Source organism: Pseudomonas sp. B3G-3 (assembly GCF_028640915.1).
GTDB classification, from domain to species: Bacteria; Pseudomonadota; Gammaproteobacteria; order Pseudomonadales; family Pseudomonadaceae; genus Aquipseudomonas; species Aquipseudomonas chlororaphis_I.
Map to the genome: position 1 here is coordinate 96,868 of NZ_JAQZAB010000115.1, position 57,671 is coordinate 154,538.

51 protein-coding genes (1 of these 51 running past the window's edge) are annotated in these 57,671 nt (G+C 63.7%); 17 read left to right on the forward strand and 34 right to left on the reverse strand.

Annotation, left to right across the window (positions count from 1 at the left end):
* Positions 1-131 precede the first annotated feature (131 nt).
* The gene (locus tag PVZ80_RS20610; protein WP_223815552.1) at positions 132-560 is read right to left on the reverse strand and encodes a hypothetical protein; all 429 of its coding nucleotides are present in this window, start codon (positions 558-560) and stop codon (positions 132-134) included.
* A gap of 166 nt (positions 561-726) precedes the next feature.
* Between PVZ80_RS20610 and PVZ80_RS20615 the strand changes: the two genes are divergently transcribed.
* The gene (locus PVZ80_RS20615; RefSeq protein ID WP_016702746.1) at positions 727-1,038 is read left to right on the forward strand and encodes a hypothetical protein; all 312 of its coding nucleotides are present in this window, start codon (positions 727-729) and stop codon (positions 1,036-1,038) included.
* 58 nt (positions 1,039-1,096) lie between these two features.
* On the opposite strand, the gene PVZ80_RS20620 is transcribed toward PVZ80_RS20615, so the two are convergent.
* Positions 1,097-1,630 carry a GNAT family N-acetyltransferase gene (locus PVZ80_RS20620; RefSeq protein ID WP_273864478.1) on the reverse strand — a complete coding sequence of 178 codons (534 nt, stop codon included), beginning with the start codon at positions 1,628-1,630 and terminating at the stop codon, positions 1,097-1,099.
* Between the two features lie 191 nt (positions 1,631-1,821).
* On the opposite strand from PVZ80_RS20620, the gene PVZ80_RS20625 reads away from it, so the two are divergent.
* A complete protein-coding gene (locus PVZ80_RS20625) occupies positions 1,822-3,441 on the forward strand; it encodes a glucan biosynthesis protein D (protein ID WP_273864479.1) in 1,620 nt (539 codons plus the stop codon).
* A 213-nt stretch (positions 3,442-3,654) separates the two neighbouring features.
* Here the strand turns inward: PVZ80_RS20625 and PVZ80_RS20630 are convergent, their stop codons facing one another.
* The 3 genes from PVZ80_RS20630 to PVZ80_RS20640 form a co-directional block, all read right to left on the reverse strand.
* Positions 3,655-4,761 carry an NADH:flavin oxidoreductase/NADH oxidase gene (locus PVZ80_RS20630; RefSeq protein WP_009047156.1) on the reverse strand — a complete coding sequence of 369 codons (1,107 nt, stop codon included), beginning with the start codon at positions 4,759-4,761 and terminating at the stop codon, positions 3,655-3,657.
* 287 nt (positions 4,762-5,048) lie between these two features.
* Complete coding sequence (gene recJ / locus PVZ80_RS20635; protein WP_273864480.1) at positions 5,049-6,758, reverse strand: single-stranded-DNA-specific exonuclease RecJ; 1,710 nt, start codon at positions 6,756-6,758, stop codon at positions 5,049-5,051.
* 63 nt (positions 6,759-6,821) lie between these two features.
* Positions 6,822-7,361: a YaeQ family protein gene (locus tag PVZ80_RS20640; protein ID WP_007923023.1), complete on the reverse strand. Its 540-nt coding sequence runs from the start codon at positions 7,359-7,361 to the stop codon at positions 6,822-6,824.
* A 149-nt stretch (positions 7,362-7,510) separates the two neighbouring features.
* Here PVZ80_RS20640 and PVZ80_RS20645 point away from each other — a divergent pair, with 149 nt between their 5' ends.
* Both PVZ80_RS20645 and PVZ80_RS20650 read left to right on the forward strand, forming a co-directional pair.
* On the forward strand, positions 7,511-8,710 hold the full coding sequence (locus PVZ80_RS20645; protein WP_009047154.1) for a CaiB/BaiF CoA transferase family protein: 1,200 nt from the start codon (positions 7,511-7,513) through the stop codon (positions 8,708-8,710).
* Positions 8,711-8,816: 106 nt separating this feature from the next.
* Complete coding sequence (locus PVZ80_RS20650; protein WP_273864481.1) at positions 8,817-9,659, forward strand: TIGR02285 family protein; 843 nt, start codon at positions 8,817-8,819, stop codon at positions 9,657-9,659.
* 167 nt (positions 9,660-9,826) lie between these two features.
* Here PVZ80_RS20650 and PVZ80_RS20655 read toward each other — a convergent pair whose 3' ends face one another.
* On the reverse strand, positions 9,827-10,111 hold the full coding sequence (locus tag PVZ80_RS20655) for a DUF3509 domain-containing protein (protein ID WP_016702741.1): 285 nt from the start codon (positions 10,109-10,111) through the stop codon (positions 9,827-9,829).
* 189 nt (positions 10,112-10,300) lie between these two features.
* The gene (locus tag PVZ80_RS20660; protein WP_124301179.1) at positions 10,301-10,483 is read right to left on the reverse strand and encodes a hypothetical protein; all 183 of its coding nucleotides are present in this window, start codon (positions 10,481-10,483) and stop codon (positions 10,301-10,303) included.
* Between the two features lie 104 nt (positions 10,484-10,587).
* Between PVZ80_RS20660 and PVZ80_RS20665 the strand changes: the two genes are divergently transcribed.
* Positions 10,588-11,250: a response regulator transcription factor gene (locus tag PVZ80_RS20665; protein ID WP_038630679.1), complete on the forward strand. Its 663-nt coding sequence runs from the start codon at positions 10,588-10,590 to the stop codon at positions 11,248-11,250.
* 8 nt (positions 11,251-11,258) lie between these two features.
* On the opposite strand, the gene PVZ80_RS20670 is transcribed toward PVZ80_RS20665, so the two are convergent.
* From PVZ80_RS20670 to xerD, 6 genes are all read right to left on the reverse strand, one after another.
* Positions 11,259-12,503 (reverse strand): EAL domain-containing response regulator, encoded by a 1,245-nt coding sequence (locus tag PVZ80_RS20670; protein WP_028681729.1) that lies wholly within the window; start codon positions 12,501-12,503, stop codon positions 11,259-11,261.
* 90 nt (positions 12,504-12,593) lie between these two features.
* Positions 12,594-16,169, reverse strand: a complete 3,576-nt coding sequence (locus PVZ80_RS20675) for an ATP-binding protein (RefSeq protein WP_041985782.1) — start codon at positions 16,167-16,169, stop codon at positions 12,594-12,596.
* Between the two features lie 154 nt (positions 16,170-16,323).
* The gene (gene thrC / locus PVZ80_RS20680) at positions 16,324-17,733 is read right to left on the reverse strand and encodes a threonine synthase (protein WP_016702738.1); all 1,410 of its coding nucleotides are present in this window, start codon (positions 17,731-17,733) and stop codon (positions 16,324-16,326) included.
* Between the two features lie 62 nt (positions 17,734-17,795).
* Complete coding sequence (locus tag PVZ80_RS20685; protein WP_273864482.1) at positions 17,796-19,100, reverse strand: homoserine dehydrogenase; 1,305 nt, start codon at positions 19,098-19,100, stop codon at positions 17,796-17,798.
* Positions 19,101-19,231: 131 nt separating this feature from the next.
* Entirely contained in the window at positions 19,232-19,963 is a 732-nt protein-coding gene (locus tag PVZ80_RS20690) for a thioredoxin fold domain-containing protein (protein ID WP_009047146.1), read from the reverse strand.
* 309 nt (positions 19,964-20,272) lie between these two features.
* Positions 20,273-21,169, reverse strand: coding sequence for a site-specific tyrosine recombinase XerD (xerD, locus tag PVZ80_RS20695; protein WP_016702737.1), 897 nt, complete (start codon positions 21,167-21,169; stop codon positions 20,273-20,275).
* Between the two features lie 107 nt (positions 21,170-21,276).
* Between xerD and PVZ80_RS20700 the strand changes: the two genes are divergently transcribed.
* On the forward strand, positions 21,277-23,082 hold the full coding sequence (locus PVZ80_RS20700) for a cation:proton antiporter (RefSeq protein WP_273864483.1): 1,806 nt from the start codon (positions 21,277-21,279) through the stop codon (positions 23,080-23,082).
* Between the two features lie 69 nt (positions 23,083-23,151).
* Here the strand turns inward: PVZ80_RS20700 and PVZ80_RS20705 are convergent, their stop codons facing one another.
* The 6 genes from PVZ80_RS20705 to ffh form a co-directional block, all read right to left on the reverse strand.
* A complete protein-coding gene (locus PVZ80_RS20705; protein ID WP_007927676.1) occupies positions 23,152-23,565 on the reverse strand; it encodes an acyl-CoA thioesterase in 414 nt (137 codons plus the stop codon).
* Between the two features lie 92 nt (positions 23,566-23,657).
* Positions 23,658-24,008, reverse strand: a complete 351-nt coding sequence (rplS, locus tag PVZ80_RS20710) for a 50S ribosomal protein L19 (protein ID WP_009047143.1) — start codon at positions 24,006-24,008, stop codon at positions 23,658-23,660.
* Between the two features lie 45 nt (positions 24,009-24,053).
* Positions 24,054-24,806, reverse strand: coding sequence for a tRNA (guanosine(37)-N1)-methyltransferase TrmD (trmD, locus tag PVZ80_RS20715; RefSeq protein WP_007927678.1), 753 nt, complete (start codon positions 24,804-24,806; stop codon positions 24,054-24,056).
* Between the two features lie 2 nt (positions 24,807-24,808).
* Positions 24,809-25,345 carry a ribosome maturation factor RimM gene (gene rimM / locus PVZ80_RS20720; protein ID WP_007927679.1) on the reverse strand — a complete coding sequence of 179 codons (537 nt, stop codon included), beginning with the start codon at positions 25,343-25,345 and terminating at the stop codon, positions 24,809-24,811.
* Positions 25,346-25,350: 5 nt separating this feature from the next.
* A complete protein-coding gene (rpsP, locus tag PVZ80_RS20725; protein ID WP_007927680.1) occupies positions 25,351-25,602 on the reverse strand; it encodes a 30S ribosomal protein S16 in 252 nt (83 codons plus the stop codon).
* Between the two features lie 248 nt (positions 25,603-25,850).
* Entirely contained in the window at positions 25,851-27,227 is a 1,377-nt protein-coding gene (gene ffh / locus PVZ80_RS20730) for a signal recognition particle protein (protein WP_007927681.1), read from the reverse strand.
* Between the two features lie 198 nt (positions 27,228-27,425).
* Between ffh and PVZ80_RS20735 the strand changes: the two genes are divergently transcribed.
* The 3 genes from PVZ80_RS20735 (at position 27,426) to PVZ80_RS20745 (ending at position 31,192) form a co-directional block, all read left to right on the forward strand.
* The gene (locus PVZ80_RS20735) at positions 27,426-28,238 is read left to right on the forward strand and encodes a cytochrome C assembly family protein (protein WP_007927682.1); all 813 of its coding nucleotides are present in this window, start codon (positions 27,426-27,428) and stop codon (positions 28,236-28,238) included.
* Positions 28,239-28,250: 12 nt separating this feature from the next.
* On the forward strand, positions 28,251-29,489 hold the full coding sequence (locus tag PVZ80_RS20740; protein WP_038630673.1) for a transporter associated domain-containing protein: 1,239 nt from the start codon (positions 28,251-28,253) through the stop codon (positions 29,487-29,489).
* 386 nt (positions 29,490-29,875) lie between these two features.
* Positions 29,876-31,192: an MFS transporter gene (locus tag PVZ80_RS20745; protein ID WP_028681724.1), complete on the forward strand. Its 1,317-nt coding sequence runs from the start codon at positions 29,876-29,878 to the stop codon at positions 31,190-31,192.
* 76 nt (positions 31,193-31,268) lie between these two features.
* Here PVZ80_RS20745 and purT read toward each other — a convergent pair whose 3' ends face one another.
* The 5 genes from purT to PVZ80_RS20770 all read right to left on the reverse strand — a co-directional run bounded on the left by purT (position 31,269) and on the right by PVZ80_RS20770 (position 34,550).
* Entirely contained in the window at positions 31,269-32,450 is a 1,182-nt protein-coding gene (purT, locus tag PVZ80_RS20750) for a formate-dependent phosphoribosylglycinamide formyltransferase (protein ID WP_273864484.1), read from the reverse strand.
* A 103-nt stretch (positions 32,451-32,553) separates the two neighbouring features.
* Positions 32,554-33,021, reverse strand: a complete 468-nt coding sequence (locus PVZ80_RS20755) for a VUT family protein (protein WP_016702731.1) — start codon at positions 33,019-33,021, stop codon at positions 32,554-32,556.
* A gap of 129 nt (positions 33,022-33,150) precedes the next feature.
* Positions 33,151-33,363: a DUF1289 domain-containing protein gene (locus PVZ80_RS20760; RefSeq protein WP_016702729.1), complete on the reverse strand. Its 213-nt coding sequence runs from the start codon at positions 33,361-33,363 to the stop codon at positions 33,151-33,153.
* On the reverse strand, positions 33,363-33,884 hold the full coding sequence (locus tag PVZ80_RS20765; protein ID WP_009047137.1) for a gamma carbonic anhydrase family protein: 522 nt from the start codon (positions 33,882-33,884) through the stop codon (positions 33,363-33,365). The genes PVZ80_RS20760 and PVZ80_RS20765 overlap by 1 nt, the downstream gene beginning before the upstream one ends.
* A 66-nt stretch (positions 33,885-33,950) precedes the next feature.
* Positions 33,951-34,550: a CoA pyrophosphatase gene (locus PVZ80_RS20770; protein WP_009047136.1), complete on the reverse strand. Its 600-nt coding sequence runs from the start codon at positions 34,548-34,550 to the stop codon at positions 33,951-33,953.
* Positions 34,551-34,697: 147 nt separating this feature from the next.
* On the opposite strand from PVZ80_RS20770, the gene PVZ80_RS20775 reads away from it, so the two are divergent.
* The 7 genes from PVZ80_RS20775 to nagE all read left to right on the forward strand — a co-directional run bounded on the left by PVZ80_RS20775 (position 34,698) and on the right by nagE (position 43,296).
* The gene (locus PVZ80_RS20775) at positions 34,698-35,249 is read left to right on the forward strand and encodes an NUDIX hydrolase (protein ID WP_009042316.1); all 552 of its coding nucleotides are present in this window, start codon (positions 34,698-34,700) and stop codon (positions 35,247-35,249) included.
* 48 nt (positions 35,250-35,297) lie between these two features.
* A complete protein-coding gene (locus PVZ80_RS20780) occupies positions 35,298-35,801 on the forward strand; it encodes a L,D-transpeptidase family protein (protein ID WP_273864485.1) in 504 nt (167 codons plus the stop codon).
* Between the two features lie 295 nt (positions 35,802-36,096).
* Positions 36,097-36,828, forward strand: a complete 732-nt coding sequence (locus PVZ80_RS20785; protein WP_009047134.1) for a GntR family transcriptional regulator — start codon at positions 36,097-36,099, stop codon at positions 36,826-36,828.
* Positions 36,829-36,885: 57 nt separating this feature from the next.
* Complete coding sequence (gene nagA, locus PVZ80_RS20790) at positions 36,886-37,992, forward strand: N-acetylglucosamine-6-phosphate deacetylase (RefSeq protein WP_016702726.1); 1,107 nt, start codon at positions 36,886-36,888, stop codon at positions 37,990-37,992.
* The gene (locus tag PVZ80_RS20795; RefSeq protein ID WP_124301175.1) at positions 37,973-38,995 is read left to right on the forward strand and encodes an SIS domain-containing protein; all 1,023 of its coding nucleotides are present in this window, start codon (positions 37,973-37,975) and stop codon (positions 38,993-38,995) included. Before nagA ends, PVZ80_RS20795 begins: the two co-directional genes overlap by 20 nt.
* Positions 38,996-39,025: 30 nt before the next feature.
* Positions 39,026-41,548 carry a phosphoenolpyruvate--protein phosphotransferase gene (gene ptsP, locus PVZ80_RS20800; RefSeq protein WP_273864486.1) on the forward strand — a complete coding sequence of 841 codons (2,523 nt, stop codon included), beginning with the start codon at positions 39,026-39,028 and terminating at the stop codon, positions 41,546-41,548.
* Positions 41,549-41,574: 26 nt separating this feature from the next.
* Positions 41,575-43,296 carry an N-acetylglucosamine-specific PTS transporter subunit IIBC gene (gene nagE, locus PVZ80_RS20805; protein ID WP_273864487.1) on the forward strand — a complete coding sequence of 574 codons (1,722 nt, stop codon included), beginning with the start codon at positions 41,575-41,577 and terminating at the stop codon, positions 43,294-43,296.
* A gap of 176 nt (positions 43,297-43,472) precedes the next feature.
* Here nagE and PVZ80_RS20810 read toward each other — a convergent pair whose 3' ends face one another.
* Both PVZ80_RS20810 and purL read right to left on the reverse strand, forming a co-directional pair.
* Complete coding sequence (locus tag PVZ80_RS20810) at positions 43,473-43,784, reverse strand: Nif3-like dinuclear metal center hexameric protein (protein WP_009047129.1); 312 nt, start codon at positions 43,782-43,784, stop codon at positions 43,473-43,475.
* Positions 43,785-43,789: 5 nt separating this feature from the next.
* A complete protein-coding gene (purL, locus tag PVZ80_RS20815) occupies positions 43,790-47,686 on the reverse strand; it encodes a phosphoribosylformylglycinamidine synthase (RefSeq protein WP_009047128.1) in 3,897 nt (1,298 codons plus the stop codon).
* 287 nt (positions 47,687-47,973) lie between these two features.
* On the opposite strand from purL, the gene mltF reads away from it, so the two are divergent.
* Positions 47,974-49,434, forward strand: coding sequence for a membrane-bound lytic murein transglycosylase MltF (gene mltF / locus PVZ80_RS20820; protein ID WP_009047127.1), 1,461 nt, complete (start codon positions 47,974-47,976; stop codon positions 49,432-49,434).
* Between the two features lie 109 nt (positions 49,435-49,543).
* On the opposite strand, the gene pdxJ is transcribed toward mltF, so the two are convergent.
* The 8 genes from pdxJ to lptF all read right to left on the reverse strand — a co-directional run.
* On the reverse strand, positions 49,544-50,284 hold the full coding sequence (pdxJ, locus tag PVZ80_RS20825) for a pyridoxine 5'-phosphate synthase (RefSeq protein WP_124301172.1): 741 nt from the start codon (positions 50,282-50,284) through the stop codon (positions 49,544-49,546).
* 138 nt (positions 50,285-50,422) lie between these two features.
* A complete protein-coding gene (recO, locus tag PVZ80_RS20830; RefSeq protein ID WP_009047125.1) occupies positions 50,423-51,112 on the reverse strand; it encodes a DNA repair protein RecO in 690 nt (229 codons plus the stop codon).
* Positions 51,113-51,231: 119 nt separating this feature from the next.
* Positions 51,232-52,134: a GTPase Era gene (gene era / locus PVZ80_RS20835; protein WP_007932155.1), complete on the reverse strand. Its 903-nt coding sequence runs from the start codon at positions 52,132-52,134 to the stop codon at positions 51,232-51,234.
* Complete coding sequence (rnc, locus tag PVZ80_RS20840) at positions 52,127-52,816, reverse strand: ribonuclease III (protein WP_009042306.1); 690 nt, start codon at positions 52,814-52,816, stop codon at positions 52,127-52,129. Before rnc ends, era begins: the two co-directional genes overlap by 8 nt.
* Positions 52,817-53,029: 213 nt before the next feature.
* On the reverse strand, positions 53,030-53,884 hold the full coding sequence (gene lepB, locus PVZ80_RS20845) for a signal peptidase I (RefSeq protein WP_007932153.1): 855 nt from the start codon (positions 53,882-53,884) through the stop codon (positions 53,030-53,032).
* 5 nt (positions 53,885-53,889) lie between these two features.
* Positions 53,890-55,689 carry a translation elongation factor 4 gene (gene lepA / locus PVZ80_RS20850; protein WP_025806537.1) on the reverse strand — a complete coding sequence of 600 codons (1,800 nt, stop codon included), beginning with the start codon at positions 55,687-55,689 and terminating at the stop codon, positions 53,890-53,892.
* A gap of 168 nt (positions 55,690-55,857) precedes the next feature.
* Positions 55,858-56,919 carry an LPS export ABC transporter permease LptG gene (gene lptG, locus PVZ80_RS20855; RefSeq protein WP_016702720.1) on the reverse strand — a complete coding sequence of 354 codons (1,062 nt, stop codon included), beginning with the start codon at positions 56,917-56,919 and terminating at the stop codon, positions 55,858-55,860.
* A protein-coding gene (lptF, locus tag PVZ80_RS20860; RefSeq protein WP_009047122.1) for an LPS export ABC transporter permease LptF crosses the window boundary here: on the reverse strand, positions 56,912-57,671 show its 3' portion. Its footprint extends 359 nt past the window's final position; only the last 760 of its 1,119 coding nucleotides appear in the window; the start codon falls outside the window, past its right edge; its stop codon occupies positions 56,912-56,914. The genes lptG and lptF overlap by 8 nt, the downstream gene beginning before the upstream one ends.

Sequence of the window (57,671 nt, forward strand, 5' to 3'; positions counted from 1 at the left end):
CCCACGGCGAAGCTGGCCGTGAGCAAACCGGCGTTGCGCTGGGTGGTGTGGGGCGCCAGCGTAGGAGCGAGGCTTGCCCGCGATGGTCGCGACACGAATCAGAGAACGATGTGGCAAGGCCGCCTGCCCTGCTAATAGCAATTACCGTCGGTTTCAGCGCAGAACTCATAGGGCGTGTTGCTGATGAACCAATCGAGCCAGTGGTGTTGCCAATCCGGCCACTGAATGATGTAGGTCTTGGTGGCCTTGATGAACTCCAGGCCAAAGATGCTGATGCTGTTGTCGTCCTCGTACATCCGCAGGTCCAGCGACCAGTCCCGGATCAAGGGCGTGCGGTAGACCCGCTCCGGGTCCTCAAGGTCGATGACCTGCAGATAGCCCTTGCCGCCGAAAGGCACCAGCAGCCCGCCGGCCGAGGCATGCTGCAACAGGTAACGACCGGAGGGGCTGGTCGCCGAATAGGGCTCGCGTTCGAGCACTGTGTAGAGCGCGCTGGCGAACACCAGTACACAGGCTCCCAGCAGGCCCCCCACGACCGCCAGGGTCTTCTTGTACTTCATCGCGCGCACGCCGAAAAACCGCAATTCATTTGCCCGATCTCCTTGAAAGGCGGCTATTGAACGAGGCCTGGCCAAGCCGATCAAGTTGCGGCACCATCCGCCGCCACAAAACGCCTGGTTTCCCCGCCCGCGGCGCGGAAACTTCTCCGGCAGCAAGGATGCGCCCATGCCTCGTCATTCCCGAATCGTCAGCCTGATGCTGCAAGTGGCCGTCTGGCTGGTGCTGCCGTTCGCCGCCCTGCAACTGGGCCTGGTACTGACCCACGCCGTCGCCGCGCCCTTTGTCTCGGCGGTGGCGGCTCCCACCGGGGTCCTGTCCCTGGTGCTGATCCAGATCACCCTGGTGTATGCCGCCGCCAAAGGCTGGCACGCCTGCGGCATGCCGGCCCACTATCGCTGGCTGGGCCTGTGGCTGGGTTGCGTGCTGGTGCTGTATGCCGTGCCGAGGCTCATGCCGTTGATCAGTAGCAGCCCATGAATCACAGAGGCTGTTCAGCCTGTTGGTGATCTTCACCTGGTGCAAAACCCGCTGAAGATCAGGCCAGCCTGAGGTAAAGATGGATGTCCTCGGGCTCCAGGCGATGCAGCTCTGGATCGGGGGCCGGCAACAGCTCGCAGCCCAGGCGGCAGTAGAAATCCACGGTGTTGCGCGATGGCGTGGCCGAGACATAGAGCCCCTCGCCGCCCATGCGCCGTGCCTGCTCGGCGGCCAGGCCGAACAGCCGCTGGCCCAGGCCGCGCCCGCGATAAGCCTGGCTGACATGCAGGAACTTCAGTTGCCGCAGTTGCAAGCCGGCGCTGTGGATAACCAGGCAATCGACCACCGCCGCGGCCACCAGGCGGTGCTCGTCGAACACCCCGTACAGCCAGCCGCCGCGCTGTCCACACGCCTGCAAGACCTGCGCGTCATGCTCGGCTTCGCCAGGCGGCCAGCCGGTCACCACTTCGCGCTGGGGATAACACAGCAGTTGCCCGTCCTGCAGGCGGTAGAACGCTTCGATCAGTTCCACGCGGTCAATCAGTTTGAACAGCGGGATGTCTTGCGGGGTCAAAGGGCGTTCATTGAGCATCTTGGGTTTCCTGAAGCCGTCCGTGGTTTTACGTATCGATACACGCGGGGCATTTTTTGCCCCGGGCGAACCGATTATTCTATCCGCCAGCTGTTAAAAGTCCGTTGTGTTTGGCCGAAGGCATGACCGAACCTCCATTTCCGATCCAGCGCAGCCAGGAAGGGCTCGGGATCTCCTGACAAGGTTCACTTATGCATCGCAGGCATCTTCTGAAAGCATCCATGGCGCTGGCAGCCTACACCGGCCTGTCGGCCACGGGTCTGTTGGCCACCCGGGCCTGGGCGGGCGCCGCCGACGGCGAAGCGCAGGCCTTCGATTTCGAGATTCTCAAGGCCCAGGCCAAGCAATTGGCCGGCAAGCCCTACGTGGATACCAAGCAGGTGCTGCCGCCGACCCTGGCGACCATGACCCCGCAGAACTTCAACGCGATCCAGTACGACGGCAATCACTCGCTGTGGAAGGAGCTGAACGGCCAGCTGGACGTGCAGTTCTTCCACGTTGGCATGGGCTTCAAGCAGCCGGTGCGCATGTACAGCGTCGACGCCAAGAGCCGTCAGGCGCGGGAAGTGCATTTCCGCCCGTCGCTGTTCAACTACCAGAACACCAGCGTCGACACCGCGCAGCTCAAGGGCGACCTGGGCTTTGCCGGCTTCAAGCTGTTCAAGGCCCCGGAACTGGATAGGCACGACGTGGTGTCCTTCCTCGGCGCCAGCTATTTCCGCGCGGTGGACAAGACCGGCCAGTACGGCCTGTCGGCCCGCGGCCTGGCGATCGACACCTACGCCAAGAAACGTGAAGAGTTTCCCGACTTCACCAAGTTCTGGTTCGAGACCCCGGACAAGGACAGCACCCGTTTCGTGGTCTATGCCCTGCTCGACTCGCCCAGCGCCACCGGCGCCTACCGCTTCGACATCGACTGCCAGGCCGAACGCGTGGTGATGGACGTCGACGCGCACGTCAACGCCCGCACCGCCATCGAACAGCTGGGCATCGCGCCGATGACCAGCATGTTCAGCTGCGGCACCCATGAACGGCGCATGTGCGACACCATCCATCCGCAGATCCACGACTCGGACCGCCTGGCCATGTGGCGCGGCAACGGCGAGTGGATCTGCCGCCCGCTGAACAACCCGGCGACCCTGCAGTTCAACGCCTTCGCCGACAAGGACCCGAAGGGCTTCGGCCTGGTGCAGACCGACCACGAGTTCGCCAACTACCAGGACACCGTGGACTGGTACAGCCGGCGCCCGAGCCTGTGGGTCGAGCCGACCACCGCCTGGGGCGAAGGATCGGTCGACCTGCTGGAGATCCCCACCACCGGCGAGACCCTGGACAACATCGTGGCCTTCTGGACCCCGAAAAAACCGCTGGCCGCCGGGGACTCGCTGAACTACGGCTACAAGTTGTACTGGAGCGCCCTGCCACCGGTGGGCACGCCGCTGGCGCGGGTCAACGCCACCCGTTCGGGCATGGGCGGCTTCGTCGAAGGCTGGGCCCCGGGCGAGCATTACCCGCCGGTCTGGGCCCGACGCTTCGCCGTGGACTTCAATGGCGGCGGCCTGGATCGACTGCCGGAGGGCACCGGCATCGAGCCGGTGGTCACCGCGTCGAACGGCCAGGTCAAGGATTTCCATGTGCTGAAGCTGGACGAGATCCAGGGTTATCGCGTGCTCTTCGACTGGTACCCGACCAACGACAGCGTCGATCCGGTGGAGCTGCGGCTGTTCATCCGTACCAACGATCGCACCCTGAGCGAAACCTGGCTGTACCAGTACTTCCCGCCGGCACCGGACAAGCGCAAGTACAGCTGAGGAAGCCCTATCGCCTGTAGCCGCTGCCGAAGGCTGCGATGGGCCAGGAACCGGTCGTCAACGGGCGCTGCGGATGGAGCGATCGACCGTTGTGTCCAGAGGCGGTCCGCTACGCGGCCCATCGCAGCCTGCGGCAGCGGCTACAGGTCGCGGTGTATGACACGGCATAAAAAACCGGCCCTCACAGGCCGGTTTTTTTATGCCCCGCACAGCTCACTCACGCAGGTCCGACTCGTGAATCGGCTGGTCGCGATGGGTCGCGCGCTGGTACTGCGCCGGCCAGATCGCCTTGTGCCCGCTCAGGTCGTCGTCGGCATGCAGCGGCCAGTACGGGTCGCGCAGCAACTCGCGGGCAAGGAAGATGATGTCGGCCTGACAGGTACGCAAAATGTGCTCGGCCTGGGCCGGCTCGGTGATCATGCCCACGGTGCCGGTGGCGATCCCCGACTCCTTGCGCACCCGTTCGGCGAAGCGGGTCTGGTAGCCCGGGCCGGTGGGGATCTCGGCATTGACCGCGGTGCCGCCCGAGGAAACATCGATCAGGTCCACACCCAGGGCCTTCAGGCGGCAGGCCAGCTCGACGGTTTCGTCCGGGTTCCAGCCGTCCTCCACCCAGTCGGTGGCCGACACCCGGACGAACAGCGGCAACTCTTGCGGCCAGACCGCCCGCACCGCCTCACACACCTGCAGGACCAGGCGAATGCGGTTATCGAAGGAGCCACCGTACTGGTCGCGGCGCTGATTGCTCAGAGGCGAGAGAAATTGATGCAGCAGGTAGCCGTGGGCGGCATGCACTTCGACCACCTTGAAACCGGCGACCAAGGCGCGTTTGGCCGAGTCGACGAAGGCCTGGACGATCGCGGCGATCTGCCCTTCGTCGAGTTGGGTCGGCGGCGTATGTTGCGGGTCGAAGGCAATCGGCGAAGGGCCTACCGGGACCCAGCCGCCCTCCTCGGGCTTGACGCTGCCATGCTTGCCCAGCCACGGCCGATGGGTGCTGGCCTTGCGTCCGGCGTGGGCCAGCTGGATGCCGGCGACCGCGCCCTGGGCGGCGATGAACCGGGTGATGCGTTGCAAGGGTGCGATCTGTTCATCGTTCCACAGGCCAAGGTCCTGGGCGGTGATGCGCCCGTCGGCGGTGACCGCCGTGGCCTCGGTGAAAATCAGTCCGGCGCCGCCCACGGCACGACTGCCGAGGTGCACCAGGTGCCAGTCATTGGCCAGTCCATCTACGCTGGAGTACTGGCACATGGGCGATACCGCGATGCGGTTGAGTAAGGTCAATTGACGAAGGGTATAGGGTTCAAGCAGCAGACTCATGGGGCACCTCTCGATCAGTGGTCAGGCTCCAGGGTTCTGTTTGAAAAGTCGACGAGTGACTGGAAAGGAACAGCGCCCGCCCCCGCGGGAGAAAAAAGGACAAGACGTCACAAGGCCAATCAAGCAGTGTTTAGAGACTAGTCGACAACGGCGCGACCAGCAGGGTTCCGACACATTTTGCCGAGGAAGGTAACGGTGGCCTGGCGTTTTTTCGCGAGCAAGCTCGCTCCTACATAAGCAACACACTCCCTGTAGGAGCGAGCTGGCTCGCGATAGCGTCAGCAGCCTTAACGCGGTTCGATATGGGCGATCATCAGTTGCACGGTTTCCTGGCCGCGGAACTCGTTGAGGTCCAGCTTGTAGGCCAGTTCCACCCAGCGGATGGTCGGGTTCGGCCATATATCGCGGTCGATGCCGAAGGCGATGCCGTCGAGTTTCACCGAGCCGCATTCACTGCGCAGCACCACCTTGAGGTGACGCTCGCCGACCACGCGCTGTTCCACCAATTGGAATACGCCATGGAACAGCGGCTCGGGAAAGTGCTGGCCCCAGGGCCCGGCATGGCGCAGGGCGCGGGCCAGTTCGAGGTGGAACTCTTCCACCGCCAGGGTGCCGTCCGACAGCAGGCGTCCGGTCAGGTCTTCCTCGCGCAGCTGGCGGCGCACCTCGGCATCGAAGGCTTCGGCGAAGGCCGGGAAATTCTGCTCCGGCAGCGACAGGCCGGCGGCCATGGCGTGACCGCCGAACTTGCTGATCAGGTCCGGATGCTTGGCCGCCACCGCGTCCAGGGCGTCGCGGATATGAAAGCCCGGCACCGAACGCGCCGAACCCTTGAGCATGCCTTCGCCGGCGTCGGCAAAGGCGATGGTCGGCCGGTGGTAACGCTCTTTCAGCCGCGAAGCGAGAATCCCGATCACCCCCTGGTGCCAGTCGGGCTCGAACAGGCACAGGCCGAACGGCATCGACTCCACCGGCAAGTCCTTGAGCTGGGCCAGGGCTTCGCGCTGCATGCCCTGCTCGATGGATTTGCGATCCTGGTTCAACTCGTCCAGCTGGCCGGCCATTTCCCGCGCCAGGGCCATGTCATGGCTGAGCAGGCATTCGATGCCCAGACTCATATCGTCCAGGCGACCGGCGGCATTCAGCCGCGGGCCGAGGATGAACCCCAGGTCGGTGGAGGTGATGCGCGACGCCTCGCGCTTGGCCACTTCGAGGATCGCCTTGATCCCCGGCCGCGCGCGCCCGGCACGAATCCGCTCCAGCCCCTGGTGCACCAGGATGCGGTTGTTGGCGTCCAGCGGCACCACGTCGGCGACGCTGCCCAGCGCCACCAGATCCAGCAGTTCGCCGATGTTCGGCTGCGGCTTGGTTTCGTACCAGCCAAGGCTGCGCAGGCGGGCCCGCAGCGCCATCAGCACATAAAAGATCACCCCGACCCCGGCCAGGGCCTTGCTCGGAAACTCGCAGCCGGGCTGGTTCGGGTTGACGATGGCATCGGCCGCCGGTAACTCGTGGCCCGGCAAGTGGTGGTCGGTGACCAGCACTTTCAGCCCGGCCGCCTTGGCCGCCGCCACGCCCTCGACACTGGAGATGCCGTTGTCCACGGTGATCAGCAGCTGGGGCTTGCGCTCCAGGGCCACCGCGACGATTTCCGGGGTCAGGCCGTAGCCGTATTCGAAACGGTTCGGCACCAGGTAATCGACATGGGCCGCGCCCAGCAGGCGCAGGCCAAGCATGCCCACGGTACTGGCGGTGGCGCCGTCGGCGTCGAAGTCGCCGACGATCAGGATGCGTTCGCGCTGCTCCAGCGCGGTCACCAGCAGGTCCACCGCAGCCTCGATGCCCTTGAGCTGCTGGAACGGGATCAACCGCGCCAGGCTCTTGTCCAGCTCGGCCTCGGACTGCACGCCACGGGCGGCGTACAGGCGGGTCAGCAACGGCGGCAGATCACCGAGAAACGGCAGGGTGGCGGGCAACTCACGAGGTTCGATACGCATGGGGTGACAGAAGCTTCTCTTCGATACGGGGGATACAGCGAAACAGCGCGCGGCGTGGCGAACTCAGCGCTCGCCCAACAGCCATTCCAGCTGGACTTCGTGCTGGCCACGATCGTCGGTGACGAAGATCGTGCCTTCGCTGATCATCACGTCCCACTTGATAACGCGCGGCATGTCCTTGGCCAGGACTTCCAGGACGTCCTGGGGCACGCCGGCGATATTGAGGTTCTTCAGGTTCTTCACCGCGTCCACCACCCGGGTCTGCCACACGCGCAGGCTGCCGTAGGCCAGCAGGCTGGTGCGCTCGGTACGGCGCGAGCACCAGGTCAGGCGCTCGGCGTCCGGCTGGCCGACTTCGATCCAGTGCAACACACGGTCGTCCAGGCTTTTTTCCCACAGGGCCGGCTCATCCACTTCCGACAGGCCACGACCGAACGACAGGTGTTCGTTGTACCAAAGGGCGTAGGCCAGCAGGCGCACGGTCATGCGCTCTTCGGTTTCCGACGGATGGCGGGCGATGGTTTGCTTGACGCTTTCGTACACCCCGCGATCGAGGTCAGTCAGGTTCAATTCAAACTTGTAGGTGGTAGACGGCTGGGCCATGGACGGGGCTTCTTGATACGAGGAAAGGCGGCAAGTCTAACCGATGCACGGGCCAATCCACGAATCGCGCACCATCATCCTTTGGCGAGGGAGCGCCGGGCTATGTTAAAACGCTCTACCGTCCAATCTTTGTCCTACAAGGATCTTCCATGCCGCTTACCGCCAAACCCCTTGCCGGCCTGAAAGTCGTCGAACTCGGCACCCTGATCGCCGGCCCGTTCGCCTCGCGTATCTGCGCCGAATTCGGCGCCGAGGTGGTCAAGGTCGAATCGCCCGATGGCGGCGACCCGCTGCGCAAGTGGCGCAAGCTGTATGAAGGCACGTCGCTGTGGTGGTTCGTCCAGGCGCGCAACAAACAGTCCCTGACCCTGAACCTCAAGCACCCGGACGGCCTGGAGGTGCTGAAGAAGCTGTTGGCGGAGGCCGACATCCTGATCGAGAACTTCCGCCCCGGGGTCCTGGAAAAACTCGGCCTGGGCTGGGACACCCTGCACGCGCTCAACCCCAAGCTGGTGATGGTGCGCCTGTCCGGCTTCGGCCAGACCGGGCCGATGAAGGACCAGCCCGGTTTCGGCGCGGTTGGCGAGTCCATGGGCGGGCTGCGCTACATCACCGGTTTCGAGGACCGCCCGCCGGTGCGCACCGGCATTTCCATCGGCGACTCGATTGCTGCCCTCTGGGGTGTGATCGGCGCGCTGATGGCCCTGCGGCACCGCGAGGTCAACGGCGGCCAGGGCCAGGTGGTGGACGTGGCGTTGTACGAAGCGATCTTCGCCATGATGGAAAGCATGGTCCCGGAGTTCGACGTCTTCGGTTTCATCCGCGAACGCACCGGCAACATCATGCCCGGCATCACGCCCTCCTCCATCCACACCAGCGCCGATGGCAAGCACGTGCAGATCGGCGCCAACGGCGATGCGATCTTCAAGCGCTTCATGCAGGTGATCGGCCGCGAAGACCTGGCCAACGACCCGGCCCTGGCCAGCAATGACGGCCGCGATAGCCGGCGCGACGAGCTGTATGGGGTCATCGATCGCTGGGTCAACTCGCTGCCGCTGGAGCGCGTGCTCGAGTTGCTGAATCAAGCGGAAGTCCCCGCCAGCCGCATCTTCAGTGCCGAGGACATGTTCAGCGATCCGCAGTTTCTCGCCCGGGAAATGTTCCTCCAGGCCAAGCTGCCGGACGGCAAGGCATTCAAGATGCCCGGCATCGTGCCGAAACTCTCGGACACCCCAGGCTCGTCCGAATGGGTCGGCCCCGCGCTCGGCGAACACAATGCCCAGGTACTGGGCGCCCTGGGTTACGACGAGCAGCAGATCAAAAGCCTGCGTGACAGCGGCGCGATCTAGCGTTGAACACGATTTCGCGACAATGAGAGTTTTACCGACAAGGATCAGCAGCCTGATGAACCCATGCAGTGGCGGGCGAATGATTCGCGGGATAGGTGTGTTTTGTATGTTGCTGGCACTCGGCACCTGGCCCCAGGTCAGCCAGGCCAGGAACACCTTGGTCTGGGTCCTGCGCGACCTGCCGCCAACGACGATTTTCGAAGGCCCGCAAAAAGGCCGCGGGGTGATCGACCAGGCCTTGCCTGTGCTGATGGCCAGCCTGCCGGAGTACGACCACCAGATCGTGCACGTCAACCGCGCCCGGGGCATGCAAATGCTCCGGGAGCAACCCTTCGTCTGCGATCCGGCGCTGATGTTCAACCTGCAGCGGGCACAGTGGATCGCGTTTTCCATCACCAGTTTTCGCGTGTTCAGCAACGGCCTGGCGGTGCGTCGCAAAGACCGTGATGGCGTGCAGCCGTTTATCCACGACGGCCAGATCGACTTGCGTGCACTCCTGGCCAGCGCCCCGCACAACGTTGGCGTGGTGGCCGAGCGCAGTTATGGCGAGCAGATCGACAGCCTGCTCGCACAGGCGCCGCCCGGAGCCCTGATGGCCCACTACGGCAACAGCGCCATCGGCAACCTGCTGCAGATGCAAAGGCACGGACGCCTCAAAGCCCTGATCGGCTACCAGCCGGAGATTCGTTTCCAGGCGCAACAGCAAGGGATCGATCCGAACGAGCTGGAGTTCTACCCGATCCAGGGCATGCCCAAGTATCAATCGGTGAACGTCGGCTGTTCGAACACAGCGCAGGGCCGCCAGGCGGTGGAGCGCATCAACCGGGCGCTGCTCAAACTGCGCCCGGACACCTTGCTGGAGCTTTATGCCCAGTGGCTGGAACCGTCGCTGCGCGAGCAATACCGCAGCGATGCCCTAGCGTTTTTCCACGACGCGCCGCAGCGCTAAAAAATCCGGGCAAAAAGAAACCCCGAGCAGTGGGGAGACGACTCGGGGTTAAACGTGGTCTGCAAGCAGACCCGTGCAACAAGCGACAAGCACCGGAGCACAATGCTTGATCCTGTTGCCAAGGGTCTGACTGATGGGCTGAAGCGAAGGTTCCCGAAAATTTCCAATCAGCGTGCGCTGTCGAACGCCTTCTCCTGGGCCACATTGCGCAAGGCCGCGATGACACAGGGTTCCAGGCGACCTTCGGCGATCAATACGTCGCGATGCAGGCCGTCGACGACATCGGTCAACTGGCGCTTGTCGGTCAACTGGACCTGGTTGAACTCACGCTCGACCACGATGGCCCCCAAGGCATTCTTCAGGGTCACCAGGCATTCCCCTTGCGCGCGCGGGGTCAGAGTTACCTGATACGGGCTCAAAGCTTCACCCAACAATAGGCTGATACTTTCCATCTCGATCACCACTCAATAGCTGGAATTAAGGCTCGAATACACCAATGCCGGTAGCTTTCTGGCATTCAAGTGACCACCGCCCAGAGAAGAAAGTTCGCAACCGCTGGCGGTTGCCGACCTGAGTTGATCCAGCATGCCCGCAAAACATGACAGATAAAAAACAGCCCGTATCAGACTAGAATCGGCACTTCAAACCAGAAACGAACGCGACGGTGCCGGCTGATCGATCAGCGCCTCGACCTTCTTGTAGCGCGATACCGCCTGTTGGCAGGAGTAGCGCCGAGGGTCGATCCGGACCGGCATCGCAACCTGCTCCCGGGGCGGATTTTCAGGCCTTGCGCAGGTCTTTCTGGCAGGTGGGGTTGTGGCCATGGGGGCCCTCTCCTCAAGCGGTTGGCAAAGCCCGGCGGCGCAGCGATGACGGTTGCCCGGCTGCTGGGCCTGGCCAAAATGCTGCCTTCTCACCGGAGCGAGTCTTGAATCAAACACTCAATAAAAAACTGCGGATCGTCCTGGCCGACGATCACCCGATTTTCCTCATCGGCCTGCGGGCCGTGCTGGAGCGCGACGACAACCTGGAGATCGTCGGCGAAGCCAGCTCCCCGACCGCCCTCGGCGAACTGCTGCAAAGCTGTCCCTGCGAAGTCCTGGTCACCGACTTCATGATGCCGGGAGAGCAGCAGAACGACGGCCTGCGCCTGATCGAGCAACTGCGCCGGCATCACCCCGAGCTGCCGATCGTGGTGGTGACCATGCTCAACAACGCCGGGCTGTTCCGCTCGATTCTCGACCTGGGCGTCATGGGCCTGCTGAGCAAGGCCAGCCTGGCCGATGAGCTGCCGGCGGCGATCAGCCATGTGCGTCGCAACAAGGTGTTCGTCGCCCAGGCCATCCAGCAACTCCTCAGCCTGGCGGGCGAGGTCGGGCCGGATCGCCTGCTGTCCGGGGAACAGCTGTCGCCCCGCGAACTCGAAGTGATCCGCCTGCTGGCGGCCGGGCTGACGGTCGGGGAAATCGCCGCCAAGCTCAGCCGCAGCAAAAAGACCGTCAGCACCCAGAAGGTCAGCGCGATGCGCAAGCTCGGCCTGTCCAGCGCCGCGGCGTTGTACATCTACGTGCAGGAACACGGGCTGGCCTGAACGCAGGCTCAGCCCATCTCTTCGCCGAGGTCGGCCCTCACGCGCCGGGCGATCCACTGACGCACGGCGACCGCGCTCATGGGTTCGGCGATGAAGCAGCCTTGCAGGCGCGCCTGCCCCAGCCGTTTGGCCGCCTCGTAGTCGGCGGCGCTCTCGATACCGGCCAGCACCAACCCCAGCGACATGCGCCGGGCCATGCTCATGGCGCCGGCCACCACCGCCGACTTGCGCTCATCGGCCGCCAGCCCACAGACAAAGGCCGGCGGGATCTTCAGCTCGGTGAACGGCAACTCCAGCAGGCGCTGCAGGCTGGTGCCACCGGTGCCGAAGTCGCCAATCGACAGCTTGCAACCGATCATGCGCAGGCGCAGCAGGGCCTCGACATGGGCGGTGTCGGTTTGCAGCTCGGTGGTCTCGACGATTTCCAGGGTCAGCAGGCGTGCCGGTACTTCAAAACGGCGCAGCAGGGCTTCCAGCTGGCGCGCGAAGTTCGGCAGTTCCAGCATGCCCACCGGGATGTTCACCGAGATCGCCAGCGAACGGCCCATGACCAGGCGCACCCCGGCCGACAGCTGCATGGCCTGCTCCAGCATGAGCCAGGTGAAGGCTTCTTCCAGCCCGGCGAACTCGATCACCGGGAGGAACTCGGCGGGCAGCATCAGGCCATGCTCCGGATGCTGCCAGCGGGCCAGCGCCTCGACGCCCTGGACCTCGCCGTCCTGGCTGACCACCGGCTGAAAGTGCGCGACCCCATGGCGCAGTACCGCCGCCCGCCCTTCCTCGGCAGTCGGCACTTCAGGCTGGAATACATCCAGCCCCAGGGTTTCACGCACCTGGGCCAGCGACAAGGCTTGCGGGCCCGGCTCGAAACATTGCTGGTACAGGCTCAGCAGTTCATTGACCAGGGTCACCGAAGCCGGCTTGGGCAGGCAGCCCAGCACATTCAGGCCCTGCTGCCGGGCCATGGCCGCGGCGCCTTCGCGGACATCCGCTTGCGCGTCGCTGAGAATGATCAGCGCCTTCGCCCGCTGTTGCTCCGCCAGGTAACGAATCAGCTCCAGGCCGTCGGCCTGCTCCAGGTACAGATCGCAGATGGCGATGTCCACCGGCCCCTTGCTGTCCAGGGATTGCCGGGCGGCGGCAACGCTTTCGGCGTTCAACACGTTGAACACGCCGTTGGCGTTGAGCATCTGGTGCAGGGCCATCAACTGGAACGAATTGTCTTCAAGAACGAGCACTTTCAACGAGTGCATGCAACGACCTCCGATACGGCGAGAGCGGCGAGAATCCGCAGCGGGCCGGTACGTTAATCGCAGAGGGCAGGTCGCCCCATAAGACAAGTCTTAATCGCTACCCAGGTGCGGCTCGATATCGCTGCGCAAGCAACCGATGGCTTCCTTAAGACGCAGCCAGTGCTCCGCCAGCACCGCCGTCGAGCGGGCCCGGGCAACGCCCTCCAGGTCGATGCAGACCTGGGCCAGCGGCAGCGCATCGATCAGGCAGCAGACCCCTTTGAGGCGGTGGGTGGACGCGCCGATACGCGCCCAGTCCTGCTCCAGCACCGCCGACTCCAGGGCCACCTGCTCCTGCCCCAGGTTGCTCCACAGCTCGCGCAGCATGCGTTGCAGGATCGGCTCGTCGGCCTGGGTCATGCTGCGCAGGGTCTGGATATCAAAGGATGGCGGCGGCAAGAAACGCGCAAGCATCTGCGCCAGCCGGTCCAGGGTCACCGGCTTGACCAGCAGCTCGTCCATGCCGGCCTGCTCGCAGCGCTGCTGTTCATCCTCGAAGGCATTGGCGGTGCAGCCGATCAGCGGGCAGGCGTCGCGCCCTTCCCGGACCTCGATCTCACGTATCGCTTCGCTCAGCTGATAACCGCTCATGCCCGGCATGTGGCAATCGGTCATCACCAGGTCGAACGCCTCGCCCTGCCAGCGCGCCAACGCCGCCTCGGCGCTGTCGAGCGCCACCACCTTGTGCCCGAGGAACATCAGTTGCTGGCTGAGCACCATGCGATTGGCCCGCACATCATCGACCACCAGCACCGACATGCGACGGCTCTGCGGACGCTCGCTGGTCACCTGGGGCGACTGGCTGAAAGCCTCGACCACTTGCTCCGGATAGAGCTCGAGGGTCACGCGGGTCCCCGCGCCGGGTTGGCTTTGCAGCAGAATGCGGCCGCCCATCAGCTCCACCAGTTGCTTGCAGATGCTCAGGCCCAGGCCGGTTCCGCCCTGCTCTGGCGTCGTCTGCACATGGGCCTGAATGAACGGATCGAACAGGCTCGCCTGTTTCTCCGGGCTGATACCTGGCCCGGTGTCGGCCACGCTGATGCACAGGCGATCGGCGCCATGCTCATCTGCCTGGCGCTCGACGGATACCCGCACCTCGCCGACCTGGGTGAACTTCAGGGCATTGCTCAGCAGGTTGTGCAGCACCTGGCGCAGGCGCAATGGATCGAGCCAGTAGAAGCCGTCCGCCGCCTTGTCGAAGGCCAGCGTCAGGTGCAGCCCCTTGTTGCGCGCGGTGACCTCGAACAATTGCTGTATGTCTTCGAAGAAGCCTCGCAGGGCCACGGTCTGCGGCGCCAGCTGCATATGCCCGGCCTCGATCTTGGCCAGGTCGAGGTTGTCGCCCATCAGGCCGACCAGCTCCTGCGCCGACTGATAAGCCACGCGCAAGGCATCGGAAAACGGCATGCCGCGCAGGCGCGCCTGTTCCTTTTCCAGCTCCAGCAAACCGATGATCGCGTTCATCGGCGTGCGAATCTCATGGCTCAGGGTCGAGAGAAAGGCGCTCTTGGCGTAGTTCGCCTGATCCGCCGCGCGACGCGCCTCCAGCAGCTCTTCCTCGAGGCGCTTGCGCTCGGTGATGTCGATCCAGCCCCCCAGCAGCCCCTGCAACTCGCCCTGGGCGCTGTAGAACGGCACCGTCCATTGATAGACCTGCACCGGGCCGTTCCTGGATTCGATCTGCCGGTCGACGAACACCGACTCCTGCGACTCCAGCTGCTCCAGGAACTCGCGGTGCAGCTGCCGGGCCGTGGCCTCGGGCAACACATCCAGCTCGGTCAGGCACAGCCCCTTGATCTGTTCCAGGCGCATGCCGGTCTGGGTTTCGTAGCTTTTGTTGCAGGTGATCAGGCGTCCGGCCAGGTCGCGGACGAAGATCGGGTTGGGGATGCCGTCGAGCAAGGCGCGCTTGAACGCCAGCTGGTCGTTGAGCCGTTGCTCGGCTTGCAGGCGTTGGCGGATCTGCCCCTTGAGCCGGGTGTTCCAGGCCAGGGACAGCAGGCCGAACAGGATCGCAGTAAAGGTGACCCAGTAGATCCACGCTGGCACTCGCTGCCACATCGGCACCGGCACCGGCGTCACCCCCAGCCATTTCAGGCGGATGGCGCTGAGCTCGGCCACCGGGAAGGCTTCCAGGGCCTTGTTCAGGATACTCAGCAGCTCGGGCTGGTCCCGGCGCACCGACAATTCGTCGGCCGACCACTTGCCCTCGACGCTGCGGCCGATGCGCAGGCCGTTCGCCGGGTAGCCCTGCACCTCGACTTCGTTCTGGATGGTCGCGTCGGCCTCGCCGCTGGCCACCAGGGCCCGCGCCTCCAGGTAGGTGTCGACCAGACGCAGGTGGACCTTCGGGTAGTTCTGCCGGACGTAGCTCTCCAGCGCATGCTTGGCCGGAAGCGCCAGGACCTTGCCGGCCAATTGGTTGAAGGTATTGAGCTGGATGTCGTCGGCGCGCACCACGAACACCCAGGCCGAACCGCCAAAGGCATGGGTGAAGTCGAGGAAGCCGCAGCGCTCATCGTTGGCCGACAGCGTGGTGTTCATCTGCGCCCGGCCCTTGAGCAGCAGATCCAGGGTGTGGGCCGTGGAGAAGGTTTCCTCCTGGACGAATTGCAGCCCGGTCATCCTCGAGATGCGGTTGAGCAGGTCGATATTCAGCCCGGCCCACTGGCCGTCCTTATCCTTGAACACGTAGGGCGGAAACTGCTGGGACGCCACTACCACATGCTGATGCTCGAGCAGCCAGGCGCGCTCCTGCTTGCTCAGCTTGATCCGCTCGTCGCCAGTGCTGGCACCCAGCCCGGTGGTCCAGCGGGCCAGGATCTCCCGCCGCGTGGAGTCGTCGATGCTTTGCAGCGCCTGTTCGATCAGGCGGCCGAGCAGCGGGTCGGTCTGGCGCGTGGCGAAGGCAAAGCCGATCGGCGGCAGCCGGCTTTCGGTGCGGACCTGCAACCCCAGGTAAGGGCGCAGCGCCTTGTAGGCTCGGACGATCACTTCATTGCCGATAAAGGCATCGACATCCCCCTGTTTCAGGGCTTCCAGGCCGCTGTACAGATTGGGCGAAAGAATGATCTGGCTGTGGGGATAGGCCGCATGGGCAATCTTGGCGTCCGCATAGCCCTCCAGCAGCACCACTTTCTTGCCAGCCAGGTCTTCGGGAATTTCCGCCTCGTCCCGGCGCACCACCACGACCGCGCGGTCGGGCATGTAGTCACTGGAGAAATGCAGCCCCGCGGCGCCACGCTCATAACCGTTGGCGCTGGTCAGGATATCGATCGCCCCGGTGCGCAGCGCCTCGACCGCCTGTTCGCGCTCGGAGAACCCCAGGACTTCCAGGGACACGCCCAGGCGTTCGCCGACCAGGCTCAGGTAATCGGCGCTGATGCCCTGGTAACGGTTGCGGTCGCGGGTGATGTCGATCGGCTGGTAGTCGTCGATCGAAATGCCCACCTTCAAGGTGCCACGGCCCGCCAGCCATTGCCGTTCGGCCGAAGCCAGGGTGAGCGGTTGCAGCTGGACGAAGGCCGGCACCAGCTTGAAGGGCAGGTTCTGCGCCGCCATCAGGCACGGGGCCAGGGACAACATCGCCAAAACCATCAATATGCGGAAAACCGGGCGCAGCAACATAAGCATCCTGTGAGTGATTCTCGACGCGGCGTCGCCCTGTCCTTGTGCCCTGTCCTTGAGCTCGATCCTTAAAGACGCGTCGCGATAAACAGCCTGTGTATAAAAAGACAAGGCCCGTCAGAGACGGGCCTTGTTGACGATCGATGTCACTCGATCAGAGCGGTTTGCCGCGATTGCCATGCTGGCTGACGAAGGCCTGGACGGCCTTCAGGTCGTTGGCCAGGACGGTGCAACGCTCTTCGCGCTGGAACAGGTCGGACAGGTGCGCCGGCAATTCCAGGGCCTTGCCGATCCCGGCCTTTTCCACCGCTTCCGGGAATTTCACCGGATGCGCGGTGCCCAGCACCACCATCGGGATATCCAGGCTGCGACGGCACTCACGGGCGGCCTTCACGCCGATCGCGGTGTGCGGGTCGAGCACTTCGCCGGTCTGGGCGAAGACTTCGGCGATGGTCTCGCAGGTCTGGGCGTCGTCCACGGCCAGGGAATCGAACAGCTTGCGCGCTTCGGTCCAGCGCTCCTGCTCGACGCTGAAACCGCCACCTTGCTTGAAGGAGTCCATCAGCGCGGCCAGCGCGGCACCGTTGCGACCGTGCAGGTCGAACAGCAGGCGCTCGAAGTTCGACGAGACCATGATGTCCATCGACGGCGACAGGGTGGCGTGCAGGGTTTCCTTGACGTACTGGTTGCCGCTCATGAAGCGGTGCAGGATGTCGTTGCGGTTGGTGGCGACGATCAGCTGGTTGATCGGCAGGCCCATGTTGCGGGCCAGGTAACCGGCGAAGATATCGCCGAAGTTGCCGGTCGGTACCGAGAACGCCACCGAACGCGCCGGGCCGCCCAGCTGCAGGGCCGCGTGGAAGTAGTAGACGATCTGGGCCATGATCCGCGCCCAGTTGATCGAGTTCACCGCCACCAGGCGAGTGCCCTTGAGGAAGCCCTGGTCGGCGAAGCTGGCCTTGACCATTTCCTGGCAGTCGTCGAAGTTGCCTTCGATAGCGATGTTGTGGATGTTCTCGCCGAAGATGGTGGTCATCTGCCGGCGCTGCACTTCGGACACACGGTTGTGCGGGTGCAGGATGAAGATATCGACGTTGTCGCAACGCTTGCAGCCTTCGATGGCGGCCGAACCGGTATCGCCGGAAGTGGCGCCGATGATCACCACGCGCTCGCCGCGCTTCTCCAGCACGTAGTCCAGCAGGCGACCCAGCAGTTGCAGGGCGAAGTCCTTGAACGCCAGGGTCGGGCCGTGGAACAGCTCCAGGACCCACTCGTTGCCGTTCAGCTGGCGCAGCGGGGCAATGGCGTTGTGGGAAAAGGCACCGTAGGTTTCCTCGAGGATTTTCTTGAAGTCGGCATCCGGAATGCTGCCGGTGACGAACGGGCGCATCACCCGGAAAGCCAGCTCGTGGTATGGCAGGCCGGCCCAGGAAGCGATTTCCTCCTGGGTGAAACGTGGCAGGTTTTCCGGTACGTACAGGCCGCCGTCGCTCGCCAGGCCGGCCAGCAGGACGTCTTCGAAATTCAGGGCCGGTGCCTGGCCGCGGGTGCTGATGTAACGCATGACTGGCTCCTCTAAAAAGAGTTCTCAAGCGGGAGCCGCCGGGGCTCCCGCAACGAAGCGGATTAGTTCAGGTGCTCGACGCGGATCCGTACGACCGGACCGACTACGCCCTGCAGGGCTTCCAGCGCGGTGATCGCGTCGTTGATGCGCTGTTCCACCACCCGGTGGGTCAGCAGGATCATCGGCACCAGGCCGTCGTGTTCTTCGACCTCTTTCTGCATGATCGACTCGATGTTGATGCCGCGCTCGGACAGGATGCTCGCCACCTGGGCCAGTACGCCCGGGTGATCCTTGGCCTGGATCCGCAGGTAGTAGGCGCTTTCGCAGGCCTCGATCGGCAGGATCGGGTGGGCCGACAGCGAGTCCGGCTGGAAGGCCAGGTGCGGCACGCGGTTCTCCGGGTCGCTGGTCATGGCGCGAACCACGTCCACCAGGTCGGCGATCACCGACGAAGCGGTCGGCTCCATGCCGGCGCCGGCGCCGTAGTACAGGGTGGAGCCGACGGCGTCGCCGTTGACCATCACCGCGTTGAACACGCCATTGACGTTGGCGATCAGGCGATCGGCCGGGATCAGCGTCGGGTGCACGCGCAGCTCGATGCCGGCATCGGTGCGGCGGGCCACGCCCAGGTGCTTGATGCGATAGCCCAGGGCCTCGGCGTAGTTCACGTCGGCGGTGGTCAGCTTGGTGATACCTTCGGTGTAGGCCTTGTCGAACTGCAGCGGGATACCAAAGGCGATGGACGCCAGGATGGTCAGCTTGTGCGCCGCGTCGATGCCTTCGACGTCGAAGGTCGGATCGGCTTCGGCGTAACCCAGGGCCTGGGCCTCGACCAGCACGTCTTCGAAGGTGCGACCCTTCTCGCGCATCTCGGTGAGGATGAAGTTGCCAGTGCCGTTGATGATCCCGGCCACCCAGTTGATGCGGTTGGCCGCCAGGCCTTCGCGGATCGCCTTGATGACTGGAATACCACCCGCCACGGCGGCCTCGAACGCCACGATCACCCCCTTCTCACGGGCCCTGGCGAAAATTTCGTTACCGTGTACGGCGATAAGCGCCTTGTTGGCGGTGACCACATGTTTACCATGCTCGATGGCCTTGAGTACCAGCTCGCGGGCAACGGTATAGCCGCCCATCAGCTCTATGACGATGTCGATCTCTGGGTTCGTGGCCACTTCGAACACATCGTTGGTAATCGCAATACCGGTCGTCTGGAACTGAGGCTTTGGCGTGCGCATGGCAATTTGTGCCACTTCGATTCCACGCCCGGCACGACGAGCAATTTCCTCGGCGTTACGCTGAAGTACATTGAAGGTACCGCCACCGACGGTACCCAGCCCACAGATGCCCACTTTGACCGGATTCACTCTGAACTCCCCATGAAACGGCCGACACTAGGTCGGCCGTGGAAAACAGCCGCAAACCACACGGCTCTCTATTAATGACGCGTCGGCCACAACCGCCGCGCCATGATCGTCAAAGGCTCGACGACGCAGGATTATTTCGCGCCCAGCGCCAGTTTGGCGACTTGTGGCGCAGGCTGGTAGCCCGGAATCACTTGGCCGTCGGCCAAAACGATGGCCGGCGTGCCGTTCACACCGATCGACTGGCCCAGGGCGAACTGCTTGGAAACCGGGTTGGCGCACTTGGCGGCCTTGATTTCCTTGCCATCGACCATCTTGTCCATGGCCGCTTTCTTGTCGGCCGAGCACCAGACCGCCTGCAACTGCTCGTCGCCCGGCGAACCCAGGCCCTGGCGCGGGAAGGCGACGTAACGCACTTCCACGCCCATCTTGTTCAGTTCAGGCACTTCGGCGTGCAGCTTGTGGCAGTACGGGCAGGTGGTGTCGGTGAAGACGGTGATGTGGGTCTTGGTTTCGCCGATGGCCGGGTAGACCACGGTTTCAGCGACCGGAATGGCGTTGATCAGCTTGGCCACGCCCAGGCGCTCGGTCTTTTCGGTCAGGTTGACCGGCTTGCCGTCCTTGAGCTGGAACAGGTAGCCCTGCATCACGAACTGGCCGTCGGCGCTGGCATACAGCACGCGGCTGCCCTTGAGCTTGACTTCATAGACACCGGGCAGCGGACTGGCGCTGATGCTTTCTACCGGGACTTCGAGCTGCAGGCCCTGGAGGCTTTTACGAATCGCTTTTTCGGCGGCGTCATCGGCCATAACAAAGGTACTGGCCAACGCAATGGCTGCGGCGGCGATCATCTGGGTCACGCGCATTGGGAACTCCTGAAGGCGGACAAATGGGACGGTCAGAACGCCCGTACTGGAACACCGGGTCATAACGGCCCACTTTGCAAACCGGCAAAGCCTACCACATAAGGCCCGCCTGGCGGGCTCCCGCTGAGCCAAGCCGGTCATTTGCCGATCAGCGCGGAGCCGCTCTTGTAGCTGCTGCCGAGCCTGCGAGGCTGCGCTCGGCGGCGAAGCCGACGCAAAACCAGGCACCCTGGTATTTCAGTTAAACCCCGAACATCGGATTGACGACGGCTGCGCCGCCGAACGCAGGCTGCGCCAGCGGCTACAGGTTCAACCGCGGGGATGGTGCTTGGCGTGCAGATCCTGCAGACGAGCCCGGGCGACATGGGTGTAGATCTGGGTGGTCGACAGGTCGCTGTGGCCGAGCAGCATCTGCACCACCCGCAGGTCGGCGCCGTGGTTGAGCAGATGGGTGGCGAAGGCGTGCCGCAAGGTATGGGGCGACAGCGACTTGCCGATCCCGGCGACCTTGGCCTGATGCTTGATCCGGTGCCAGAAGGTCTGCCGGGTCATCTGCTCGCCGCGCAGGCTGGGGAACAGCACATCGCTGGGCCGCCCGCCGAGCAGTTCGCCCCGGGCATCGCGCATGTAGCGCTCGACCCAGACAATCGCTTCCTCGCCCATCGGCACCAGCCGTTCCTTGCTGCCCTTGCCCATCACCCGCAGCACGCCTTGGCGCAGGTTGACCTGCTCCAGGGTCAGGCTGATCAGCTCGGTGACCCGCAGGCCACAGGCATATAGGACCTCAAGCATGGCGCGATCGCGCTGGCCGATGGCCTCGCTGAGGTCGGGAGCGGCCAGCAGGGCTTCGACATCGGCCTCCGACAGGGACTTGGGCAACGGCCGCCCCAACTGCGGCATGTCGACTTGCAGCGTGGGGTCCACGGCGATCAGCTTTTCCCGCAGCAGGTAACGATAGAAACCGCGCACCCCAGAGAGAAAACGCGCGGTCGAACGCGGCTTGTAGGCTTGTTCCACCCGCCAGGCGAGGTGGTCGAGAATCAGCTCGCGGCCGGCATTCACCAGTTCCAGCCCCTTTTCCTGCAGCCAGCCGTTGAACAGCGCCAGGTCGCTGCGATACGCCTCGCGGGTGTTGTCCGAGAGGCCCTTTTCCAGCCATAGCGCATCGAGGAAGCGGTCTATCAGGGGATGGTCGATGGCGGGCATAAATACTCGAAAGGCGCGGGCTTGAGGCCAGGCGCAAATAAATAGTGAACTGTGCAGAGGGTCGCTAGTCTTTCATAGCCCGCTATTTCAAGGAACAGGGAGCTTCAATGAACGAACAACAGATTCTGTTGGCCTTTGGCGGCATAGGCGTGGCGGCAGTGGGCTGCCAATGGCTGGCCTGGCGCCTGAAACTACCGGCCATTCTGTTCCTGCTGTTGAGCGGCATTCTCGCCGGCCCGGTCCTGGGCTGGCTCGATCCACAAGCGTTGTTCGGACCGCTGCTGATGCCGCTGGTGTCGCTGGCGGTGGCCTTGATCCTGTTTGAAGGCAGCCTGACCCTGCACCTGTCGGAATGGCGCGAGATCGGCAAGGTGGTGCACCGGCTGGTGACCATCGGCGCGCTTTCGACCTGGGCAGTGATCACCCTGGCCACCCATTGGCTGCTGGGCTTCGACTGGCTGCTGGCGCTGCTGTTCGGCACCCTGACCCTGGTCACCGGGCCCACCGTGATCGTACCCATGCTACGGGTGGTTCGGCCCAAGGCGTCGATCGCCAACATCCTGCGCTGGGAAGGCATCGTCATCGACCCGATCGGCGCCCTGCTGGCGGTGGTGGTCTACAGCTTCATCATCGCCAGCGCCGAGGGCCAGGGCCTGCAGCACAGCCTGATGACCTTCGGCGGGGTGATTCTCTGCGGCAGCCTGTTCGGCATCGTCGGCGGCTGGGTGCTGGGGACCATCATGCGCCGCCAGTGGCTGCCGGAATACCTGCACAACCTGGCCACGCTGGCGGCGGTGCTGGGCATATTCATCGGCGCCAACCAGGTGATGCATGAGTCCGGCCTGCTGGCCGTGACCCTGATGGGCATGTGGATGGCCAATATGAAGGACGTCGACGTCCGGCACATCCTGCACTTCAAGGAAAACCTCAGCGTGCTGCTGATTTCCGGGCTGTTCATCCTGCTGGCGGCACGCCTGGACCTCAATGCGCTGATCGCCCTGGGGCCGCTGGTGTTGATTCTGCTGCTGGTAATCCAGTTCGTCGCCCGGCCATTGAACGTGCTGCTGTCCACCGCCGGCTCCAATCTGAACTGGCGCGAACGGACCTTGCTGGCCTGGATCGCACCGCGGGGCATCGTTGCCGCGGCTGTCTCGGCGATCTTCGCCATTCGCCTGGACCAGGCCGGCCATGAAGGCGCGCTGCTGCTGGTGCCGCTGACCTTTGCCGTGATCATCGGCACCGTGGTGCTGCAAAGCGCCACTGCGCGGCCGCTGGCCCGCCTGCTGAAAGTCGCGGAACCGGCACCGAGTGGCTTCCTGATCGTCGGGGCGAACGCTCCGGCGCGGACCATCGGCAAGGCCCTGCAACAACTGGGCAGTCGTGTGCTGCTGACCGATTCGAGCTGGGAAAACATCCGCGCCGCGCGCATGGATGGCCTGCCGACCTACTTCGGCAATCCGGCGTCGCAACACGCCGATGCCCATCTGGACCTGGTGGGGCTTGGCCATCTGCTGGCGCTGTCGCCCTCCGGCGAACTGAACACCCTGGCCTCCATGCGCTTCCGTCACGACTTCGGCCATCAGCGCCTGTTCGGCCTGGCCAACAGCCAGGAAAGCCGGCGCACCGACAAGCACCGGGCCAGCCATGAACACCGCGGGCATCTGCTGGGCAGCGAGGCGCTGTCCTACAGCAAACTGGCCAGCCTGCTGGGACAGGGTGCGGAGCTGTACAGCACCAACCTCACCGAAGGCTTTGGCTGGGAGGATTACCAGGCGCTGCACGGCGAACGGGCGACCCTGCTGTTCGCTCGCGACAGCAGCGGCTGGGTGCATGTGGTGACGCCGGACAGCGCCCTCAAGCCCACAGCGGGCTGGACCCTGGTAGCGTTGATTCAGAAGGATATGGCGGCCTGATAGCCCATCGCGGGCAAGCCTCGCTCCTACAGAACGGTGAAATCCCGCAGGAGCGAGGCTTGCTCGCGATCAGTCGACAAACCCCGGCAGCACCGGCACCGGGCGCTTGTCGTCATCGATGGCGACAAAGCTGAACAGGCCGTGGATGGCTTTCTCCCGCCCATCGCAACTCATACTCTCGACGAAGACTTCAACCTCGACCTTGAGGCTGGTGTTGCCGACCTTCACTACCCGTCCCACCAGCTCGACGATGGAGCCCGCGGCAATCGGGTGATTGAAGTCGATACGGTCAGTGGACACGGTGACCAGCGGCAGCCGACAGAAACGGGTCGCGGCGATGAACGACACTTCGTCCATCCAGGCCAGCGCCGTGCCGCCGAACAGGGTGTTGTGGTGGTTGGTGGTCGACGGGAATACCGCCTTGGTCACACGGGTAACCGACAGCTCGGTCCGGCGTTGGATTTCTTGCTCGCGGGGGCTCATGGTTCTACTGCCTGAAACACACTTCGGGGAATAAATGACGGGCAACAAAAAAGCAGCCCGTAGGCTGCTTTTTTCTGCATCGGAAGCTGGACTTAAGCCAGTTTTTCCTTGATGCGAGCTGCTTTACCCGACAGGTCGCGCAGGTAGTACAGCTTGGCTTTACGTACGTCACCGCGACGCTTGACAGCCATGCTGTCGATTTGCGGGCTGTAGGTCTGGAAAGTACGCTCTACGCCAACACCGTTGGAGATTTTACGAACGGTGAATGCACTGTTCACGCCACGGTTACGCTTGGCGATTACAACGCCTTCGAACGCTTGCAGACGGGAACGATCGCCTTCCTTCACTTTCACCTGAACGACAATGGTGTCGCCCGGGGCAAAGGCTGGGATCTCTTTGGTCATCTGCTCTGCTTCGAGTGCAAGAATGATTTTGTTGGTCATGCTGTGCTCCTAAGGTAAATCGTCGGATCTACCATCGATACGTTGTTAACTATCGTCCCGCTCGCGGATGTATTCCTCGAGCAGCTTCTTCTCTTCTCCAGAAAGCGAGCGGCTTTCCAGAAGATCGGCGCGTCGTTCATAGGTCCGACCAAGGGACTGCTGTAAACGCCAACGCCGGATGTGTGCGTGGTTGCCACTCAGCAACACGTCGGGAACACGCTGATCCGCATACACCTCCGGTCGGGTGTAGTGCGGGCAATCCAGCAGACCATCCGTGAAGGAATCTTCCTCCGCGGAATCCGCATGCCCTAAAGCTCCGGGCAGCAGTCGCGTAACCGCATCAATCAGGACCATCGCCGGCAGCTCGCCACCGGAGAGTACATAGTCGCCAATCGACCACTCTTCATCGACATGAGCTTCAATAAAACGCTCGTCAATGCCTTCATAACGACCGGCAATCAGGATCAATGCATCCTCATTCGCCAACTCGCGTACCGCCGACTGAGTCAGTTTGCGGCCTTGGGGCGACAGGTAGATCACCTTCGCGCCCTCCCCGGCTGCCTGCCTGGCCTGAACCAGAGCATCTTCCAGGGGCTTGATCTTCATCACCATGCCCGGGCCACCGCCAAATGGGCGATCGTCCACAGTGTGATGTCGATCCGTGGTGTAGTCTCGCGGATTCCAACAGGTCAGCTGCAAGAGCCCCTGTTTCACCGCGCGGCTGGTTATGCCGTAGTCGCTGATGGCGGAAAACATCTCGGGAAACAAACTGATCACTTCTACGCGCAGGCTAGCCACGTTCAGAAGTCCGCGTCCCAATCCACCTTCATCTCGCCCGCTGCCAGGTCGACGGCCAACACGCATTGCTCGGTATAGGGCAACAGGCGTTCGCGATCATCCAGGCTGCCAGCGCAAGGCTTGACCACCATTACATCGTTCGAGCCGGTCTCCAGCAGGTGATCGATCTTCCCGAACAGTTGTCCGTGAGTGTCGATGACCTTGAGACCTTGCAGCTGGTACCAGTAGTACTCGCCGTCGGTCAGTTCAGGGAACAGGTTGCGCGGCACGCAGATCTCATAACCGGCCAGAAGACGCGCTTCTTCACGATCATCGAGACCCTTGAGCTTTGCGACCAGGAATTTTTCATTCCCGCGTCCGCTGACCAGCTCAACCTGTTTCACGCTACCTTCGCGCTTGAGCGTCCAGGTTTTGTAATCCAACAGGTTTTTAATCGGATCAGTAAAGGAATAAACCTTCACTTCGCCGCGAACGCCGTGAACAGAGTAGATTTTGCCGATAACGATCAAATCATCAGCAGGAGCAGGCGTCGCGTTCATAGGGTTCAGGCTGCAGCCTTAGCCGATTCCTTCAACAGCTGAGCAACGCGCTCAGACGGTTGTGCACCAACGCTCAGCCAGTAGGCTACGCGCTCTTGGTTCACGGACAGGCGGACTTCTTGACCACGAGCGATCGGGTTGAAGAAGCCAACTTGTTCTTTGTGCGAACCGTCGCGTGGGTTGCGGCTGTCGGTCACGGTCAAGTGGTAAAACGGGCGCTTTTTGGAGCCGCCAAGGGCAAGACGGATTGTTAGCATGTGAACATCGTTCCTGTAGTCGGTGCTGCAAATCTAAATGCACAGCGGGCATGGGTGCCCGAAAGGCCGCATATTCTAAGGAATATCCGGACTTTTGCAAATGACTTTTTCCGGCGCCTACCGGCTGCCATCCAGATTTGCTATAGGGCCGTTGGCAACAACGGCGAGTCAGCTCCCGCCAAGCGCGGGTTTGCTGGAGGTCCCGCGTCCCCGCGGGAAACGCCGGCATGGCTGCCGGCGTGGATTCTTCAGATCTTCGGCATGCCGCCGCCGGGCAACATTCCGCCCATGCCGCGCATCATTTTCGCCATTCCGCCCTTGGCGGAGAATTTCTTCATCATCTTCTGCATCTGCTTGTGCTGCTTGATCAAGCGACCGATGTCCTGCACCTGGGTGCCGGAGCCCATGGCGATCCGACGCTTGCGCGAACCGCTGATCAGCTCAGGGTCGCGGCGCTCGGCCGGGGTCATGGAGTTGATGATGGCTTCCATCTGCTTGAACTGCTTCTCGGCCGCGCCCTGGGCATTGCCCATTTGCGCCAGGTTCACGCCACCGATATTCGGCAGCTTGTCCATCAGGCCACCGAGGCCGCCCATGTTCTTCATCTGTTGCAACTGATCGCGGAAGTCTTCGAGGTCGAAGCCTTTGCCTTTTTTCAGCTTCTTCGCCAGCTTGTCGGCTTTTTCCTTGTCGAGGGTCTGTTCGGCCTGCTCGATCAGGCTGAGCACGTCGCCCATGCCGAGGATGCGCGAAGCGATACGCTCAGGGTGGAACGGCTCGAGCGCTTCGCTCTTCTCGCCCATACCGATGAACTTGATCGGCTTGCCGGTGATCGCACGCACCGACAGCGCGGCACCGCCACGGGCATCGCCGTCGACCTTGGTCAGGATCACACCGGTCAGTGGCAGCGCGTCGCCAAAGGCCTTGGCCGTGTTGGCGGCGTCCTGGCCGGTCATGGCGTCGACCACGAACAGGGTTTCCACCGGCTTGACCGCCGCGTGCAACGCCTGGATCTCGTCCATCATGTCGGCGTCGATGTGCAGACGACCGGCGGTGTCGACGATGACCACGTCGATGAACTTGAGCTTGGCTTCTTTAATAGCCGCTTCGGCGATCGCGACCGGCTTCTGGCTCAGGTCGGACGGGAAGAAGGTCACGCCAATGTCATTGGCCAGGGTTTCGAGCTGCTTGATCGCCGCCGGACGGTACACGTCGGCGGACACCACCATCACGCTCTTCTTCTTGCGCTCTTTAAGGAAGCGCGCAAGCTTGCCAGCGGTGGTGGTCTTACCGGCGCCCTGCAAACCGGCCATCAGCACGACGGCAGGCGGCACGGCGCTCAGGTTCAAATCTTCGTTGGCCGCGCCCATCAGGCTTTCGAGCTCGGCCTGGACGATCTTCACGAACGCCTGGCCCGGAGTCAGGCTGCGCGACACTTCAGTGCCGACGGCACGTTCCTTCACCGAGTTGACGAAGTCCTTGACCACCGGCAGGGCGACGTCGGCTTCGAGCAACGCCATGCGCACTTCGCGCAGGGTGTCTTTGATGTTGTCCTCGGTCAGCTTGGCCTTGCCGGTGACATGGCGCAGCGTCTGCGAGAGACGGTCGGTTAGGTTTTCAAACATGCGCGATCCTTTCAGGCCCTAAGTAGACCGAGGTAATGGCGGCTCGGGCCCCCTTATATAAAGGGTGCTCCGTGGGCAGGTCGCGGATTATAGCGAAGACTGCGCGCGACGCACAGCCGCCGTCTGGTTGCGCGGTCTTTCGTGTGGTGGCGGTTCTATGCCAAACTCAACGACTTTCGGGCTTGCCTAACAGGATTTATGCTCCCCTTGTCACCCAGCTTGCTAACCACCCTCGCCGCCGCCTGTCTCTATGCCGCTGCGACCCTCTATCAAGGCACTCGTCTGGCTCAAGCCGCCAAGACGAACAAGCGCCTGCTGGTCTCGCTCGGCATCCTTGCCCTGCTCGCCCACAGCGCCAGCCTCCTGACCCACCTGATGACGCCCGTGGGCCTGGGCCTGGACTTCTTCAGCGCCGCCAGCCTGATCGCCGCCGCGGTGATTGCCCTGACCCTGCTGGCCTGCTCGCGCATTCCGGTGGAGAACCTGCTGGTCCTGCTGTTTCCGCTGGGGGCGCTGACCGTGCTGCTGGCGCAGTTCGTGCCCACCGGCACGGTGCCGGTGATCGACGAAGAACCGGGCATCCTCGCCCATATCCTGCTGTCGATCCTTGCCTACGGCATGTTCACCATCGCCGTGTTCCAGGCCCTGTTGCTGCTGGTGCAGGACCACCAGCTCAAGCACAAGCACCCGTCCGGGCTGATCAAGAACTTTCCGCCGCTGCAGACCATGGAAAGCCTGCTGTTCGGCTTCCTCTGGGCCGGCTGGACCCTGCTGTCGCTGTCGCTGATCTCCGGCTGGCTGTTCGTCGAGAACCTGTTCGCCCAGCACCTGGTGCACAAGACCCTGCTGGCGTGCCTGGCCTGGGTGGTGTTCAGCGTGCTGCTGTGGGGCCGCAACCGCCTCGGCTGGCGCGGACACAAGGCGATTCGCTGGACCCTGGCCGGCTTCTGCCTGCTGATGCTGGCGTACTTCGGCAGCAAGCTGGTCCGTGAATACATCCTGCATATCTGACGAGCGGCGATAATGGACAACCTGCCCATAGAGCCGATGCTCGTGGTCCTGGCCTTGCTGGTGCTGTGGTCGGGGCTGTTCACCGCCATCGAAGCCGCCCAGCAACACCTGCTGACCCTGCGCACTGCTTCGCGCTCCGGCGACAAACCGCTGGCGCGCCTGAGCTTCCCGCGCGACAGCCTGATTCTCTGCAACACCCTGTGCCGGGTGCTGGCGGTCATCATCAGCACCTTGCTGGCGCTCCTGCAGTGGGCGGAAAACGGCCCGTGGCTGGCCTGCCTGATCGCCACCAGCGTGTTGCTGGTACTCGCCGACTACCTCCCGCGCACCCTGGCTACCCGTTATCCGGACGCCATCCTCAGCCTGGGCAACACCCTGCTGGGCGTGCCGCTGAAGATCATCTACCCCGCGGCCTGGCTGCTCGACAGCATCAGCCAGCTGTTGCTGCGCCCCTTCAGCCGCAAGGCCGGCGCCGTCAAGCAGAGCGAAGACGAGCAGGCCGCCGACCCGGACGACGCCGAGGAACATGCCAACGGCCGCCCGCACCCGGTGTCGGGCATCCATGCCCTGGACAACATCACCGTCAATGACATCCTGGTGCCGCGCAGCGAAGTCGCCGGGATCAACCTGGACGAGCCCATCGGCGAGATCATCGAGCAGCTGCGCCTGTCCAAACGCACCCGCCTGCCGGTGTTCCACAGCGATATCAACCAGGTCGAGGCGGTTCTCAACACCCGCCAGATCCGCCACCTGCTACCGGATGCCAGCCTGACCAAAGAGGCCCTGCTGGCGGCCTGCCACGAACCTTACTTCGTGCCGGAAAGCACCCCGCTGCAGCTGCAACTGCTGAACTTCCACAAGCAGCAGCGCCGCCTGGGCATGGTGGTGGACGAGTACGGCGAAGTGCTGGGCATCGTTACCCTGGAAGACATCCTCGAAGAAATCGTCGGCGAATTCGAAAGCGAACACAGCCTCGACAACCCGCATATCCATCCCCAGGCCGACGGACGCTTTGTCATCGAAGGCGCTGCCTCGATTCGCGAGCTGAACAAGAGCCTGGGCTGGCACCTGCCCAGCGACGGCCCGAAAACCCTCAACGGCCTGGTCACCGAAGCGCTGGAGACCATTCCCGACAGCGCCGTCTGCCTGAAAATCGGCCGCTACCGCCTGGAAATCCTCGAGACCGAGGACAACCGGGTCAGCCGCGTGCTGATCTGGCACACCAAGCCAGGTGCTCCCTCGTCCCTGTAGCCGCTGCCGAGCCTGCGAGGCTGCGATCGATCTGGGCGGCATTCCGACGAAGCGGGCGCTAACCGGGATACAACAATCCGCCTGAAATACCGCGCCGCCTGGTTTTACGACGGCTGTGCCGCCGATCGCAGCCTCGCAGGCTCGGCAGCGGCTACAGGGACAAGTCCTGCTTGTTGAATCGTTAGGGGCCTTCCTATAATCGATCCGCTTACCCAAGCCCCGCAGCACCCGCGTGCTACCCGCACCCAGCGGCTTCTGCCCTGCTCTGCCCGCTTCTGGCAGGCTGCGCTCCCACCCCGAGCCACGCCCGCGCCAAACCCACATCCCTGGGTGTTCGACCATAATAATTCGCTCCGATGGAGCACATGACTGTCAGGGATAACCGCATGACGACCAGCACCACTTACAGCGCCTCCGTGCCTGCCCAGCCGACCAACTCCGCCAGCCGCGTGGCCACCGCCAGCTTTATCGGCACCGCCATCGAGTTCTACGACTTCTACGTGTACGCCACCGCCGCCGCGCTGGTGATCGGCCCGGTATTCTTCCCGCAGACGTCCGGCACCGCGCAGATGCTCTCAGCCTTCCTGACCTTCGGCATCGCCTTCCTCGCCCGCCCCCTGGGCTCGGCGCTGTTCGGCCACTTCGGCGACCGGATCGGCCGCAAGTCGACCCTGGTGGCATCGCTGCTGCTGATGGGCGTGTGCACCACGCTGATCGGCGTGCTGCCAGGCTATGACAGCATTGGCGCCTGGGCCCCGATCCTGCTGTGCCTGCTGCGTTTCGGCCAGGGCCTGGGGCTGGGCGGCGAATGGGGCGGAGCCGCGCTGCTCGCCACGGAAAACGCGCCGAAAGGCAAACGCGCCTGGTTCGGCATGTTCCCGCAACTGGGGCCGTCGATCGGCTTTCTCGCGGCCAACGGCCTGTTCCTGACCCTGGCCATGAGCCTGAGCGATGAGCAGTTCCGCTCCTGGGGCTGGCGGATTCCGTTCCTGCTCAGCGCCGCGCTGGTGCTGGTCGGCCTGTATGTGCGCCTGAAACTCCACGAAACCCCGGTATTCGCCAACGCCATCGCCCGCCAGGAACGGGTCAAGATGCCGCTGGTCGAGCTGTTCAGCCAGTACTGGCTGCCGGTGTTGTTGGGCGCCTCGGCGATGGTGGTGTGTTACGCGCTGTTTTATATCTCGACGGTATTCTCGCTGAGCTACGGCGTCGCGACCCTTGGCTATAGCCGCGAAACCTTCCTCGGCCTGCTGTGCTTCGCGGTGCTGTTCATGGCCGCGGCCACACCGCTGTCGGCCTGGGCCAGCGACCGTTACGGACGCAAGCCGGTGCTGATCATCGGCGGCCTGCTGGCGATTCTCTCCGGCTTCACCATGGAACCGCTGCTGACCCAGGGCTCGACCTGGGGCGTGGCGCTGTTCCTGTGCATCGAGCTGTTCCTGATGGGCGTGACCTTCGCCCCGATGGGCGCCCTGCTGCCCGAGCTGTTCCCGACCCACGTGCGTTATACCGGAGCCTCGGCGGCCTATAACCTGGGCGGCATTGTCGGCGCCTCGGCGGCACCCTTCTTCGCCCAGAAGCTGGTGGCGATGGGGGGCTTGAGTTGGGTCGGCGGCTATGTGTCGGCGGCAGCGGTGCTCAGCCTGATCGCTGTGCTGTGCCTGAAGGAAACGCGCAATAACGACCTGAACCAGGTCGATTGAAAGATCGCTTCGCGAGCAAGCTCGCTCCTACAAGGGCTGCGCCGAACCTGTAGGAGCGAGCTTGCTCGCGATGCTTTTACAGCTCGACTACGACCGCCTGGGAAGCGCGGGTCGCCTTGGCCCGGGCGGCCTCGATCGACTCGTCGCGCGCCAGGGCCACGCCCATGCGGCGCTGGCCGTTGACTTCAGGCTTGCCGAACAGGCGCAGGGCCGTGTCCGGCTCGCTCAGGGCCGCGCCCAGGTTGGCGAAAGCGGTCTGGGTCGACTGGCCTTCCACCAGGATCACCGCCGAAGCCGACGGGCCGAACTGACGGATCAACGGGATCGGCAGGCCGAGGATCGCCCGCGCATGCAGGGCGAACTGCGACAGGTCCTGGGAAATCAGGGTCACCAGGCCGGTGTCATGGGGACGCGGCGACACTTCGCTGAACCAGACCTGATCACCCTTGACGAACAGTTCGACGCCGAACAAGCCACGGCCACCCAGGGCCTCGGTCACCGCCTTGGCCACGCGCTCGGACTCGGCCAGGGCTTTCGGGCTCATGGCCTGGGGCTGCCAGGATTCCTGGTAGTCGCCCTTCTCCTGGCGGTGACCGACCGGCGCGCAGAAGGTGGTGCCGCCGACATGGCGCACGGTCAGCAGGGTGATTTCGTAATCGAAATCGATGAAACCCTCGATGATCACCCGGCCCTTGCCGGCGCGCCCGCCTTCCTGGGCGTAGTCCCAGGCCTTCTGCACGTCGTCGACACTGCGCAGCAGGCTCTGGCCCTTGCCCGAGGAACTCATCACCGGCTTGACCACGCAGGGGAAGCCCAGGTCGTCCACCGCCTTGCGGTAGTCTTCGAAGGTATCGGCGAAGTGGTAAGGCGAGGTCGGCAGGTCCAGCTCTTCGGCGGCCAGGCGACGGATGCCTTCGCGGTTCATGGTCAACTGGGCGGCACGGGCGGTCGGGATCACGGTGACCCCTTCGGACTCCAGCTCCACCAGGGTGGCGGTAGCGATGGCTTCGATTTCCGGCACGATGAAGTGCGGCTTCTCCGCCTCGATCACCGCACGCAGCGCGGCACCGTCGAGCATGTTGATCACATGGCTGCGATGGGCGACCTGCATCGCCGGCGCATTGGCGTAGCGATCCACGGCAATCACCTCAACGCCCAGGCGTTGCAGCTCGATCACCACTTCCTTGCCCAACTCACCACAGCCACACAGCAAAACGCGGGTCGCGGTTGGCGACAATGGAGTTCCGATACGGGTCATCTGAAGGTCCTCAAAAAGGAGCGGATCATCGAGGGTCGCGCACCAGGCGGGCGGCCCATGGGGAAGAAAGCGCGGCATTTTACATGAACCGCGCGCTTTGGCCTCAGCTGGCGCACGCCGCCTTGCGCACACGCCAGGCCATGGCCAGCCAGACCACGGTCACGCCAGCGAACTTCGAACCCAGCGCCGTGAGGATCACGCCCGGGGTCAAGGCGTCGATCAGTCCGAAAAAGATAAAGGTGTCCAGGGGAATGCTCAACGCCGAACTTATCCACAGGCGGTCGTGCAGCGGGCGCTTGGTGATGCTGAACACCAGCCAGTCGATGCACTCGGAGACCGCGAACGCCGTGGCGCTGGCCAGGGCGATGGCCGGGTCGGAGGTCACGTAGGACAGCACCAGCGCCACCAGCATGGCGACGAGCGCGCCATGGCCGAAGCGGGTCTGCACCATGTCCCGCAGGACGAACACCAGCCCGCCCCAGGCCGACCAGATGATGTCCAGGTGCGGAGCGGTGGAAAAGGCGTAGTTGATCAGCACGACACTGCCGATATAGGCGATCAGGAAGAGCATGGGGCGAAAAGTACCTGTCAGTAAGGCACACAGGGTACTTCAGGTGGGTGGGATGGACCAGACGGGAGCTGGCGCCGATACCGCGGGCAGGCTCGCTCCGGCTGGGGCGGGGCTGCTCGCGACAGCCGTTTAGCCGGACTGGGTACCGATCATCCACAGCAGCCCGCTGGACTTGGCGCGCTCATGACACAGCGCCAGCACCTCGCGGCGCTCGGCGTTGTCCATGCGGCTCCAACGGGTGATCTCGCTCACCGTGCGCTGGCAGCCAGTGCAGATATCGTCATCGTCCAGCGCGCAGATGCTCACGCAGGGCGAGGGAACGGGTTTTTCGGGGGTGGTCATTATTCTTGCTCGGCCAGGTCGCGGGCGTAACGCTGGGAATTATGCACATAGTGCGCGGCGCTGGCTTCGAGCATTTTCTTCTGTTGCTCGGTCAGCTCGCGGACCACCTTGCCCGGCGAGCCCATCACCAGCGAACCGTCGGGGATTTCCTTGCCTTCGCCGATCAGCGAATTGGCGCCGATGATGCAGTTCTTGCCGATCTTCGCGCCGTTGAGAATCACCGCGTTGATGCCGATCAGGCTGTAGTCGCCGACAGTGCAGCCATGCAGCATGGCGTTATGGCCAATGGTCACGCCGGTGCCGATGGTCAGCGGAAAACCCATGTCGGTGTGCATCACCGTGCCATCCTGCACGTTGCTGTCCTTGCCGATCAGGATCAGCTCGTTGTCGCCACGCAGCACCGCGTTGAACCAGACGTTGGCCCCCTCCTCCAGCTTGACCTTGCCCACCAGCGTGGCATTGGGTGCGACCCAGCTTTGCGGGTGGGTTTCGACGCGGGCGTCGCCCAGGCGGTATTTCATATTGTTGTCCTCAAGGCCAGGCAGGTTCAGGTACACAGCAGGGTTCAGGCCATACGAGCGATGGCTTCAAATATTGATAAAGCTTTTGGGCGGTTGGTGCAGGCTGATCTTGGCGTCATACAGCAGGTTGATCAGCTCGACGATCATGATCGCTGTCAGGCCCCAGATCTTGTACTCGCCGAAGCGGTAGCTCGGCACATACCAGCTGCGGCCCTGATAATCGATGCGGTGGGTATGTTCGCGCGGGTCCTGGCGGAAAAACTCCAGCGGCACGCTGAATACCGCGGCGATCTCGGCGTCATTGGCCAGGTACTCGACATAATCGGGAATCACCCCGACATAAGGCGTGACCTTGATCCCGTGCAGGGAAATCAGCGGGCTCAAAGGGCCGATCACTTCCACCAACCCGGGAGGCAGGCCGATTTCTTCTTCGGCTTCGCGCAGGGCGGTAAAAACCAGGTCGGGATCTTCCGGGTCGCGGCGGCCGCCGGGGAAGGCCACTTCGCCGCCGTGGGTGGACAATCCTTTGGCGCGCAGGGTCAGCACCAGCTCGGGCTCGTCACTGCGGGTAATGGGCACCAGTACGGCAGCCTCGGGGAAACGTCGATCCGTCTCCAGCGGTCGCGGCGTATGGTTGCTTACCCGGTGCAGTAGCTCGTCCAGCATGAGTCTTCTCGATCTGTCGACTACCTTGCATCATGCACCAAACAAACCGACCGCCCAACCCCCGATCCACGCCATGTCGCGTAACGACAACTTGCCGACAAAGCCCCGTGCACGCCAAGATAGGCGCAGCCTTTTCGGATACCCAGCATGAAATTCTGCAGCCAGTGCGGTCACCCGGTCACCCAGCGCATTCCCGAAGGCGATTCGCGCCTGCGTTTTGTCTGCGACAACTGCCAGACCATCCATTACCAGAACCCGAACATAGTCGCCGGCTGCCTGCCGACCTGGGGCACCCAGGTGCTGCTGTGCCGGCGCGCGATCGAGCCGCGCCGTGGTTACTGGACGCTGCCGGCCGGTTTCATGGAGAACGGCGAGACCGTCGAACAGGCGGCGATTCGCGAGACGTTCGAGGAAGCCTGCGCCCGGGTCCGCAACCTGAGCATCTATACCCTGATCGACGTCCCGCACATCAGCCAGGTGCATGTCTTCTTCCGCGCCGAGCTGGCGGACCTGGATTTCGCCGCCGGCGAAGAGAGCCTGGAAGTCCGGCTTTTCGAAGAAGCCGACATTCCCTGGTCCGAGCTGGCTTTTCGCACGGTCGGACGTACCTTAGAATGTTTCTTCGCTGACCGGCGGAACGAGCAATACCCCGTGCGCTCCGAGTCCATTCCGCCCCTGGCTCAGCCGGCCCTCACTTAAACAACAAAACGTACGCGGCACCTGTGTACTCTTAGGGATATCGTTTCAATGCGCTGGTTGCTCGCTCTTTTCTGCTGCTCGGTTATCGCTGTCTCCCACGCTTCCGCGACGGATACCCTGGACAGCAAGGTCATCGAGAAAGTCCTGGTCCTCAAGTCGGCCCATCAGTTGCAACTGATCAACGACGGCAAACCCTTCAAGACCTACCGCATTTCCCTGGGCAAACAGCCCAAGGGGCCGAAGCTCATGGAAGGCGACAAGCGCACGCCGGAAGGCTTCTACTGGCTGGACTGGCGCAAGACCAGCGACCGCTTCAACCTGGCCATGCATATTTCCTACCCGAACATCAGCGATTCCGCGCGTTCGCGCCGCGAGGGCGTGGAGCCCGGCGGCATGATCATGATCCACGGCACCCCGGACAGCGAAGACTACCCCGAGCAGTACTTCCACACCCTGGACTGGACCGATGGCTGCATTGCCATGCGCAACGTCGACATGCGCGAAGTCTGGGGCCTGGTCCCGGACGGCACGATGATCGAAATCCGCCCCTGATTCCTCGCTGAAACGCCGCTAAAACACCTCAGTTACAAAAAAAATCGCAGGCCGCGCCGGCTTCGAAAGGTGAATACCAATTCCCCCTCGAAAAACCGCCGCCCCTGCGATTTTCGCATTCATGGCCAGACCGCCCTAATACCACTTTCCCAAACCAAGCCCGCCCCCCCCCATAAAGCGCCCGTTCTCGCGCGCCATCGCCGTAGTACTGGCGTTGACATGGTATTTAAGTGGTATTAGTTTTCGCCACATTACCGGGCGACAACAAACCAATAACGCATCGGAACCTCGACAGATGAACCACATCCTGGCCCTGCGCCCCGACGATACCCAGCCGACCCCGCTGTACCTGCAACTGGCGCGCAACCTTGAAGCCGCGATCCATGCCGGCCAGTGGAAAGCCGAACAGGCCCTGCCCTCGGAACGCAACCTGAGCGAGATGCTCAACATCTCCCGCGTCACCGCGCGCAAGGCCCTGGAAGTGCTGTTAGAACAAGGCCTGATCCGCCGCAGCCAGGGCTCCGGCACCTTCATTACCCCACGCCTGGAACAACCGTTGTCGCGGCTGTCCGGCTTCAGCGAAATGCTCCGCCTCAAGGGCTTCGTCCCCGGCTCCCAATGGCTGGAGCGGGAAATCACCACGCCGACCCACGAAGAACTGATCCGCCTCGGCCTGTCGCCGAACGACAAGGTGGCGCGCCTCAAGCGCCTGCGCAAAGCCGACGACACGGTGATGGCGATCGAAATGAGCACCCTGCCGGCCTCGATCATTGCCCAGCCGGACGCCATCGGCGATTCGCTCTACGCCTACCTCGATGGCATCGGCCGCCCGGTGGTGCGTGCCCTGCAGCACATCCAGGCGATCAACGCCTCCGCCGAGTTCGCCGCCCTGGTGGGCATCGCCCCCGGCACCGCGATGCTGCTGATGACCCGTGTCGGCTACCTCGAAGACAACACCCCGATCGAAGTCACCGACACCTATTGCCGCAACGACTACTACGACTTCGTCGCCGAGCTGCGTCGCTAAACCAGGCCGCTGAGCCAGGCCGCCGAGTCGCCAAGAACCCGTCCCAGAGAGCAGCCCATGTCCGAATACAACATCCTCACCCCGCAAGGCTGGATTCGCGGCCACCTGAACCACCGGGACGGCAAGGTCACCGGCATCGAAGGCAGCCCCTGCGACCCCGCGGACAACGACCTGCCCTACCTGCTGCCGGGCTTCATCGACCTGCATGTGCATGGCGGCGGAGGCAAGGACATCATGGAAGGCGCCCCGGCGTTCGAGACCATCACCCGCACCCACGTACGCTTTGGCACCACCTCGCTGCTGGCCACCACCATGACCGCGCCGACCGAGGAGATCACCCGGGTCCTGGGCGCCATCGGCGAATATTGCGAGCAGCGCCCCAGCGGCAGCGCCCGGGTGCTCGGCGTGCACCTGGAAGGTCCGTATATCAATCCAGGCAAGCTCGGTGCCCAGCCCAATTTCGCCCATACCGCGCTGATGGCCGAAGTCGAGGCCTATCTGCGCCTGGCGCCGATCCGGGTGATCACCATCGCCCCGGAAATCGCCGGCCATGACGCGCTGATCCGCGCCCTCAGCGCCCGCGGCATCCGCATGCAGATCGGCCACACCCTGGGCAGCTACGAGGAAGGCGTGGCCGCACTCGACGCCGGGGCCACCAGCTTCACCCACCTGTACAACGCCATGAGCCCGCTGCATCACCGCGAGCCGGGCATAGTCGGCGCCGCCCTGGCCCACGCCCAGTACGCGGAACTGATCCCCGACCTGCTGCACGTGCACCCCGGCGCCATGCGCGTGGCCCTGCGTTCGATCCCCTGCCTGTACTGCGTGACCGACTCCACCGCGGCCGCCGGCATGCCGGATGGCGAATACAAGCTCGGCAGCCACACCGTGACCAAGTGCCTGGGTGGCGTGCGCCTGCCGGACGGCACCCTGGCCGGCAGCACCCTGACCATGGATCAGGCCTTGCGCAACCTGGTGAAGATCGGCCTGCCCCTGGCCGAAGCTTCGCAACGCTTGTCACAGTTTCCCGCCGATTATCTCGGCCTGGCCGAACGCGGGCGTTTGCAGGTCGGCAGCTGGGCCGACTGCGTGTGCCTGGATCGCTCACTCACACTGACCGCCGTCATGGTCGAAGGAGAAGACATTGACTTCAAAAATGCTTGAGGAGGCGCTGTCCTCTGCCGCGGCCGTCGAAGGCCAGTTGCAGCACCTGGACCCGCAACTGATCGAAGTGGCCGGGCGCCTGAACCGCCAGCCGCCGCAAGTGGTGATGACCGTCGCCCGCGGCAGCTCCGACCATGCCGCCAGCTACTTCGCCTACCTGACCATGCAGCAGCTGGGCTTCCCGGTCGCGTCCTTGCCGATGTCGGTGGTGACCATGCAACAGGCGCCGCTGCGGGTCAGCGGCCAGGCGGCATTCGCCTTTTCCCAGTCCGGGCAGAGCCCCGACCTGGTCAACAGCATGCGGCTGCTGCGCAAACGCGGGGCCTTGAGCGTGGCCATGGTCAACGCCCAGGACAGCCCGCTGGAAGCCGCCAGCGAGTTCTGCCTGCCGCTGCACGCCGGCGCCGAACGCAGCGTGGCGGCGACCAAGAGCTTTATCGCCACCCTCAGCGCCAGCGCCCGCCTGATCGCCCACTGGAAACAGGACGCGCAATTGCTGGAAGCCGGCCTCGCCCTGCCCCAGGGACTGCGCGAAGCCGCGATCCAGGACTGGAGCCCGGCCGTCGAGGCCCTGCACGATAGCCAGCGGCTGATGGTGATCGGCCGCGGCGCCGGTTTCGCCATCGCCCAGGAAGCCGCGCTGAAACTCAAGGAAACCTCGGCGATCCAGGCCGAAGCCTTCAGCAGCGCGGAAGTTCGCCACGGCCCGATGGCGCTGATCGGCGACAACTACCCGCTGCTGGTGTTCGCCCCACGGGGAGCGGAACAGGCCGGCCTGATCAGCCTCGCCGCCGACATGCGCCAGCGTGGCGCCCGAGTGCTGCTGGCGGCTCCGGACGACATCGCCGAGCGCGACCTGACCCTGAGCCGGGCCGAACACCCGGCGCTCGATCCGATCCTGGCGATCCAGAGTTTCTACGGCATGGCCGCAAGCCTTGCCGAGGCCCGCGGCATGGACCCGGACCAGCCACGGCACCTGAGCAAAGTGACCCGCACCCACTGAGCCTTTCCTTCAACGGATGAGTACTGCGCCATGCACAACAACAATAAAGACCTGACGCTCGGCGCTCCCTTGAGCGGCCCGGTGCTCACCCTCGCCAGGGTCCCCGACCTGGTGTTTTCCAGCGGCGCCATGGGCGACGGGATCGCCATCGACCCGCTGAACAACACCCTGCATGCCCCGTGCGCCGGCGTAGTGGTGCATGCCGCCCGCACCGGCCACGCAGTGACCCTGCGTGCCGACAATGGCGCGGAACTGCTGCTGCACCTGGGCCTGGACACTGTCCAACTGCAAGGCGAGGGTTTCTCCATGCTGGTGCAGGAAGGCGCCCGGGTCAGCAGCGGCCAGGCCCTGCTGCGCTTCGACCTCGACCAGGTCGCGCGGAACAGCAAAAGCCTGATCAGTCTGATGATCCTGACCAACGGCGAACACTTCCAGGCCCTGCCCATCACCCTGAAATCGGTGAAAGTCGGCGAACCGCTGCTGCACATCGTTCCGCGCGCGACCAATGGGGCCCAGGCGCAAGCCAGCGACACCTCGACCGACGAGGTCGAAGGCCATACCCGGGTCAATCACCGCGGTGGCCTGCATGCCCGGCCCGCTGCGCTGATCCGCCAGACCGCCCAGGGTTTCAGCAGCAAGGCGCAACTGCATTTCAACGGCAAGTCGGCGTCCTGCGACAGCCTGGTCAGCCTGATGGGGCTGGGGGTCGGCGAGCAGGACGAGGTGCGGGTCAGCTGCCAGGGCAAGGATTGCAAAGCCGCCCTGCTGGCCCTGCTGGACGCCCTCGCCACCCCGCTGACCGAAGACGCCCACGCCGCGGCGCCGGCGGTGAAGGCCGCCACACCCCAGCGCCCCGCCGAAGCCGGGGTGATCCAGGGTGTCTGCGCCGCCCCCGGACTGGTCTGCGGGCCGCTGTTTCACCTGACCGCCATGACCCTGCCCGAAGACAGTGGCGGTCACCTGCCCCAGGAACAACTGCAGGCGCTGGACCAGGCCCTGGAAAAGGTTCGCAGCGACATTCGCGGCACCCTGGACCACGCCCGGCAACGCAAGGACAACCAGGAAGAAGCGATCTTCGCCGCCCACCTGGCCCTGCTCGAAGACCCGGCGCTGCTGGACGCCGCCCGCCAGAGCATCGCCCAGGGACGCGCCGCCACCCACGCCTGGAGCGACGCCATCGGCGAACAGTGCGAGATCCTGCTGCAACTGGGCAATGCCCTGCTCGCCGAACGCACCAACGACCTGCGCGACCTGCAACAACGGGTGCTGCGCGCCCTGCTCGGCGAAGCCTGGCATTACCAGCTGCCGGCCGGCGCCATAGTCGCAGCCCACGAACTGACCCCGTCCGACCTGCTGCAACTGAGCGAGCAAGGCGCCGTTGGCCTGTGCATGGCCGCCGGCGGCGCCACCTCCCACGTAGCGATCCTGGCCCGGGGCAAGGGCCTGCCCTGCCTGGTGGCCCTGGGCTCGGAGCTTGTCGATGTGCCTCAAGGCCAGCAGGTGGTGCTGAACGCCGATCAGGGTCGCCTGGAACTGACACCGGACAGCGCCCGTATCGAACAGGTCCGGCAGAGCCATCTGCTGCGCCAGCAACGGCGCGAGCAACAACAGCAACAGGCCCAGCTGCCGGCCAGGACCCTCGACGGCCAGGCGATCGAAGTCGCCGCCAATGTCGCCTCCAGCCAGGAAGCCCAGGGCGCCCATGCCAACGGCGCCGACGGCGTCGGCCTGCTGCGTACCGAGTTTCTGTTCGTCGACCGGCATACCGCCCCCGATGAGCAGGAGCAGCGCCAGGCCTATCAGGCCGTGCTCGATGCCATGGGCGACAAGGCGGTGATCATCCGCACCATCGACGTCGGCGGCGACAAGCAACTGGACTACCTGCCGTTACCGGTGGAAGCCAACCCGGTGCTGGGCCTGCGCGGCATTCGCCTGGCCCAGGCCCGCCCGGAACTGCTGGACCAGCAACTGCGTGCCCTGCTGCAGGTCAGCCCACTGCAACGCTGCCGCATCCTGCTGCCGATGGTCAGCGAGCTCGACGAACTGCTGCATATCCGCGAGCGCATCGATTGCCTGTGCGCCGAGCTGGGGATCGGCCAGCGCCCGGAGCTGGGGGTGATGATCGAAGTCCCGGCCGCCGCCTTGCTCGCCGAGCAACTGGCCGAATACGCCGACTTCCTCTCCATCGGCACCAACGACTTGTCGCAATACACCCTGGCCATGGACCGTGACCATGCCGGCCTGGCCGCGCGGGTCGATGCGCTGCACCCGGCGCTACTGCGGCTGATCGCCCAGACCTGCGCCGGCGCGGCCAGGCATGGGCGCTGGGTCGGTGTGTGCGGCGCCCTGGCCTCCGATCCGCTGGCGACGCCGGTGCTGGTCGGCCTGGGGGTCAGCGAGCTGTCGGTGAGCCCGCCGCAAGTGGGCGAGATCAAGGAACGGGTCCGCCAGCTGGACGCTGCCGAATGCCGGCGTATCAGCCACGACCTGCTGAACCTGAGCAGTGCCTCGGCGGTGCGCCATGCCTGCCACCAACACTGGCCCCTGAGCTGAACAACAAGAACACCGGGAGACACGCCATGTACCAATTTTTCATCGAAGGCCTGCAGCGCCTGGGCCGGGCCCTGATGCTGCCGATCGCGATCCTGCCGATCGCCGGCCTGCTGCTGCGCCTGGGCGACACCGACCTGCTGAACATCGCGATCATCCACGATGCCGGCCAGACCATCTTCGCCAACCTGGCGCTGATCTTCGCCATCGGCATCGCCGTGGGCTTCGCCAAGGACAACAACGGCACCGCCGGCCTGGCCGGCGCCATCGGTTACCTGGTGATGGTGGCGACCCTCAAGGTGCTCGATGCCAGCATCAACATGGGCATGCTCGCCGGGATCATCAGCGGCTTGCTGGCCGGCGCCCTGTACAACCGCTTCAAGGACATCAAGCTGCCGGAATACCTGGCGTTCTTTGGCGGACGGCGCTTCGTGCCGATCGTCACCGGCTTCAGTGCCGTCGGCCTGGGGGTAGTGTTCGGCCTGATCTGGCCGCCGATCCAGCACGGCATCAACAGCTTCGGCGCCCTGCTGCTGGACAGCGGCAGCTTTGGCGCCTTCGTCTTCGGCGTGTTCAACCGCTTGCTGATCGTCACCGGCCTGCACCACATCCTCAACAACATGGCCTGGTTCGTCTTCGGCAACTTCACCGACCCAACCACCGGCGCCCTGGTCACCGGGGATATCTCGCGCTACTTCGCCGGCGACCCCAAGGGCGGCCAGTTCATGACCGGCATGTTCCCGATGATGATCTTCGGCCTGCCCGCCGCCTGCCTGGCGATGTATCGCAACGCCTTGCCGGAACGGCGCAAGGTGATGGGCGGGATCCTGCTGTCGATGGCCCTGACCTCAGCGCTCACCGGGGTGACCGAGCCGGTGGAATTCGCCTTCATGTTCCTCGCCCCCTTTCTCTACCTGGTGCACGCCCTGCTGACCGGCCTCGCCATGGGCCTGACCAACTTCCTCAATATTCACCTGGGCTTCACCTTCTCCGGCGGCGCCATCGACATGGCCCTGGGCTGGGGCAAGTCCACCAACGGCTGGCTGATATTTCCCGTGGGCCTGCTCTATGCGGTGATCTACTACACGGTCTTCGACTTCTGCATCAAACGCTTCAACCTGAAAACCCCGGGCCGCGAAGACACCCCGGGCAGCGAAAAAGTCGCCCTGAGCAACAATCAGCGGGCCGGTGCCTATATTCGGGCCCTAGGCGGCGCGGACAACCTGATCACCGTCGGCGCCTGCACCACCCGCCTGCGCCTGGAACTGGCCGACCGCAACAAGGCATCGGACAGCGAGCTCAAGGCCCTTGGCGCCATGGCCGTGGTGCGTCCCGGCAAGGGCGGCAGCCTGCAAGTGGTGGTCGGCCCGCTGGCCGACAGCATCGCCGATGAAATTCGCCTGGCCATGCCCAGCGCCGGCAAGCCACTGGAGCAGCCAGGCCCCGCCGCTGCGGCCTTCGAAGCACCGGCAGCGGTGAGCATCGCGCCCCAGGAAGCCGTGAAATGGCTGGACGCCTTCGGCGGCAGCGACAATGTGCTGCAACTGGACTGCGTGGCCATGACCCGCCTGCGGGTGCAACTGGGCGACAACAAGGCGCTGTCGGAATATCAGCTGAAGAGCCTTGGCTGCCAGGGCTCGAGCCAGCTCGATGATGGCGTCTGGCACCTGCTGATCGGGGAAAAGGCCGCGAGCCTGGGCCAGGCGCTGGATACCCTGATCAACCGCAGCGAGGTCAGCGCCAAGGTCTGACGGGCTCGCATGCTGTAGGAGCGAAGCTTGCTCGCGATCAGGTCCACAGTGAAGAAGATGGCGCCTGGACGGGCGCTATCGCGAGCAAGCTTCGCTCCTACGGGGGTGGCAGCGAACCGGCACAAAAAAGCCCGCTGACCGTTACCGGTTCAGCGGGCTTTTTCATGGGCGGGGCCTTAGAAGTCTTCCAGACGCCAGACTTCATAAGCCGGTGTCTCGTAGGGATGGCTCTGCTTGAGGGCCATCACCACGCTGCGGATCAACTCGTCGGCCACCACCAGCTCGACTTTCCATTCCTGCACCTGCTCGACCTGGCCGGTCTGCCCGAGAAACGGCTGGCTGCCGTCCAACGGGCGGAACTGGCCCTGGCCCAGCACCTGCCACGCACACTGGTCGTAAGCGCCGATCCGTCCGCCGCCGGCGGCGAATACGGCGTTCTTGACCACTTCCACGTGGCTGGGCGGGACGAAAAAGCTGAGCTTGTACACGGGCCTTAGTTCACCCACACGCGAGCGTTACGGAACATGCGCATCCACGCCGCATCTTCGTTCCACTCTTCCGGACGCCAGGAGTTCTGCACGGCACGGAATACCCGCTCAGGGTGCGGCATCATGATGGTGACGCGACCGTCGCGGCTGGTCAGGCCGGTGATCCCGCGCGGCGAGCCGTTCGGGTTGGCCGGGTAGCTTTCGGTGACCTTGCCGTGGTTGTCGACGAAGCGCAGGGCCACGCAACCGGACAGGTCGGCTTCGAGCAGCGCTTCTGCGCTTTCGAATTCCGCATGGCCTTCGCCGTGGGCGATGGCGATCGGCATCCGCGAACCGGCCATGCCCTGCAGGAAGATCGAGTTCGACTCCTGGACCTGGACCATCGCCACACGGGCCTCGAACTGCTCGGACCGGTTGCGCACGAAGTGCGGCCAGAACTCGCTGCCCGGGATCAGCTCGTGCAGGTTGGACATCATCTGGCAACCGTTGCACACGCCGAGGGTGAAGGTGTCGTTGCGCTCGAAGAAGCCCTGGAAGGCGTCGCGGGCGCGGCTGTTGAACAGCGCCGACTTGGCCCAGCCCTCGCCAGCGCCGAGTACGTCGCCGTAGGAGAAGCCGCCGCAGGCAACCATGCCCTTGAAGTCGTTGAGGTCGACGCGACCGGCGAGGATGTCGCTCATGTGCACGTCGATCGCGTTGAAGCCAGCGCGGTCGAACGCCGCGGCCATTTCCACCTGGCCGTTGACGCCCTGCTCGCGCAGCACCGCCACCTGAGGACGCACGCCTTTCTTGATGTAAGGCGCGGCGATGTCCTGGTTGACGTCGAAGCTCAGCTTGACGCTCAGGCCCGGGTTGTCTTCTTCCAGCAGGACGTCGAATTCCTGCTCGGCGCAGTCGGCGTTGTCGCGCAGGCGCTGGATCTGGTAGCTGGTTTCAGCCCACTGGCGCTGCAACAGGCGACGCTCGCCGGCGAAGACGCTTTCGCCGTTGAAGCTGATGTTGATATGGCCGTTGTTGACCGGCTGGCCGATCACCGCCACGCAGTCGCCCAGGCCGGCGGCGCTGAATTGCGCCAACACGCCCGGGGTCGCGTCCTGGCGCACCTGGATCACCGCACCCAGTTCTTCGTTGAACAGGATGGCGGCGATCTCGGTCGAGGTCTCGGCCAGGGCGTCGAGGTTCAGGTTCAGGCCGCAGTGACCGGCGAAGGCCATTTCCACCACGCTGGTCAGCAGACCACCGTCGGAACGGTCGTGGTAAGCCAGCAGGTGACCGTCGGCGTTGAGGCCCTGGATCACCGCGAAGAAGGCTTTCAGGTCTTCGGCGTCATCGACGTCCGGAGCCTGCTTGCCGAGCTTGCCGTGCACCTGGGCGAGGATCGAGGCGCCCATGCGGTTCTGGCCGCGACCGAGGTCGATCAGGATCAGATCGGTGGTGCCCTTGTCCATGCGCAGTTGCGGGGTCAGGGTCTGGCGGATGTCGGCCACAGGCGCGAAACCGGTCACGATCAGCGACAGCGGCGAGGTCACGCTCTTGTCGACGCCCTTGTCGTTCCAGCGAGTGGCCATGGACATGGAGTCCTTGCCCACCGGGATGGTAATGCCCAGCTCAGGGCACAGCTCCATGCCAACCGCTTTCACGGTGTCGTACAGACGAGCGTCTTCGCCTGGGTGACCGGCAGCGGACATCCAGTTGGCCGACAGCTTGATGTCGGAAATCTTCTCGATGCGCGAAGCGGCGATGTTGGTCAGGGTTTCGCCGATGGCCATGCGGCCCGACGCCGGAGCGTCCAGCAGCGCCAGCGGAGTCCGCTCGCCCATGGCCATGGCTTCGCCGGTGTAGACGTCGAAGCTGGTGGCGGTGACGGCAACGTCGGCCACCGGAACCTGCCACGGGCCGACCATTTGGTCACGGGCCACCAGGCCAGTGATGGTGCGGTCGCCGATGGTGATCAGGAAGCTCTTGCTGGCCACGGCCGGGTGATGCAGGACGCGCTCGATGCTTTCGGCGATGTCCAGGTTGGCCGGATCGAAATCGTCGCCCAGTTCAGTCTCGCGAACGGCCGAACGGTGCATGCGCGGAGCCTTGCCCAGCAGCACTTCCAGCGGCATATCCACCGGGCTGTTGCCGAAGTGGCTGTCGGTCACGGTCAGTTGCGGCTCGGCAGTGGCTTCGCCGACTACCGCGAACGGGCAGCGCTCACGCTCGCAGATGGCCTGGAAGCGTTCGAAATCAGCGGCGCCGACGGCCAGGACGTAACGTTCCTGGGATTCGTTGGACCAGATTTCGTGCGGGGCCATGCCCGGCTCGTCGTTCGGAATATTGCGCAGTTCGAAGCGACCGCCACGGCCGCCATCGTTGACCAGCTCCGGGAAGGCGTTGGACAGGCCGCCCGCGCCGACGTCGTGGATGAAGCTGATCGGGTTCTTGTCGCCCAGCTGCCAGCAGCGGTCGATGACTTCCTGGCAACGGCGTTCCATTTCCGGGTTTTCACGCTGTACCGAGGCGAAATCCAGGTCGGCCGAGCTGGTGCCGGTGGCCATGGAGGAAGCAGCGCCGCCGCCCAGGCCGATGAGCATCGCCGGGCCGCCGAGGACGATCAGCTTGGAGCCGACGGTGATCTCGCCTTTCTGTACGTGTTCGGCGCGGATGTTGCCCATGCCGCCCGCCAGCATGATCGGCTTGTGGTAACCGCGAACTTCTTCACCGCGCGGGGTGTTGATGGACTGTTCGAAGGTACGGAAGTAGCCGGTCAGGGCCGGACGGCCGAATTCGTTGTTGAACGCCGCGCCGCCCAGCGGGCCTTCGATCATGATGTCCAGGGCGTCGACGATGCGCTCGGGCTTGCCGTACGGCTTTTCCCATGGCTGTTCGAAGCCCGGGATCTGCAGGTTGGACACGGTGAAACCGGTCAAGCCGGCTTTCGGCTTGGCGCCGCGACCGGTCGCGCCTTCGTCGCGAATCTCGCCGCCGGAACCGGTGGAGGCCCCCGGGAATGGCGCGATGGCGGTCGGGTGGTTGTGGGTCTCGACCTTCATCAGGATGTGCACCGGCTCCTGCACCGCGCCGTACTGGCGGGTATCCGGATTCGGGTAGAAGCGCCCGGCAACGGAACCGACGATGACCGCCGCGTTGTCCTTGTAGGCCGACAGCACACCTTCGTTGTGCATCTGATAGGTGTTCTTGATCATGCCGAACAGGCTTTTTTCCTGGCTCTGGCCGTCGATATCCCAACTGGCGTTGAAGATCTTGTGGCGGCAGTGCTCGGAGTTGGCCTGGGCGAACATCATCAGTTCGATGTCGTGCGGGTTGCGCTTGAGCCCCTGAAAGGCGTTGACCAGGTAATCGATTTCGTCTTCGGCCAGGGCCAGGCCCAGCTCGGTGTTGGCCTGCTCCAGCGCGGCGCGGCCACCACCGAGGATGTCAATGGCGGTCAGCGGCTTCGGCGTGGCATGGCTGAACAGGCCGGCAGCCTGTTCCAGGTTGCCCAGCACGATCTGGGTCATGCGGTCGTGCAGGGTGTCGGCGATCAACTGCGCTTGCGCGTCGCTGAATTCACCGGCCACGTAGAAGGCAATACCGCGTTCCAGGCGCTGGATCTTGCTCAGGCCGCAGTTGCGGGCGATATCGCTGGCCTTGCTCGACCATGGCGAGATGGTGCCGAAACGCGGCAGCACCAGGAACAGACGACCGGTAGGTTCTTGCACCGGTACGCTTGGGCCGTACTTCAGAAGGCGCGCAAGCACCTGCTGTTCGTCGCCGGTCAGGACGCCGGTAACTTCGGCGAAGTGAGCGAATTCAGCATACAGGCCACTGACAGCTGGAACCTTCTGGCTCAGTTGCTCAAGGAGTTTGCTGTGGCGAAAGGCAGAAAGGGCAGGAGCGCCGCGCAGGATCAACATCTTCGGGACAGCCTCGGGAAGGGGGTGTGCTTTGAGGCCGTGCATTCTAGCCTAAACCGCCCGCGACGGCACCCGAAACGGCACGCCTGAGCGCGGCCAGACGTCGGCCCGTGCGCAGCCCCCTGCGACAAAGGCTTATCCGGCCCCTTCGGAAGGGTTATTTGAACCCTCTCGGCAAGCCGCGAAGGCCCATTCCCGAGGGCTTTGGCCGGGGGCCGGGACCTCTAGCAGACAAGCCCTTCGCTGTCGAGATATGGCGGTTGTTGTCCTTTGCGTATACTGCGCAGATGTTTTCCCCAATGGCTTTACGTCCGCGCTGTGCCCGATGGCTCATCGCAACCGGACTCTTCCTGATGCTCAGTGCCTGCGTTGAGAAACCCAGCACACTGGAGCGAGTAAAGGAGGATGGCGTGCTGCGGGTGGTCACCCGTAACAGCCCGGCCACCTACTTTCAGGATCGCAATGGTGAAACCGGCTTCGAATACGAGCTGGTGAAACGCTTCGCCGACGATCTGGGGGTGACGCTGAAGATCGAAACCGCGGACAACCTCGACGACCTCTTCGACCAGCTGGGTAAACCTAACGGCCCGGTGCTGGCTGCTGCCGGTCTGGTCAGCAGCGAGAAACGCAAGCAGCAAGTCAGGTTTTCCCACACCTACCTGGAAGTCACCCCGCAGGTCATCTACCGCAACGGCCAGTCCCGCCCCACCGATGCGGGCGACCTGGTAGGCAAGAAGATCATGGTGCTCAAGGGCAGCACCCACGCCGAGCAACTGGCCGAACTCAAGCTGAAATACCCCGGCATTCAATATGAAGAGTCCGACGAGGTCGAAGTGGTCGACCTGCTGCGCATGGTCGACGAAGGGCAGATCGACCTGACCCTGGTGGATTCCAACGAAGTGGCGATGAACCAGGTGTATTTCGCCAATATCCGCGTCGCCTTCGACCTGGGCGATGCCCGCAACCAGAGCTGGGCCGTGGCCGCCGGCGAAGACAACAGCCTGCTCAACGAAATCAACGACTTCCTCGACAAGGTGCAGAAGAACGGCACCCTGCAGCGCCTGAAGGACCGTTATTACGGGCACGTGGACGTCCTCGGTTATGTCGGCGCCTACACCTTTGCCCAGCACCTGCAGCAGCGCCTGCCCAAATACGAGAAACACTTCAAGGCCTCGGCCAAGGAAGAAAAGGTCGACTGGCGCCTGCTGGCGGCCATTGGCTACCAGGAATCCTTGTGGCAACCGAGCGTCACCTCCAAGACCGGCGTACGTGGCCTGATGATGCTGACCCAGAACACCGCCCAGGCCATGGGCGTGTCCAACCGCCTGGATGCCAAGCAAAGCATCCAGGGCGGCGCCAAGTACCTGGCGTACATGAAGGATCAACTGGACGACAAGATCGAAGAGCCGGACCGCACCTGGTTCGCCCTCGCCGCCTACAACGTCGGCAGCGGCCACCTGGACGACGCCCGCAAGCTGGCGCAAAAGGAAGGACTGAACCCGAACAAGTGGCTGGACGTGAAGAAGATGCTGCCGCGTCTTTCGCAGAAGCAGTGGTACAGCAAGACCCGCTATGGCTACGCCCGGGGCGGCGAGCCGGTGCATTTCGTCGCCAACATCCGTCGTTACTACGACATCCTGACCTGGGTCACGCAGCCGCAGCTGGAAGGCGACCAGGTGGCCGAAGGCAATCTGCATGTGCCGGGCGTGGACAAGACCAAGCCGACCCAGGAAACCCCGCCGCTTTAAACCGCATCGCGAGCAAGCTCGCTCCTACAGAGATAGACGGAGGCTACTATTTCCGTGCACGCCGCCAACCCTGTAGGAGCGAGCTTGCTCGCGATAGCATCAAAGACTGTTACCTGGCCGCCGCCAGGATTAGCGCCTTCATCTCCGCCACCGCACCCTTGAAGCCGACGAACAGCGCATGGGCCACCAGCGCATGGCCGATGTTCAGCTCGTTGATGCCCTTGATCGCCGCGACCGCCTCGACGTTGTGGTAATGCAGGCCGTGCCCGGCATTGACGATCAAGCCCTGGCCCAGGCCGAACGCCACGCCGTCGGCCACGCGCCGCAGCTCCTCGGCCACCTCGCTCGGCGTTTCGGCATCGGCATAACGCCCGGTGTGCAACTCGATAGCTGGCGCGCCCACGCGGCGAGAGGCCGCGATCTGCCGCTCATCGGCGTCGATGAACAGCGACACTTCGGCGCCGATCTTCGACAGGCGTTCTACCGCCGCCTTGATCCGCGCTTCCTGCCCGGCGACATCCAGGCCGCCCTCGGTGGTCAGTTCCTGGCGGGTTTCCGGAACCAGGCAGATGTGCGCCGGACGGATGCGCTCGGCGAACGCCATCATTTCCTCGGTGACGCCCATCTCGAAGTTCATGCGGGTTTGCAGCACGTCCTTGAGCAGCAGCACGTCGCGCTCCTGGATATGCCGGCGGTCCTCGCGCAGGTGCACGGTAATGCCGTCGGCCCCCGCCTCTTCCGCGTCCAGCGCCGCCTTGACCGGGTCAGGGTAACGGGTGCCCCGGGCCTGACGCAGGGTGGCTACGTGGTCGATGTTCACGCCAAGAAGAATGCGATTGCTGGTGGTCACGGAAGCGCTCCTGAGGAGTTAGAGATTCGGTGCACAGCATATAGTGTCCGCTGGCGAAAATAACTGCCGGCGTTCGGCCGTGCAGCCCTCAAAGTCGAGTCGGATCAGGATTCAAGCGGATTTGTGCAACAAGACAGGCTAGGGCTTGCGAAACAATTCGCGACTGACCAATGGCCGACCGCCCAGGTGCACCGCCAGCGCCTGGCGCATCAGGCGCTTGGCCGCCGCCAGCGCCCCGGGGGCGCTCCAGTCGGCTTGCGCCATGGCCAGCAGCTCGGTGCCGTTGAACAGGCCCGGTTGCAACAGCTGAACCTGCTCCAGGCCGGCATCCACCTGCAGGCGATACATGCCCTGCGCCTCAATCGGCGCGCCGTGGATATCCGTGTCCAGGGCAAAACCGTAGCCCAGGTCGTCCAGCAGGCGCCACTCGAAGGCACGCAGCAAGGGTTCGAGGGCCCTGCCCTCGGCCAACGCCAGCAAGGTCGCCGCATAGTGCTCGAAGATCGCCGGATGCGGATCTTCGGCAGGCAGCAGGCGGATCAGCAGCTCGTTGAGGTAGAGACCGCTGAACAGCGCCTCGCCGTTGAGCCAGGTGGAGGTTCCCGCGCTCTCCATGCGCCCGACGTTTTTCAGCTCGCCGCGCCCACGAAACTCCACTTCCAGCGGCACGAACGGCCGCGCCAGGGTCCCGGCCTTGCCCCGCGCGCCACGCAACACCGCGCGCAGCCGCCCTTGGGGCGTGAGGAAGTCCACCAACGCACTGCTCTCGCGATAGGCGCGACTGTGCAGGACGTAAGCGGGCTGGCCGATGGGAGGGTTACTGGACATAGGTGTCGGGGGATCTCAAGGCTTGAGAAAGTGACAGGTCCGGAATTATCGCGAGCAGCACACCCGCTCCCTTGTAGGAGCGAGCTTGCTCGCGATTGAGCGCAAAGCGCTCGCAGGAGTTACAGGTCGCCGTAGCCCAGCGAACGCAGGGCACGCTCGTCGTCGGACCAACCGCCTTTGACCTTGACCCACAGGTTGAGCATGACCTTGGAGTCGAACAGCAGCTCCATGTCCTTGCGCGCTTCCATGCCGATGCGCTTGATGCGCTCACCCTTGTCGCCAATGATGATTTTCTTCTGGCCATCGCGCTCGACGAGGATCAAGGCATGAATGTGCAGGGTCTTGCCCTGCTGCTTGAACTCTTCGATTTCCACGGTGATCTGGTACGGCAGCTCGGCACCCAGTTGGCGCATGATCTTCTCGCGCACCAGTTCGGCGGCGAGGAAACGGCTGCTGCGGTCGGTGATCTGGTCTTCCGGGAAGAAGTGATCGTTTTCCGGCAGGTGCTTGGCGATCAGGCCTTCCAGGGCTTCCAGGTTGTGGCCCTGCTGGGCCGACACCGGAACGATCTCGGCATTCGGCAACTGTTCCTGCAACCAGGTCAGGTGCGGCATCAGCTCGGCCTTGTCCTCGATGCGGTCGGTCTTGTTGATCGCCAGGATCACCGGGCCCTGCACGTACTGCACGCGTTCCAGCACCAGTTGGTCTTCGTCGGTCCACTTGGTGCGGTCGACGACGAAGATCACCACGTCGACGTCTTTCAAGGCCGCCGAGGCGGTCTTGTTCATGTAGCGGTTCAGCGCCTTCTCGTTGCTCTTGTGCATGCCCGGGGTGTCGACATAGATCGCCTGGATGGCGCCTTCGGTCTTGATGCCGAGCATGTTGTGCCGCGTGGTCTGCGGCTTGCGCGAGGTGATGGCCAGCTTCTGCCCCAGGATATGGTTCAGCAGCGTGGACTTGCCCACGTTCGGACGGCCGACGATGGCGACATAGCCACAGCGTGTTGCGGTTGTATCAGTCATGGCCATTCTCCACGCCCAGGGCAATCAGTGCTGCGGCGGCCGCTACCTGTTCGGCAATACGACGGCTCACACCCTGACCTCGGCTTTTTTCGTTCAGTAGGGTGATTTCGCATTCGACGAAGAACGTCCGGCAATGGGGCTCACCCTGGATATCCACCACTTCGTAGCGGGGCAATTCACAGGCACGCGACTGCAGGAACTCCTGCAGGCGGGTCTTGGGGTCCTTGTTGGTGTCGACCAGCGTCAGGCTGTCGAACTCGGACGTCAGCCAGGACAGCACACGCTCACGCGCGACTTCCATGCCAGCATCCAGGTAGATCGCACCGATCAGCGCTTCCAGGGCATCGGCGAGGATCGACTCACGGCGGAAGCCGCCGCTTTTCAACTCACCGGAACCCAGGCGCAGGTATTCGCCCAGATCGAAACCGCGGGCCAGTACGGCCAGGGTTTCTCCCTTCACCAGGCGCGCGCGCAGACGCGACAGCTGGCCTTCGCGGGCCTGGGGGAAACGCTCGAACAGCGCTTCGCCGGCGACGAAGTTGAGGATGGCGTCACCGAGGAACTCCAGGCGTTCGTTGTTGCGCCCGGCAAAACTGCGGTGAGTGAGGGCCAGGACCATCAGTTCCTGGTCCTTGAAGGTGTAACCGAGCTGACGCTCGAGACGGCTCAAAGAAACGCTCACGGTTTACCCACGCTGAGTTCGTGGTTGAATTTCACCACCTTGGAGACGAGGCACGAGATGCCTGTGGCAATTAACGCTGTGTTCAAATCCACATCCTGAATATCGTTGACTGCTGCTTCTGGTGACGCCTGGGAGGCTGCCGAACCTGGCGGGCCGGTGTTCTACAAGATCCAGAAAAGCATTCGGCGCTGTGTTCAACAGCGCCGTGTCTGATTACTTGATCAGGCCAACCCGCGAGAAATTCGGCAGGTGGCTGAGTTTCGGTTCGGGCCAGCTCATCCAGACTGCGAAGGCCTTGCCGACGATATTCTTGTCGGGAACCATGCCCAGCAGGTCCTTGGGAATGCTCGGGTCATCCCAGTAGCGGCTGTCGTTCGAGTTGTCGCGGTTGTCGCCCATCATGAAGTAGTGCCCGGCAGGCACGGTCCACTGACGGTCCGGGGTCGCCCGGTAGCGGCTCATTTCCTTGCGGATCAGGTGCTCGGCGGCGCCGAGTTTTTCCTTGTAGAGCTCCGCGCTGCCCAGGGTGCCCGGCTCGGAGCCGACCAGCTGTTCGGCGACCGACTGGCCGTTGACCAACAGGCGCTTGTCGCTGGTGTAGCGCACTTCGTCGCCCGGCAGGCCAACCACACGCTTGATGTAGTTGACGTTCGGATCGCTCGGGTAGCGGAACACCATCACATCGCCGCGCTGCGGATCACCGACCTCGATGATTTTCTTGTCGATCACCGGCAGGCGGATCCCGTAAGAAAACTTGTTCACCAGGATGAAGTCGCCCACATCCAGGGTCGGTTTCATCGATCCCGAAGGAATCTGAAACGGTTCCACCAGGAACGAACGCAGCACCAGCACGATGAACAGCACCGGAAAGAACGATTTGCCGTACTCGACCAGCATCGGCTCCTTGTTCAGTTTCTCGATGACCAGTCCATCCGGCTGGCTGACGCTGCCCTGATAGTTGGTAATGGCGGCACGCCGACGCGGCGCCAGAAAGACCAGATCGAGCAACGCCAAGAGGCCGCAGACGGCGACGGCGATGACCAGCAACAGCGGGAAATTTAGCGACATAGGACCTAACTATCCAACCTGAGCACGGCAAGGAAGGCTTCTTGTGGAATCTCCACGTTACCCACTTGCTTCATGCGTTTCTTACCGGCCTTCTGCTTTTCCAACAGCTTGCGCTTACGGCTAACGTCACCACCGTAGCATTTGGCCAGTACGTTCTTTCTGAGCGCCTTGACGGTTGTCCGCGCCACAATCTGCCCGCCAATGGCGGCCTGGATTGCCACGTCGAACATCTGCCGAGGAATCAGTTCCTTCATCTTCTCGGTCAACGCACGCCCTTTGTAGTGCGCGTTGTCACGGTGCACGATCAATGCCAGGGCGTCGACTTTCTCACCGTTGATCAGCACATCCAGCTTGACCAGATTAGCCGATTGGTAGCGATCGAAATGATAATCCAGCGAAGCATAGCCACGACTGGTGGATTTGAGGCGGTCGAAGAAGTCCAGGACCACTTCGTTCATCGGCAGGTCGTAGGTCACCTGGACCTGGCTGCCGAGGAACAGCATGTCGTGCTGTATGCCGCGTTTCTCGATGCACAGGGTAATGACGTTACCCAGGTGCTCCTGCGGCACAAGGATATTGGCCCGCACGATCGGCTCGCGCATGTCTTCGATGGACGACAGATCCGGCAACTTCGACGGGTTATCGACGTAGATCGTCTCACCATTCTTCAGTTGCAGCTCGAAAATCACCGTCGGCGCCGTGGTGATCAGGTCCAGGTCGTATTCGCGCTCCAGGCGCTCCTGGATGATTTCCATGTGCAGCATGCCGAGGAACCCGCAACGGAAGCCGAAGCCCAGTGCGTCGGAGCTTTCCGGGGTGTATTGCAGCGACGAGTCGTTCAGCGTGAGCTTTTGCAAGGCTTCGCGGAAATCTTCGAAGTCGTCGGAGCTGACCGGGAACAGACCGGCGTAGACCTGCGGCTGAATGCGCTTGAAGCCGGGCAGCACTTCGACGTCAGGGGTCGAGCTCAGGGTCAGGGTGTCACCTACCGGCGCACCATGAATGTCCTTGATGCCGGCGATGATGAAGCCTACTTCACCGGCCTTCAGGTCGGCGGTGGCGGTGTGTTTCGGGTTGAATACACCGACGCTGTCCACCAGGTGGATCTTGCCGGTGGACTTCACCAGGATCTTGTCGCCCTTCTTCACGCGGCCATGGCGCACGCGAACCAGGGACACGACGCCCAGGTAGTTGTCGAACCAGGAGTCGATGATCAACGCTTGCAGCGGATCCTCGATGTTGCCGGTCGGCGCGGGAATGGTGGTTACCAGGCGCTCCAGCACCTCGTCGACACCCAGGCCGGTCTTGGCGCTGCAGGTCACGGCGTCGGTGGCATCGATACCGATGATCTTCTCGATCTCTTCCTTGACCCGGTCCGGATCGGCCTGCGGCAGGTCGATCTTGTTCAGCACCGGCATGACCTCCAGGCCCTGCTCGATGGCGGTGTAGCAGTTGGCGACCGACTGCGCTTCCACGCCCTGGCCGGCGTCGACCACCAGCAAGGCGCCTTCACAGGCGGCCAGCGAGCGGCTGACTTCATAGGTGAAGTCCACGTGGCCCGGGGTGTCGATGAAGTTCAGCTGGTAGGTGATGCCGTCGCGAGCTTTGTAATAGAGGGTAACGCTGTGGGCCTTGATGGTGATCCCGCGTTCACGCTCAAGGTCCATGGAGTCCAGAACCTGGGCTTCCATTTCGCGCTCGGCCAGGCCGCCGCACATCTGGATGAAGCGATCGGCCAGAGTCGACTTGCCATGGTCAATGTGGGCGATGATGGAGAAATTGCGGATATGACTCAAATCACTCACGGATCAACACTCAAAAAGGCTGCAGGCATAGCCCGCCGAAAAATAGCCGGGAATTGTACCTGATAGACGACGCAAGCGTCACGTTCGCCTGTCAGTGGTGCATAAACGCAAAACGCCCCGGTCTTTCGACAGGGGCGTTGCTCTTGCGCGTGGCGTCATTGGCGCCGGTCAGCCGGCCCGGCGCATCAGCCAGAACCCGGCCAGGGCACAGAAACCGGCGGGAACCAGCACCGCGAACAGCGGCGAGAAGCCAAATACCAGGCTCGACGGGCCCAGCAGGTCCTGGGCGATGCGGAAGGTGAACCCCACCAGCACGCCGGTGAATACCCGCTGGCCGAGCGTCACGGAACGCAACGGACCGAAAATGAACGAAATCGCCATCAATACCAGGGCCGCGGTGACCAGCGGTTGCAGCACCTTGACCCAGAACGCCAGCCAGTAGCGACCGTTGTTCAGGCCCTGATCGGCCAGGTAGTGGATATAGCCCCACAGACCGCTGATCGACAGGGACTCCGGCGCCATCACCACAGTGCTCAGCAGTTGCGGGCTCAAGGCCACGTCCCAGCGTTCCTGAGGGGTATTGATGACTTCGGTATGGCCTTCACGGAAATAAGTGGTGGTGACGTCGCTCAGCTGCCAGTAGTTCTCTTCGAAGCGGGCCTGGCGGGCGAAGCTCGAGGACAACATGTGCCGTTGATCGTCGAAGTGGTAACGGGTCACGCCATACAGCAGGCCATTGGGTTGCACGGCGTTGATGTGGATGAACTCCTCGCCCTGACGGTGCCACAGGCCGCGTTTGGAACTTTGCGCGTCGCCCGAACCCTGGGCCAGCGCGCGACTGGCCTGTGCCTGGCTTTCCGTGGCGGGAGCGACGTACTCGCCGATCAGCACACCGGCCAGCATCAGGAACAGCATCGGCTTCATCACCGCCCAGACGATCCGCCCGATGGACACGCCAGCGGCGCGCATAATGGTCAGCTCGCTGTTGCTGGCCAGGCTGCCCAGGCCGATCAGGCAGCCGATCAGGGCCGCCATCGGCAGCATTTCGTAGAGCCGGCGCGGCGCCGTCATGACCACGAAACTCAGCACATCCATCACGGTGTAGTTGTCGCTGACACTGCCCATTTCGTCGATGAAGGCGAACAGCGACGCCAGGCCGAGAATGATCCCCAGTACCGCCAGAATGGCCAGCAGGACACTGTTGCCGATGTAGCGATCGAGCTTAACCACGAGCCACCTCCTTCATGCTGCGGCGGCTCGCCAGTTTCAGACGCAAGGGTTCCCAGTACAGCAATCCGAGGCCAATCAATAGAAACAGTCCGTGTACCCACCACAGGCCCAGCGCCTGCGGCAGCTTGCCCTTTTCCAGCGAGCCACGGGCCGCGATCAGGATGGTCAGGTAAGCCATATAAAGAAGAATCGCCGGCAGCAGTTTGAGGAAGCGGCCCTGCCGCGGGTTGACCCGGGACAGCGGCACCGCCATCAGGGTCACGACAAACACCAGCAGCGGCAGGGAAATACGCCATTGCAGCTCGGCATGGGCGCGCAGTTCCGGGTTGCCGATCAGGTCGCGGGTCGGCATGGCGTCGCGGTCGGTGACCTCGTCGCTGACGTCCGGCTTGGCCAGCAATACGCCGTAGGTGTCGTATTTGATGACCCGGTAATCGGCCTGGCCGGGGTTACCGTCGTAGCGGTAGCCGTTTTCCAGGATCAGGTAGCGGTTGCCGTCCGGACGAATGTCCTGGTGCCCCTTCTCTGCCACCAGCACCGAGATGCCCTGGTCCTTCTTGTCCTGGCTCAGGCGTTTTTCCGAGATGAATACGCCACCCAGGTTGGCGCGGTCATCAGACAAGTGTTCGGTATAGGTCACCCGGGTACCGTCGTTGAGCGCCTGGAAGCGCCCCGGCACCAGGGTGTCGAATTCGGTCATGGCGTCCTGCTTGTTCAGCAGCAGTTGGAATTGATTGGCCCCCTGCGGCGCC

Coding starts and splice junctions, on each gene's coding strand:
- PVZ80_RS20610 (WP_223815552.1), bottom strand. CDS start 560: ATGAAGTACAAGAAGACCCTGGCGGTCGTGGGGGGCCTGCTGGGAGCC.
- PVZ80_RS20615 (WP_016702746.1), top strand. CDS start 727: ATGCCTCGTCATTCCCGAATCGTCAGCCTGATGCTGCAAGTGGCCGTC.
- PVZ80_RS20620 (WP_273864478.1), bottom strand. CDS start 1,630: ATGCTCAATGAACGCCCTTTGACCCCGCAAGACATCCCGCTGTTCAAA.
- PVZ80_RS20625 (WP_273864479.1), top strand. CDS start 1,822: ATGCATCGCAGGCATCTTCTGAAAGCATCCATGGCGCTGGCAGCCTAC.
- PVZ80_RS20630 (WP_009047156.1), bottom strand. CDS start 4,761: ATGAGTCTGCTGCTTGAACCCTATACCCTTCGTCAATTGACCTTACTC.
- recJ (WP_273864480.1), bottom strand. CDS start 6,758: ATGCGTATCGAACCTCGTGAGTTGCCCGCCACCCTGCCGTTTCTCGGT.
- PVZ80_RS20640 (WP_007923023.1), bottom strand. CDS start 7,361: ATGGCCCAGCCGTCTACCACCTACAAGTTTGAATTGAACCTGACTGAC.
- PVZ80_RS20645 (WP_009047154.1), top strand. CDS start 7,511: ATGCCGCTTACCGCCAAACCCCTTGCCGGCCTGAAAGTCGTCGAACTC.
- PVZ80_RS20650 (WP_273864481.1), top strand. CDS start 8,817: ATGTTGCTGGCACTCGGCACCTGGCCCCAGGTCAGCCAGGCCAGGAAC.
- PVZ80_RS20655 (WP_016702741.1), bottom strand. CDS start 10,111: ATGGAAAGTATCAGCCTATTGTTGGGTGAAGCTTTGAGCCCGTATCAG.
- PVZ80_RS20660 (WP_124301179.1), bottom strand. CDS start 10,483: ATGGCCACAACCCCACCTGCCAGAAAGACCTGCGCAAGGCCTGAAAAT.
- PVZ80_RS20670 (WP_028681729.1), bottom strand. CDS start 12,503: ATGCACTCGTTGAAAGTGCTCGTTCTTGAAGACAATTCGTTCCAGTTG.
- PVZ80_RS20675 (WP_041985782.1), bottom strand. CDS start 16,169: ATGTTGCTGCGCCCGGTTTTCCGCATATTGATGGTTTTGGCGATGTTG.
- thrC (WP_016702738.1), bottom strand. CDS start 17,733: ATGCGTTACATCAGCACCCGCGGCCAGGCACCGGCCCTGAATTTCGAA.
- PVZ80_RS20690 (WP_009047146.1), bottom strand. CDS start 19,963: ATGCGCGTGACCCAGATGATCGCCGCCGCAGCCATTGCGTTGGCCAGT.
- xerD (WP_016702737.1), bottom strand. CDS start 21,169: ATGCCCGCCATCGACCATCCCCTGATAGACCGCTTCCTCGATGCGCTA.
- PVZ80_RS20700 (WP_273864483.1), top strand. CDS start 21,277: ATGAACGAACAACAGATTCTGTTGGCCTTTGGCGGCATAGGCGTGGCG.
- PVZ80_RS20705 (WP_007927676.1), bottom strand. CDS start 23,565: ATGAGCCCCCGCGAGCAAGAAATCCAACGCCGGACCGAGCTGTCGGTT.
- rplS (WP_009047143.1), bottom strand. CDS start 24,008: ATGACCAACAAAATCATTCTTGCACTCGAAGCAGAGCAGATGACCAAA.
- rimM (WP_007927679.1), bottom strand. CDS start 25,345: ATGAACGCGACGCCTGCTCCTGCTGATGATTTGATCGTTATCGGCAAA.
- rpsP (WP_007927680.1), bottom strand. CDS start 25,602: ATGCTAACAATCCGTCTTGCCCTTGGCGGCTCCAAAAAGCGCCCGTTT.
- ffh (WP_007927681.1), bottom strand. CDS start 27,227: ATGTTTGAAAACCTAACCGACCGTCTCTCGCAGACGCTGCGCCATGTC.
- PVZ80_RS20735 (WP_007927682.1), top strand. CDS start 27,426: ATGCTCCCCTTGTCACCCAGCTTGCTAACCACCCTCGCCGCCGCCTGT.
- PVZ80_RS20740 (WP_038630673.1), top strand. CDS start 28,251: ATGGACAACCTGCCCATAGAGCCGATGCTCGTGGTCCTGGCCTTGCTG.
- PVZ80_RS20745 (WP_028681724.1), top strand. CDS start 29,876: ATGACGACCAGCACCACTTACAGCGCCTCCGTGCCTGCCCAGCCGACC.
- purT (WP_273864484.1), bottom strand. CDS start 32,450: ATGACCCGTATCGGAACTCCATTGTCGCCAACCGCGACCCGCGTTTTG.
- PVZ80_RS20755 (WP_016702731.1), bottom strand. CDS start 33,021: ATGCTCTTCCTGATCGCCTATATCGGCAGTGTCGTGCTGATCAACTAC.
- PVZ80_RS20760 (WP_016702729.1), bottom strand. CDS start 33,363: ATGACCACCCCCGAAAAACCCGTTCCCTCGCCCTGCGTGAGCATCTGC.
- PVZ80_RS20765 (WP_009047137.1), bottom strand. CDS start 33,884: ATGAAATACCGCCTGGGCGACGCCCGCGTCGAAACCCACCCGCAAAGC.
- PVZ80_RS20770 (WP_009047136.1), bottom strand. CDS start 34,550: ATGCTGGACGAGCTACTGCACCGGGTAAGCAACCATACGCCGCGACCG.
- PVZ80_RS20775 (WP_009042316.1), top strand. CDS start 34,698: ATGAAATTCTGCAGCCAGTGCGGTCACCCGGTCACCCAGCGCATTCCC.
- PVZ80_RS20780 (WP_273864485.1), top strand. CDS start 35,298: ATGCGCTGGTTGCTCGCTCTTTTCTGCTGCTCGGTTATCGCTGTCTCC.
- PVZ80_RS20785 (WP_009047134.1), top strand. CDS start 36,097: ATGAACCACATCCTGGCCCTGCGCCCCGACGATACCCAGCCGACCCCG.
- nagA (WP_016702726.1), top strand. CDS start 36,886: ATGTCCGAATACAACATCCTCACCCCGCAAGGCTGGATTCGCGGCCAC.
- ptsP (WP_273864486.1), top strand. CDS start 39,026: ATGCACAACAACAATAAAGACCTGACGCTCGGCGCTCCCTTGAGCGGC.
- nagE (WP_273864487.1), top strand. CDS start 41,575: ATGTACCAATTTTTCATCGAAGGCCTGCAGCGCCTGGGCCGGGCCCTG.
- purL (WP_009047128.1), bottom strand. CDS start 47,686: ATGTTGATCCTGCGCGGCGCTCCTGCCCTTTCTGCCTTTCGCCACAGC.
- mltF (WP_009047127.1), top strand. CDS start 47,974: ATGTTTTCCCCAATGGCTTTACGTCCGCGCTGTGCCCGATGGCTCATC.
- recO (WP_009047125.1), bottom strand. CDS start 51,112: ATGTCCAGTAACCCTCCCATCGGCCAGCCCGCTTACGTCCTGCACAGT.
- era (WP_007932155.1), bottom strand. CDS start 52,134: ATGACTGATACAACCGCAACACGCTGTGGCTATGTCGCCATCGTCGGC.
- lepB (WP_007932153.1), bottom strand. CDS start 53,884: ATGTCGCTAAATTTCCCGCTGTTGCTGGTCATCGCCGTCGCCGTCTGC.